The 57,671-nt window shown below is 40.8% G+C and carries 54 protein-coding genes and 1 pseudogene (1 of these 55 running past the window's edge); 10 read left to right on the top strand and 45 right to left on the bottom strand.

What is annotated here, in order from left to right; genetic code table 11:
- The 9 genes and pseudogenes from A7456_RS01450 to A7456_RS01410 form a co-directional block, all read right to left on the bottom strand.
- Positions 1-93: the 5' portion of a DUF2789 family protein gene (locus tag A7456_RS01450; RefSeq protein WP_066886148.1), read on the bottom strand. 147 nt of this gene lie to the left of the window's left edge; the window shows 93 of its 240 coding nt (coding positions 1-93); it begins with the start codon at positions 91-93; its stop codon lies off the left edge, out of view.
- Positions 94-219: 126 nt separating this feature from the next.
- Entirely contained in the window at positions 220-717 is a 498-nt protein-coding gene (locus tag A7456_RS01445; RefSeq protein ID WP_227713250.1) for a YggT family protein, read from the bottom strand.
- A 203-nt stretch (positions 718-920) separates the two neighbouring features.
- Positions 921-1,763, bottom strand: coding sequence for a pyrroline-5-carboxylate reductase (proC, locus tag A7456_RS01440; protein ID WP_066891687.1), 843 nt, complete (start codon positions 1,761-1,763; stop codon positions 921-923).
- Between the two features lie 67 nt (positions 1,764-1,830).
- Positions 1,831-3,288 (bottom strand): tRNA lysidine(34) synthetase TilS, encoded by a 1,458-nt coding sequence (tilS, locus tag A7456_RS01435; RefSeq protein ID WP_067006834.1) that lies wholly within the window; start codon positions 3,286-3,288, stop codon positions 1,831-1,833.
- On the bottom strand, positions 3,289-5,193 hold the full coding sequence (gene parE, locus A7456_RS01430; protein WP_067007355.1) for a DNA topoisomerase IV subunit B: 1,905 nt from the start codon (positions 5,191-5,193) through the stop codon (positions 3,289-3,291). It lies immediately after the preceding gene.
- Between the two features lie 144 nt (positions 5,194-5,337).
- Entirely contained in the window at positions 5,338-7,332 is a 1,995-nt protein-coding gene (locus tag A7456_RS01425; protein WP_066891681.1) for a BCCT family transporter, read from the bottom strand.
- Between the two features lie 263 nt (positions 7,333-7,595).
- On the bottom strand, positions 7,596-8,708 hold the full coding sequence (locus A7456_RS01420) for an S-(hydroxymethyl)glutathione dehydrogenase/class III alcohol dehydrogenase (protein WP_067007352.1): 1,113 nt from the start codon (positions 8,706-8,708) through the stop codon (positions 7,596-7,598).
- 69 nt (positions 8,709-8,777) lie between these two features.
- Complete coding sequence (locus A7456_RS01415; protein ID WP_067006831.1) at positions 8,778-9,437, bottom strand: NAD(P)H-dependent oxidoreductase; 660 nt, start codon at positions 9,435-9,437, stop codon at positions 8,778-8,780.
- Between the two features lie 106 nt (positions 9,438-9,543).
- Positions 9,544-10,604, bottom strand: a pseudogene (locus A7456_RS01410) (NADH:flavin oxidoreductase/NADH oxidase).
- A gap of 362 nt (positions 10,605-10,966) precedes the next feature.
- On the opposite strand from A7456_RS01410, the gene A7456_RS10835 reads away from it, so the two are divergent.
- The 6 genes from A7456_RS10835 (at position 10,967) to A7456_RS01385 (ending at position 19,269) form a co-directional block, all read left to right on the top strand.
- Positions 10,967-11,080: a transposase family protein gene (locus A7456_RS10835; protein WP_082995379.1), complete on the top strand. Its 114-nt coding sequence runs from the start codon at positions 10,967-10,969 to the stop codon at positions 11,078-11,080.
- A gap of 284 nt (positions 11,081-11,364) precedes the next feature.
- Entirely contained in the window at positions 11,365-14,067 is a 2,703-nt protein-coding gene (locus A7456_RS01405; protein ID WP_067006828.1) for a class I SAM-dependent DNA methyltransferase, read from the top strand.
- A gap of 146 nt (positions 14,068-14,213) precedes the next feature.
- Positions 14,214-16,193, top strand: a complete 1,980-nt coding sequence (locus A7456_RS01400) for a DEAD/DEAH box helicase (RefSeq protein ID WP_067006825.1) — start codon at positions 14,214-14,216, stop codon at positions 16,191-16,193.
- Positions 16,194-16,205: 12 nt separating this feature from the next.
- On the top strand, positions 16,206-17,423 hold the full coding sequence (locus A7456_RS01395) for a GIY-YIG nuclease family protein (protein ID WP_067006822.1): 1,218 nt from the start codon (positions 16,206-16,208) through the stop codon (positions 17,421-17,423).
- 173 nt (positions 17,424-17,596) lie between these two features.
- Positions 17,597-17,842: a hypothetical protein gene (locus A7456_RS01390; protein ID WP_067006819.1), complete on the top strand. Its 246-nt coding sequence runs from the start codon at positions 17,597-17,599 to the stop codon at positions 17,840-17,842.
- A 509-nt stretch (positions 17,843-18,351) separates the two neighbouring features.
- The gene (locus tag A7456_RS01385) at positions 18,352-19,269 is read left to right on the top strand and encodes a LysR family transcriptional regulator (protein ID WP_067006816.1); all 918 of its coding nucleotides are present in this window, start codon (positions 18,352-18,354) and stop codon (positions 19,267-19,269) included.
- A gap of 94 nt (positions 19,270-19,363) precedes the next feature.
- On the opposite strand, the gene A7456_RS01380 is transcribed toward A7456_RS01385, so the two are convergent.
- The 3 genes from A7456_RS01380 to A7456_RS01375 all read right to left on the bottom strand — a co-directional run bounded on the left by A7456_RS01380 (position 19,364) and on the right by A7456_RS01375 (position 22,856).
- Positions 19,364-20,851 (bottom strand): aminoacyl-histidine dipeptidase, encoded by a 1,488-nt coding sequence (locus A7456_RS01380; RefSeq protein ID WP_198455350.1) that lies wholly within the window; start codon positions 20,849-20,851, stop codon positions 19,364-19,366.
- Positions 20,823-20,981 carry a hypothetical protein gene (locus A7456_RS11310; protein WP_158512457.1) on the bottom strand — a complete coding sequence of 53 codons (159 nt, stop codon included), beginning with the start codon at positions 20,979-20,981 and terminating at the stop codon, positions 20,823-20,825. Before A7456_RS11310 ends, A7456_RS01380 begins: the two co-directional genes overlap by 29 nt.
- A 69-nt stretch (positions 20,982-21,050) precedes the next feature.
- Positions 21,051-22,856: an aminopeptidase P family protein gene (locus A7456_RS01375; RefSeq protein ID WP_067006814.1), complete on the bottom strand. Its 1,806-nt coding sequence runs from the start codon at positions 22,854-22,856 to the stop codon at positions 21,051-21,053.
- A 104-nt stretch (positions 22,857-22,960) separates the two neighbouring features.
- Between A7456_RS01375 and A7456_RS01370 the strand changes: the two genes are divergently transcribed.
- On the top strand, positions 22,961-24,151 hold the full coding sequence (locus A7456_RS01370) for a sugar transporter (RefSeq protein ID WP_066886172.1): 1,191 nt from the start codon (positions 22,961-22,963) through the stop codon (positions 24,149-24,151).
- 100 nt (positions 24,152-24,251) lie between these two features.
- Here the strand turns inward: A7456_RS01370 and A7456_RS01365 are convergent, their stop codons facing one another.
- From A7456_RS01365 to A7456_RS01235, 29 genes are all read right to left on the bottom strand, one after another.
- Positions 24,252-25,238, bottom strand: coding sequence for a malate dehydrogenase (locus A7456_RS01365; protein ID WP_067006812.1), 987 nt, complete (start codon positions 25,236-25,238; stop codon positions 24,252-24,254).
- A gap of 209 nt (positions 25,239-25,447) precedes the next feature.
- Entirely contained in the window at positions 25,448-27,472 is a 2,025-nt protein-coding gene (locus A7456_RS01360; RefSeq protein WP_067007345.1) for a lytic transglycosylase domain-containing protein, read from the bottom strand.
- Between the two features lie 126 nt (positions 27,473-27,598).
- A complete protein-coding gene (locus A7456_RS01355) occupies positions 27,599-31,333 on the bottom strand; it encodes an AAA family ATPase (RefSeq protein ID WP_067006810.1) in 3,735 nt (1,244 codons plus the stop codon).
- 135 nt (positions 31,334-31,468) lie between these two features.
- Positions 31,469-32,131 carry a C39 family peptidase gene (locus A7456_RS01350; RefSeq protein ID WP_067006809.1) on the bottom strand — a complete coding sequence of 221 codons (663 nt, stop codon included), beginning with the start codon at positions 32,129-32,131 and terminating at the stop codon, positions 31,469-31,471.
- Positions 32,132-32,140: 9 nt separating this feature from the next.
- Positions 32,141-33,091, bottom strand: a complete 951-nt coding sequence (locus tag A7456_RS01345; protein WP_067006807.1) for a hypothetical protein — start codon at positions 33,089-33,091, stop codon at positions 32,141-32,143.
- Between the two features lie 170 nt (positions 33,092-33,261).
- Positions 33,262-33,507, bottom strand: coding sequence for a hypothetical protein (locus A7456_RS01340; RefSeq protein WP_062498583.1), 246 nt, complete (start codon positions 33,505-33,507; stop codon positions 33,262-33,264).
- Positions 33,508-33,699: 192 nt separating this feature from the next.
- On the bottom strand, positions 33,700-33,924 hold the full coding sequence (locus tag A7456_RS11120; RefSeq protein ID WP_145916032.1) for a hypothetical protein: 225 nt from the start codon (positions 33,922-33,924) through the stop codon (positions 33,700-33,702).
- Positions 33,925-33,998: 74 nt separating this feature from the next.
- Positions 33,999-34,466, bottom strand: coding sequence for a hypothetical protein (locus A7456_RS01335; protein ID WP_067006806.1), 468 nt, complete (start codon positions 34,464-34,466; stop codon positions 33,999-34,001).
- Between the two features lie 693 nt (positions 34,467-35,159).
- Positions 35,160-35,534: a hypothetical protein gene (locus A7456_RS01330; protein WP_067006804.1), complete on the bottom strand. Its 375-nt coding sequence runs from the start codon at positions 35,532-35,534 to the stop codon at positions 35,160-35,162.
- 278 nt (positions 35,535-35,812) lie between these two features.
- Positions 35,813-36,184, bottom strand: coding sequence for a hypothetical protein (locus A7456_RS01325; RefSeq protein WP_067006802.1), 372 nt, complete (start codon positions 36,182-36,184; stop codon positions 35,813-35,815).
- Between the two features lie 79 nt (positions 36,185-36,263).
- On the bottom strand, positions 36,264-36,554 hold the full coding sequence (locus A7456_RS01320) for a hypothetical protein (RefSeq protein ID WP_067006801.1): 291 nt from the start codon (positions 36,552-36,554) through the stop codon (positions 36,264-36,266).
- Positions 36,555-37,433: 879 nt separating this feature from the next.
- A complete protein-coding gene (locus tag A7456_RS01305) occupies positions 37,434-37,709 on the bottom strand; it encodes a hypothetical protein (RefSeq protein ID WP_145916031.1) in 276 nt (91 codons plus the stop codon).
- 641 nt (positions 37,710-38,350) lie between these two features.
- Positions 38,351-38,596, bottom strand: coding sequence for a hypothetical protein (locus A7456_RS11115; RefSeq protein WP_066886188.1), 246 nt, complete (start codon positions 38,594-38,596; stop codon positions 38,351-38,353).
- Positions 38,597-38,686: 90 nt separating this feature from the next.
- Positions 38,687-39,148, bottom strand: coding sequence for a hypothetical protein (locus tag A7456_RS01300; RefSeq protein WP_067006794.1), 462 nt, complete (start codon positions 39,146-39,148; stop codon positions 38,687-38,689).
- A gap of 107 nt (positions 39,149-39,255) precedes the next feature.
- Entirely contained in the window at positions 39,256-39,432 is a 177-nt protein-coding gene (locus A7456_RS11305) for a hypothetical protein (protein WP_158512456.1), read from the bottom strand.
- 411 nt (positions 39,433-39,843) lie between these two features.
- Positions 39,844-39,966: a hypothetical protein gene (locus tag A7456_RS11850; protein WP_265091068.1), complete on the bottom strand. Its 123-nt coding sequence runs from the start codon at positions 39,964-39,966 to the stop codon at positions 39,844-39,846.
- Complete coding sequence (locus A7456_RS01295; protein WP_067006792.1) at positions 39,941-40,210, bottom strand: hypothetical protein; 270 nt, start codon at positions 40,208-40,210, stop codon at positions 39,941-39,943. Before A7456_RS01295 ends, A7456_RS11850 begins: the two co-directional genes overlap by 26 nt.
- A gap of 105 nt (positions 40,211-40,315) precedes the next feature.
- Positions 40,316-40,492 carry a hypothetical protein gene (locus tag A7456_RS11300; RefSeq protein WP_158512455.1) on the bottom strand — a complete coding sequence of 59 codons (177 nt, stop codon included), beginning with the start codon at positions 40,490-40,492 and terminating at the stop codon, positions 40,316-40,318.
- A gap of 184 nt (positions 40,493-40,676) precedes the next feature.
- Positions 40,677-40,922: a hypothetical protein gene (locus A7456_RS01290; RefSeq protein WP_067006790.1), complete on the bottom strand. Its 246-nt coding sequence runs from the start codon at positions 40,920-40,922 to the stop codon at positions 40,677-40,679.
- 1,031 nt (positions 40,923-41,953) lie between these two features.
- On the bottom strand, positions 41,954-42,100 hold the full coding sequence (locus A7456_RS11295) for a hypothetical protein (protein WP_156623354.1): 147 nt from the start codon (positions 42,098-42,100) through the stop codon (positions 41,954-41,956).
- A 236-nt stretch (positions 42,101-42,336) separates the two neighbouring features.
- Complete coding sequence (locus tag A7456_RS11290) at positions 42,337-42,477, bottom strand: hypothetical protein (RefSeq protein ID WP_158512454.1); 141 nt, start codon at positions 42,475-42,477, stop codon at positions 42,337-42,339.
- A 333-nt stretch (positions 42,478-42,810) separates the two neighbouring features.
- On the bottom strand, positions 42,811-43,056 hold the full coding sequence (locus A7456_RS11515; protein WP_167346517.1) for a hypothetical protein: 246 nt from the start codon (positions 43,054-43,056) through the stop codon (positions 42,811-42,813).
- Between the two features lie 250 nt (positions 43,057-43,306).
- Positions 43,307-43,597 (bottom strand): hypothetical protein, encoded by a 291-nt coding sequence (locus A7456_RS01275; RefSeq protein ID WP_067006788.1) that lies wholly within the window; start codon positions 43,595-43,597, stop codon positions 43,307-43,309.
- Between the two features lie 78 nt (positions 43,598-43,675).
- Positions 43,676-44,110, bottom strand: coding sequence for a hypothetical protein (locus A7456_RS01270; protein WP_145916029.1), 435 nt, complete (start codon positions 44,108-44,110; stop codon positions 43,676-43,678).
- Positions 44,111-44,478: 368 nt separating this feature from the next.
- Positions 44,479-44,724 carry a hypothetical protein gene (locus tag A7456_RS01265; protein ID WP_067006783.1) on the bottom strand — a complete coding sequence of 82 codons (246 nt, stop codon included), beginning with the start codon at positions 44,722-44,724 and terminating at the stop codon, positions 44,479-44,481.
- A 233-nt stretch (positions 44,725-44,957) separates the two neighbouring features.
- Positions 44,958-45,377 carry a hypothetical protein gene (locus A7456_RS01260; protein ID WP_067006780.1) on the bottom strand — a complete coding sequence of 140 codons (420 nt, stop codon included), beginning with the start codon at positions 45,375-45,377 and terminating at the stop codon, positions 44,958-44,960.
- 520 nt (positions 45,378-45,897) lie between these two features.
- Entirely contained in the window at positions 45,898-46,158 is a 261-nt protein-coding gene (locus A7456_RS01250; RefSeq protein ID WP_067006774.1) for a hypothetical protein, read from the bottom strand.
- A gap of 795 nt (positions 46,159-46,953) precedes the next feature.
- Positions 46,954-47,448, bottom strand: a complete 495-nt coding sequence (locus A7456_RS11285; RefSeq protein WP_067006771.1) for a hypothetical protein — start codon at positions 47,446-47,448, stop codon at positions 46,954-46,956.
- A 376-nt stretch (positions 47,449-47,824) separates the two neighbouring features.
- Complete coding sequence (locus tag A7456_RS01235) at positions 47,825-48,631, bottom strand: sulfite exporter TauE/SafE family protein (RefSeq protein ID WP_066891816.1); 807 nt, start codon at positions 48,629-48,631, stop codon at positions 47,825-47,827.
- A 76-nt stretch (positions 48,632-48,707) separates the two neighbouring features.
- Here A7456_RS01235 and A7456_RS01230 point away from each other — a divergent pair, with 76 nt between their 5' ends.
- From A7456_RS01230 to A7456_RS01220, 3 genes are all read left to right on the top strand, one after another.
- Positions 48,708-49,553: a biotin--[acetyl-CoA-carboxylase] ligase gene (locus tag A7456_RS01230; RefSeq protein ID WP_067006768.1), complete on the top strand. Its 846-nt coding sequence runs from the start codon at positions 48,708-48,710 to the stop codon at positions 49,551-49,553.
- A gap of 139 nt (positions 49,554-49,692) precedes the next feature.
- Entirely contained in the window at positions 49,693-50,409 is a 717-nt protein-coding gene (locus tag A7456_RS01225; RefSeq protein ID WP_067006765.1) for a type III pantothenate kinase, read from the top strand.
- Between the two features lie 494 nt (positions 50,410-50,903).
- Complete coding sequence (locus A7456_RS01220; RefSeq protein WP_067006762.1) at positions 50,904-52,361, top strand: anion permease; 1,458 nt, start codon at positions 50,904-50,906, stop codon at positions 52,359-52,361.
- 85 nt (positions 52,362-52,446) lie between these two features.
- Here the strand turns inward: A7456_RS01220 and uvrC are convergent, their stop codons facing one another.
- From uvrC to A7456_RS01200, 4 genes are all read right to left on the bottom strand, one after another.
- Positions 52,447-54,273, bottom strand: a complete 1,827-nt coding sequence (uvrC, locus tag A7456_RS01215; RefSeq protein WP_067006758.1) for an excinuclease ABC subunit UvrC — start codon at positions 54,271-54,273, stop codon at positions 52,447-52,449.
- Between the two features lie 158 nt (positions 54,274-54,431).
- Entirely contained in the window at positions 54,432-54,803 is a 372-nt protein-coding gene (locus A7456_RS01210) for a hypothetical protein (protein WP_065256892.1), read from the bottom strand.
- 477 nt (positions 54,804-55,280) lie between these two features.
- A complete protein-coding gene (gene rho / locus A7456_RS01205; protein WP_066886249.1) occupies positions 55,281-56,537 on the bottom strand; it encodes a transcription termination factor Rho in 1,257 nt (418 codons plus the stop codon).
- Positions 56,538-57,010: 473 nt separating this feature from the next.
- Positions 57,011-57,271, bottom strand: a complete 261-nt coding sequence (locus tag A7456_RS01200; protein ID WP_066886251.1) for a type B 50S ribosomal protein L31 — start codon at positions 57,269-57,271, stop codon at positions 57,011-57,013.
- Positions 57,272-57,671: the final 400 nt, after the last annotated feature.

The following is a 57,671-nucleotide window of genomic DNA, read 5'->3' as shown; positions in this document are numbered from 1 at the left end:
TTCCTTGATAAAAGCCTCAATCTCACTGTCCGAATTTGGTAAACCCAGCTGGGCAAACAGGTCATTCATGGTATGGTCGGCATTGTCTAACATGGTATTCTCCAAAATAAAAACTAAAATAAAAAATAAAATTTCGTCTCATTCTAACAAAATTTAGGCATGATATTGTGTGCTTTGTGTGCTAATTTTTATACAAATGTAAAAAACAAAGACAAGCCACTACATCAATGCTGACAAGATATTACCGCCCACGATACGAATACCTATCTCCAAGAGCGCCAACACCAAAATGGCAACAAGCACAGAAAAGTCAAGCATGCCAAGATTGGGGGTGATTTTACGAAATGGGGCAATGATTGGCTCTGCCATCTGCATGATGAGTTCTACGAGTGGGTGCATGACCTGAAAGAGCATAATCACCCAACTTAAAATGATTGATGCAAACACGATATACTGAAACATGTCAATGAGTGAGAGTATCGCCGTCAAACTGCCACTAAAAAATAGCACAAGCGGACTCATGGGTCTGCCCAAAATGCTCGCCATGCCTGCAATCTTAATGAAGGTCAATAACAACATCAGCACCGCCGCCGATGTGCTAAAACGCCCCTTACCCAGGTCAGGAAAAATACGCCCAAAGAGTGTTACCACCGCTGAGAGCATATAAGTAACTTTGGCATAAGGGTGCTTGGGGTCAATCTCAGCAAACTGAAACATGAACCTTAAAAAACAAATGATTAAGGCAAAATTGACAACAGCATTAAAAATAATGGTAATCGGTTCATTCATAATTGGTATTTTCTATCATCAGTCAATTTTTAAGAACATTGGGGCGTATTTGCTCTTTATAATATGATTCATATGTTGCAAATTTTGTATGAAAACAGGCGATTGCCCTGCTTTTAAAAAACAAGCACGCCCTATTTGTCATCAAATAACTCACCCAATTCTACACTTCTGTCATAACACGCCATCATCGCCCGCCCAAATGCACCACCCACATCATCACGCTCCAACGAAGATATTGCCTGTGCGGTCGTGCCACCTTTGGACATTACACTCATACGCAGTGCCTGTGGGTTGGCATCTTTGGCAAGCAGTCCTGCCCCCACCATACTCTGCACCGCCAACCGATGTGCATCATCGGCAGTGAGCCCCATGGTCATCGCTTGGGCAATCATATGTTCTAAGACATAAAAAAAGTACGCAGGAGCAGACCCTGCTACCGCTGTTACAGCATGTAGTTTGGTTTCATCATCCACCCACACCGCCACGCCACAGCTTGTCATGACCATCTCACACATGTCCTTATCCAATGAGCTTACCCCCTGATCGGCATACAGTCCTGTCGCTCCAGCCCCTAATGCAGATGGTAGATTTGGCATGGCACGCACCACACGCCCACAGCCTAAGACTCTTTGGAGTGTCGCACATGGCACGCCCGCCAGCACTGATAAGACAAGCTTATCCGCCAAATGTGGGGCAAGACTTGGGGCAACCTCCATCAATACCTGTGGCTTAACGGCAAGCACCACCATGTCCGCCTGTGTCATCAGCTGATGAGCGGTATCTGGTGTGGCGGTGAGTACCCCTTGACTTGCAAATCTGTCTCGCTTATCGGCATTTTTATCCGAAACCCCAATACTCAAAGCCAAATGATGACAACGTTTGGCGGTCAACAGACCATCAATCATCGCCCCTGCCATGTTACCGCCACCAATGAATGCCACGGTTTTATTGTGTAATACGTGAAAGTCCGTCATATATTGCCCCATTTAAAAGTCTGACCAATCCGCCATTTTACATGAAATGGCTAAATTGTGCAAAATTTTAGATAAGCTTATCCACTGCCAACAGTGTCCGCCCCATGTATTTGCCATCAAATAAAGCAAATAAATCACCAAACATGGTGCTGTCGGTCAGCCAATACTTCTCCATACTCATCATCAGCACAGGTTCATCATAAGCGTATATCCCCCACAGGTTGGGGCGTTGCCATGTAGGGATGCTTAGTTTTTGGTAGAGTTTTTTGCCGCCCAGCTTGGTAGAGCCAATTTGGGTCTGACCATCTTTATCCACATAGCCCTCACAGACCCAAACCCACTCATCACGAGTGATGGGTTTGATATAAGCCATTTTATCCATCAACAACTCATAAAGACCATCATGACACTCTAAAAAAATGGCAAATGTGGCGTTTTTTTTTAAAATCATCTTAGATGATGTTAGGGGTATTTTATCATCACTCATTTTGTCTTGTAATAACAAAAATAAATCATGATGATGGCGATACAAAGTGTCTTTATAACGACATAACACAATCGCCGTATTATCCATATTCTCATCAATACCGCCTTGCCAAAAAATCTTTGTGCTATGGTCGCCATCGGTGCGAGCAGTGAGAGCCATGGTGTCGCTCATGGTTTGATAACTGGGTGCTAAGGGCTTATCCCCTTGCACAAAAAACCGCACTACCGCTGACTGTTCAAATACCAATAATGTGCGTAACGCCTGAATGTCCAAACAGTCCACAAAAGGGGTGTGGTTGTTGGTGCTGGTAGAAGTGCATTTTTTAAATAAATCAAAGACAGTCTTATTCATGAGCAAATGAGCGTCATTCATGAGATGGGCAGTACGAGCAATGTTTTGGCGAACCTTTGGATTTAGGGCACTCAGACGTGGCAAGATGTCATTGCGTATGAGATTACGAGCGTTATCGGTTGTCTCATTGGTTGGGTCATCCACATAAGCCAAGGCATGGGCATGGGCAAATGCACTGATCTGATGCCGAGATATGCCAAGCAAGGGGCGATGTATGCTAAGCTTACGCCCTTGTATCGTCTTGGTCTGCCATACTCTCATGCCTGACAAACCCTGCACGCCTGCCCCATTAATGAGTCGCATGAGTACCGTCTCAGCTTGGTCGTCAGCGTGATGAGCCACGAGTAACACGCCATCATCTGCCATCGCCCCAGCCAGTGCCTGATAACGGGCAGTGCGTGCTGTTGTTTCGTTTTTTTTGGTCAAGGTCAAGGGTAGGATTTGCCAGTTGAAACCATGCTCATCCGCCCATGCCCCAACCAATTTCGCCCAGTCATCATTTGCTTGCTGCATGCCATGATGCACGTGTAGCAATGTAGGCAGTTTTTCTAATTTGCCTCTCTGATAAAGCAAATAACACCCATAGGCCAAAACAAGCGAATCTCGCCCACCACTGCACGCCAAATATAGCGGATACGGCAAATCACTTAGGGCAGTTAAGGCAGATAAAATGGGGCAGGCACTCATCTATATCACCACGTCCATCACCACGTCCGCCAAATTACCCTTCTGTTCAAGCCACGCCCTACGATCAGATGCTCGTTTTTTTGCCAAAAGCATGTCCATGACACTGTTGGTGCTTGCAAAATCATCAATATCAAGCTGTACCAAACGGCGAGTATCAGGATTCATGGTCGTCTCACGCAAATGCTCAGGATTCATCTCACCTAAGCCTTTAAAGCGAGTGATTTGTGGCTTACCCTTTGAGCTGACCCTTTTTAAAATGGCGTTTAGCTCATCATCATCTAGGGCATAATGCACCTCTCTACCAATGTCAATGCGATAAAGTGGTGGCATGGCAACAAATAAATGCCCTGCCTGTACAAGCGAGCGAAAATGCTTCACAAACAACGCACAAATCAGCGTGGCAATATGTAGGCCATCTGAGTCTGCATCCGCCAAAATACAGATTTTTTCATAGCGTAATTCAGACAAATCATCAGACGCTGGGTCTACGCCAATAGCAATGGCAATGTCATGTATCTCTTGATTGGACAAAACTGTATCATGTAAGACCTCCCATGTGTTTAGGATTTTGCCACGCAAGGGCAGTATCGCCTGAAAATGGCGGTCTCGGGCTTGTTTGGCTGACCCGCCTGCACTGTCGCCCTCCACCAAAAACAGCTCCGCTCCGTCTTTAAATTCGCCCTTACAATCGGCCAATTTGCCAGGCAAGGCAGGCCCTTGGGTGATTTTTTTGCGAGCAACTTTTTGGGCGGATTTCAGTCGCCTGCCAGCTTTACTGATGGCAAGCTCAGCAATGGTCTTGGCGGTATCAGGATGAGCGTTTAACCACAGACTAAATGCGTCTTTGGCAAGGGTTTGCACCAATGGGGATGCTTCACGGCTTGATAGGCGTTCTTTGGTTTGACCACTAAACTGTGGTTCGGCAAATTTTAAGGACAAAATATAATTGACCCCATCCCACACATCATCGGCGGTCAGACGAACGTTTCTGGGCAAAAGGCTGTGAATCTCACAAAACTCACGCAAGGCATCTGTAATGCCTGTGCGAAGTCCATTGACGTGCGTGCCACCTTGTGCGGTAGGGATAAGGTTAACATAACTTTCACAAATGGGCGTGCCAGACTCAGGCAGCCACGCTATGACAAAAGTAGCCCCACCACGCTCGCCCTCTGTCGGTTCTTGACTAAAATAAAATGGCGTATCAGGAATAATGGCAAGCTCACCTAACTGTTCACTAAGATAGTCTACCACACCGTCCGTGTATTGCCAACTTTGACTGTCATCAGGGTTAATTTCACTGATGAAATTAATTTTTAACCCTGCTGATAAGACGGCTTTGGCTTTTAGGTTGTGTTTTAGAGACTTGATGGAAAATTTGGGATTGTCAAAATACTGTTCATCCACCCAAAATCTCACCTGTGTCCCACGTTTTTTCTTGGTGGGGGATGGCGTTTGGGTTAAGGCAGTTGTCGCCACGCCATGCTCAAAATTCATCTGATGCTGTATGCCATCTCGCCATACGATGACCTTGACACGCTTAGACAAAGCATTGACCACACTGATGCCCACACCATGCAAACCACCACTGATGGCATAATTGTCCGTGCTAAACTTACCCCCTGCGTGTAGGCGTGTCAAGATAAGTTCCACGCCTGACTGCCCAAATTCAGGATGAATGTCGGTAGGCATGCCCCGCCCATCATCAAGCACCGACAGCGAGCCATCTAAGTGCAAAGTAACAGTGATATGCCTAGCATGCCCTGCCAAAGCTTCATCCACCGAGTTATCAATAACTTCTTGGGCAAGATGGTTGGGGCGTGTTGTGTCCGTATACATGCCGGGGCGACGGCGGACAGGTTCTAACCCTTCTAGGACTTCTAGGTTTTGAGTGGTGTAATTGGTCATTGTACTTTTATGGATAAACAAAAGGGGTATTGTAACCGATTTTGGCGGAGATTTAAAATGATGATTTATCATCCCATCATTTTTATCCAACAAAAAAGGCACGAACTTCGCACCTTTTTTATCATCACTTTAACGCAAATGCTTTTAACGCAAACTGTGCAAAAAGTGCATGTGGCGATGATACTGGCTCACAATGTCATTGATGACCCCTTCACTGCTCCATCCCATAATGTCATAATCCTGCCCACCTTCACCCAAATGCACCTCGGCACGGTAATAGGTCTGGGTGTCGTCATCACTTGCGGTACTGGTTGTGTCATCATCGCTGTGGACAAATTCAGGTTGGGCGTGGCTTGATAGACTGACTTTATAAACAAAGTCAATCTCACTGCCATGATTGGTCAGCAGCACCACACTGCCTGATTTTTCATTTAATACCCGAGCATCCACGCCCAATCCTTGTAGCTCTGTTGCCACGTCTTGACACGCCTGCTTGACAGTTGTGTCAATAAAACGACTCACCGCCCCACGGCTTGGGAAGTTCATGATGACATGCAATCTTTCACGCCACACACCACTGCCTTGGGCAGGTAAGGGCAGGCTTAGATTTTGTTGTAGGATTTCTTGTTTTTGGGCGTCCACGTTTAGAGCCTTTAACAGCCCATACATGGCAATCATCAGCACCGTAACAAAGGGCAATGCACTGGCGATTGCCATGGTTTGTAGTGCCCCAAGACCGCCAGCGAGCAGTAAAGCGATGGCCACCACACCTGCCCCGATTGACCAAAACAGGCGATAACGCACCCCACGACTGCCCTTACCATGTGAACAAAGCATGTCCATGACGAGCGCCCCAGAGTCTGCTGATGTGATAAAAAACACGATAATCATGGCAAGTGCCACATGGCTAAACAATCCTGACATGGGAAGCTGTTCTAAAAAGGCAAACAAAGACAGCGACACATCTTTATTAATCACATCGCCCAGTATGGTGTTGCCTTGATTTAAAATCATGTCAATGGCGGAGTTGCCAAATACGGTCATCCACAAAAAAGTAAACCCCGCAGGAACAAACAGCACCCCAAGTATGAATTCACGAATGGTACGCCCACGAGAGACACGAGCGATGAACAAACCCACAAACGGCGCCCAACTTAGCCACCAACCCCAATACAAAATCGTCCAACCACCGAGCCAATCGGTTTTGTTATAGGCATATAAATTAAAAGTTAAGCCAACAATATTTGAGATGTATGAGCCAACATTTTGAACATAGGCTTGCATCAAAAATACCGTTGAGCCACCCAATAACACAAAGAGCAGCAACACAACCGCCAAACCCAGATTAAGCTCAGAGAGCATTTTTACGCCCTTATCAAGCCCTGAGATGACCGATACTGTTGCCAGTGCACAAATGATGGCAATCAAAATCACCTGACTGGTTGTCCCCACAGGGATGGATGAGAACATATGATTTAACCCTGTATTGACCTGTAACGCACCATAGCCTAACGACGTTGCCAAACCAAAGAGCGTCCCTACCACCGCAAACACATCTACCGCATGACCGATAGGGCCGTAGATTTTATCTCCGATGAGTGGATACAAAGCCGAACGCAAGGTAAGTGGCAGATGATGCCGATAAGCAAAAAATGCCAAAATCAAAGCCACTACCGCATACACCGCCCAAGCATGCAAGCCCCAATGAAAAAAGGTAAGTCGCATGGCTTGACGAGCAGCATCTACCGTACTGCCATCCCCATGTGGTGGGTTTAAAAAATGCATGACAGGTTCTGCCACACCAAAAAACATAAGCCCAATGCCCATGCCTGCCGAAAAGAGCATGGCAAACCATGAAAAATTGCTATAATCAGGGCGAGAATGGTCAGGGCCCAGCTTGATGTTACCAAGTTTTGACAATCCCAAATACACGCTAAACAATAAAATAATCGCCACCGTCAGCACATAGTACCAACTGGCATTATCTACAATCACCGATTGCACCGCTTTAAAGGTCTTATCTGCAAGCTCGGGCAATAAAACAGCAAACAAGCTAATAAAGGTAATCAATCCTGCTGATGTCAAAAACACAGGCATGTTCAGTCCATGTTTGTGTTTTTTGGGTGTAGACGTACTCATATTACACTCCTATGATATGGTAGTGCAATAAAATATGGATAAACAATAACCCAGTAAAAAGACTGATGAGATACATCAGTCCTATTCATATTTGATTGCACCAATGACGTTCATTTTGAACAAAATCTGTCCAAAATTTGTTAATATCCGAAAGATTGTAACACAATTTAGCCAAAAAATAAAATTTGCTTAGGAATTAGTATCATTTACACAAAAAAGACCGCCCATAAAGACAGTCTTTTTACCAAACCAGCATTTAAGAGTTAAGAATAATGCACCACCGAACGGATTGACTCACCTTGGTGCATTAAATCAAAAGCGTCATTGATTTGCTCTAATGGCATGGTGTGCGTAACAAAAGGCGATAAGCGGATTTTGCCACTCATGGCATCCTCTACCATTTGGGGTAATTGGCTGCGACCTTTGACGCCACCAAATGCCGTGCCTTTCCATGTTCTGCCTGTAACAAGTTGGAAAGGACGGGCAGAAATCTCCTCTCCTGCCCCTGCCACACCAATAACCACCGACTGCCCCCAACCACGATGAGCCGACTCCAACGCTGCACGCATGACATTCACATTACCAATACATTCAAAAGTGTGGTCAACGCCCCATTTGGTCATCTCAATGAGTACCTCTTGGATTGGTTTATCAAAATCTTTTGGGTTTAGGCAGTCGGTTGCCCCAAATTCTTTTGCCAACGCAAATTTTTCAGGGTTGGTGTCAATGGCAAAAATCCGCCCAGCACTCGCTTGTTTTGCCCCTTGAATGACTGCCAAACCAATACCACCCAAGCCAAACACTGCCACAGAGTCGCCTGCCTGCACTTTGGCGGTGTTATGCACCGCACCAATGCCTGTTGTTACCCCACACCCTAGCAAACAGACTTCTTGGGGGTTGGCATCGGGGTTGATTTTGGCAAGTGATACATCAGCAACCACCGTGTATTCGCTAAATGTAGAACAGCCCATATAATGATAAATCGGTTTGCCCTCATATGAAAAACGGCTAGTACCGTCTGGCATCACGCCCTTGCCTTGTGTGGCTCGCACAGAAACACATAGGTTGGTTTTGTCAGACTGGCAAAACAGACACTCACCACATTCTGCTGTATAAAGCGGAATGACGTGGTCGCCAACGGCAACACTTGTTACACCCTCTCCTACCTCTACCACCACGCCCGCTCCTTCATGCCCAAGTACGGCAGGAAATAGCCCCTCTGGGTCAGCACCTGATAAGGTAAAGGCATCTGTGTGGCACACGCCTGTGTGAGTGATTTTGACCAAAACCTCACCTTTTTTGGGGCGTTCTACGTCAATTTCTACAATTTTTAAGGGTTCGTTGGGGGCAAATGCCACCGCTGCACGAGATTTAATGGTGTTCATAATGGATACCTAATGATAAAAATGGTAAATATTAAATGCAAAGTGATCAATCAATCAACACTATTCCACAAACTTCACAACCTGTTCAAAAGTTTTGCGTGCTTTGGGCTTAATCTCTTTATCACGATAGCCAAATGTTACCATGACCGACACCGCCCACTCATTTGGGTCAAACAAACCCTCGTCTGCCAAAAGCTGGTTCACCTCCTTGTAAGCAAAACCTTCAATCGGGCAAGAGTCCACCCCAATCATGGCAGCCCCTGTCATCATATTGGCAAGTGCGATGTAGGTTTGCTTGCTTGCCCAGTCATACAGACTGCGTTCGGTGTCTAAGATGGCGATGTCTTGTTCTTGGAATTTTTGGTACACCTCCAATGCCTTGGCACGGTCATCACCCATAAGCCCTCGTCTGTCCATGATTTCACCAAAATAAGGCGTGTCATAACGGGCGTTTTTCTTGGCAAGTATGGCAACGATATGACTGGATGTTTCCATGGTCGGAATGCCCCAGCAGTAAGGCTTTAACTTTTGGCGTAAATCGGCATTTTGTAACACCAAAAATTGCCAAGGTTCAGAACCTACCGAGCTTGGGGAGAGTCGCCCCATTTCCAAAATGGCATTAAACTCATCGGCAGGGATTTTACGGCTACCGTCATACGAACGGGTAGAAGCACGGCGATGAAAGGCGTTTAAAACGTCATCTTTGTTAAAAAATTGCATGGTTGAACTCCAAAATAATGAATGATTATGACAATGTATCTAAACACGATTTAAGCATGATTAAACAGCCCAAATCGCCCAAAAATACCGTTCATTGCTGAAAAATTTACATAAACCCACGCTCATATTGCCTTGGCACAAACTGCACCTCTTTGCCATCTGAGCGGTTTTGCTGATACTGGGCGTTTAGCACCCAATATGGGTCTCGAAGCAGCCCACGACCTATCGCCACAAGGTCGGCATCGCCCACGCCAAGCACATGGTCAGCCACGGCAGGGTCATCTAGCATGCCCACAGCAATCACAGGTTTGCCTGTGGCGTGTTTGACCTTACGAGCCAGCTCCACTTGATAGCCTGCAAAAAATTCGGGGTGCTTGCCTGCACACAGTACGCCGTCTCCACCACCGCTTACATCAAACACGTCCGCCCCTGCGTCCGAGAAGCGTTTGGCGACTTGTACGCCATAATTGCTGTCAAAGCCGTTTTCGCCATATTCTTGGGCGGAAATTCGCACAATTAGGGGCATTTCAGACGGCATCACTTTGCGGGCAGCCTGAATGATTTGTTCGCCAAATAGCATTTTGTCTTGACCATATTCGTCCGTACGCTGATTGGATTTGGGCGAGTAGAATTGATGAATCAAATAACCGTGGGCGGCGTGAAGCTCAATCGCATCAAAGCCTGCATTCACCGCTCTTTTGACAGAGTCGGCAAATGCTTGCACCAATGCTTTTATCTCATCAATGCTCAGCTGTCTTGGGGTGATGAGATTTTGCCCAGCATAGTCAAGCTCACCATAATGAATGGCAGACGGGGCAACGGCATTTGGCTCATCTTGGGCTTTACGGCCTGCATGGGCGATTTGAATGCCAATTTTCGCCCCTTGTGCATGCACGCTGTCCACCAATTTTTTAAACGCTTGTTCTTGCTCATCATTCCAAAGCCCCAAACAGTTTGCCGTAATGCGGCCATTGGCAGCGACATTGGTCATCTCAACGATAATGAGGCCCACACCGCCCACCGCTCGGCGGTGTAATGGAGCAAATGCCAGTCATTTGGCACACCGTCCGTGGCAGAATATTGGCACATTGGGGGCATGACAATGCGGTTTTTTAGTTCAAGGTTTTTTAGGCTGATGGGGTTTAGGATTTTGCGAAATGTTGCCATGATTGTCCTATTGTTTTAGATGCTAATCGTTTTAGATGCTAAGTTATTTTGATACTAAATTTTAGATGCTGATATTTTAAAAAAAATTGTGTTATTATTTCAAATTGATTATTTTAATATGTGCTTATCAATATGGCTGATATCACCACTCACATTTTCCGACCAGATAACATTAGATTTCCTGCAAAACCCCTTTCATGTTACAATACCCTAATGAACCATGAAGTATCTACGCACTTATCTGATGAAAAGCTCAAACGCCCAGTTGGCTTTAAACGAGAAGTCTTTAATAATAGCTTGCTTGTTTAAAACAAACACAAGCGACCATACATCAAAGGGGCAGCAGAAAACTTAAAATTGGCATGCTAAATCTATTAATGGCAACCTTACAGTATCTTAAGGAATATCGCACCTATGAGCAGATAGCCGTTGACTTTGGCATACACGAAGGCACCCTTATCCATAAAAGCCATTAGTACAAGAAGCCAAAGACTATAATACACTGCTGTCTAAACCATGGGTTAAAGTAAAACATATCTTTGCCAAGTTTACAGCTTTTAAAATATTAAGAACCACTATCGTAAATCATTGGTAAGATTTTAACTTAAGGTGAAGCTTGTTTTGGGTGGATTGGGTGGTTTTTCAGAAAGTTTACTGGAATGTCTGATTCTAATGATCGATAACTGGTCTCAACATATCGAAATTAGCCCCAAATAAGCTTATAGATAACAAATAACACATTCTATTACAAGGTAATCCCATGAGTAGCCACAAAATTGAAAATAACCTTGAGAAAATCATAGCCAATTTAAACAAAGATGAATTTATCTATGAATTTTTGATTGCCTATGACATCAGTAAATCCGTAGTCACTCGTCTAAAAAAAGGTGACCAAAATCGCTCCAAACGAGAAGATGAAGTGCTATATGCCAAAAAAATCATATTTCGTATTGAAGATGAAAATAATCTTTTAAACGCCATTGATGACATTGCACAAGATGCAGGCGTACTAAAGCATAGCCCACGCTTTGCTATTATGACTGATTTTAAGCGTTTAGTTGCTAAAGATCTTAAGCTTGGCAAGACATTAGATATTGAGTTGAAGGAATTGCCGAAGCACTATGACTTTTTTCTACCGCTTGCAGGAAGTGAGGTTTATCATTCAGCCAATGATAATGAGGCAGATAGAAATGCTGCTTATAAAATGGCAACACTATATGACCATTTGATTGAAGAAAATCCTGATATCTATCAGTCAAAAGAACAAATTCATCATTTGAATGTATTTTTATCACGGTTGCTATTTTGTTTTTTTGCTGAAGATACAGGCATTTTCCCCGATGATAGTATTTTTACCAATACATTAGTTCAACATACTGATGACAGCGGTAAGGATACCCATGTATTTTTGGATAAGCTATTTGCCAGATTGGATTCCCAAGATACAACAGGCTTACCTGAGTTTTTGGCTAAATTCCCTTATGTCAATGGAGGCTTGTTTCAAGATAAGATTTCATCACCAAAATTTTCTGCAAAAGCACGCAAAATCTTGGTGGAGCTTGGCGAATTGCAATGGAAAAATATCAATCCTGATATTTTCGGCTCAATGATTCAAGCTGTAACGACTGGCGTGGATAGAAGTAAGCTTGGGCAACACTATACGTCTGTACCAAACATATTAAAGCTTATCAAGCCTTTGTTTCTTGATGAGTTTTATGAAGAGCTTGAGAAAGCAAATACGATTAATCAGCTTTTTAAGCTACAAAATCGTATTGCAAATACCAAGTTCTTTGACCCAGCATGTGGTAGCGGAAATTTTTTGATTATTACTTACAAAGAGCTTCGAGTGCTTGAAATTGAGATTATCAAGAAAATTATTGAGCTTTCAAATGATGCTATGCCCAATGCTTTTGCCTCACAGATTAATATTTCTCAATTTTATGGTATTGAGATTGATGATTTTGCTCATGAAGTGGCGATTTTATCACTATGGCTTGCTGAACATCAAATGAATATTATCTTTGAAGAACGGTTGTTTGAGTATGCAGAAGTGGCTTCGATATTACCGTTAAAATCTGTTGGTAATATTCAACAAGGGAATGCTACTAAAATTAGTTGGGGAAAAGTATGTCCAATCAGTAATTCTGATGAAGTGTATATTATTGGTAACCCGCCGTATCTTGGTGCTAGACTTCAAAATAAATCTCAAAAAAATGATATGAAACGCATTTTTGATTCCACATCAATTGCTTTTAATAACCTTGATTATATAGCCTGCTGGTTTTATCTCGCCACAAAATATATTCTTAATCAGAATGCAAAATTTGCTTTTGTTACGACAAACTCAATCAATCAAGGTGAGCAAGTTGCTATCTTATGGCCTCATTTGCTAAAAAATAATATTGAAATTAATTTTGCATACCCTTCCTTTAAGTGGACAAATAATGCCAAAGGAAATGCAGGCGTTACCGTTTCAATTGTATCCTTGCGAAGTAACTCAAATTCAGAAAAGTATATTTTCAAACAAAATGCATCAAATATCATACATAAAATAGTTGCTAAAAATATCAATGCATATTTAATTGATGGCAAGGATATATTTATAAAACCTAGGGTTAACGCCATTTCTAATTTGCCTGAAATTAATTTCGGTAGCATGGCAAATGATGGAGGTAACTTATTACTGTCAGAAGAAGAAAAAGATGATTTATTATCATCAAATCCAGAGGCTGCACCATATATCAAAAAACTTGTTGGTGCATTGGAATTTATTAGAGGTGTAAATAAATTCTGTATATGGATTGAAGATAATGAGTTGCAAAATACGTTAACCATTCCACCGATTGCAGAAAGAGTTAAGAAAACCCAAGAAGTAAGATTGGCAAGTAAAAGATCTTCAACTCAGGTATTGAGCGAAATACCACATAAATTTGCGGAAATTAGATATTTTCCAACAGACTCTATCTTTATTCCAAGCGTTTCCTCTGAACAGAGAGAATATATACCAATGGGATTTTTGGGAGTGGATAATATTATTGTCGCTCCTAATTTTGCTATGTATTATGCCCAACCTTGGCATTTTGCAGTGGTTACCAGTCGTATGCACATGGTTTGGGTTAGAGCAGTTGGTGGAAAGCTAGAAACTCGCTATAGATATTCAGCAAAACTATGCTACAACACGTTCCCATTTCCAAAAATTGACAAGAAACAAGAAGAATTATTAGCTCAATATGTATTTGATATTCTTGATGCTCGAGCTAATCATATCGGTAAAACATTGGCGTGGATGTATAACTCTCAAACTATGCCCTCTGACCTAAGAAAAGCTCACCAAGCACTCAATGAAGCCATCGAAAAATGTTACCGCTTACAACCATTTAACAGTGATAGTGAGCGACTAGAATATCTTTTTAAACTCTATGAAAAAATGATTAGCGAAGAAGAAACAAAAAGCAAAAAATAAGATGGTTTTAAACCATATTGCCATATTCCACAAAGGTATCAAAGACACACCATCTTATGACGAGTCTTTGATAATCTCTATTGTATTAAATTTCGAAAATTATATTCCGTTAGATATAAAAAATTCACCTTTTCAAAGGATAAAAAATGCCAGACTTTTTTAAAGCCGAATATCAACAAACAGGTTTAAGCAAAAAAACTGATGACCAAGGCATGCGTGAAATGCAACAAATTGCATTCAAAGCAAACTCAGCCCAATACCTACTTATCAAAGCCCCACCTGCATCAGGTAAGTCACGAGCTTTGATGTTTATTGCACTTGAAAAACTACAAAACCAAGGCATAAAAAAAGTCATTGTTGCAGTGCCTGAACGCAATATTGGTGCGTCATTCAAGGCAACAGCTTTATCCAAAGATGGCTTTTTTGCTGATTGGACACCAAATCCTCATTATAACCTTTGTACATCAGGCTCAGAAAAAAGTAAGGTATCAGCACTCCTTGAATTCTTGGATTCTGATGAAAAAATCTTGATTTGCACCCATGCCACATTTCGATTCGCCTGTGATGAACTAGATGCAAAACAATTTAATGACTGTCTGATTGCAATTGATGAATTTCATCATGTCTCAGCTGACGGCGATAACCGACTTGGTGAAGTCATGAAGAATATCATGGCAAAATCAAATGCCCATATCGTTGCCATGACAGGTTCATACTTTAGAGGTGATAACGTACCAGTATTATTGCCTGAAGATGAAATTAAATTTACCAAAGTCACTTATAACTATTATCAACAATTAAATGGCTATGAATATCTAAAATCATTAGGCATTGGCTATCACTTTTATACTGGCCGCTATTTCAAAAAACCATTTGATAAAGACATATCAGCATTGGCAGAAATTCTTGATGCCACTAAAAAGACTATCATTCATATTCCCAACGTTAATGCCAATGAATCATCCAAAGATAAAATGGCAGAAGTTGGTCATATCATTGATGTTCTAGGAGATGTGGATTACCAAGACCCTGATACAGGCGTTATTTATGTCAAAAACGCCCAAACTGGCAAAACATTGAAGATTGCAGATTTGGTCAATGACGAGCTAAAAGAGCGAGAAAAAATATCAACTTATTTGCGTACCCATGCGATGGATGATATGGATGCGATTGATATCATCATCGCTTTAGGTATGGCAAAAGAGGGTTTTGACTGGCCATTTTGTGAACATGCACTTACAATTGGTTACCGTGGCTCATTAACTGAAATTATCCAAATTATCGGTCGAGCAACTCGAGATAGCTCAAACAAAACCCATGCTCAATTTACCAACTTGATAGCAGAACCTAATGCAGAGGGAACAGAGGTCAAAATAGCCGTAAATAACATGCTAAAAGCGATTACAGCGTCTTTGCTAATGGAGCAGGTACTTGCCCCTAACTTTAACTTTAAACTCAAATCTGAAGATGAGAATGAGGCTGAGAACGATAAGAAAAATGATGACGAGAACACTATTCGTGTCCGAGGATTTAAAACACCAACCTCTCAACGTGCCAAAGATATTATTGAGCAGGATTTGAATGATTTAAAAGCCAAAATATTGCAAGACAATACCATGCTCAAGGCGATGCCTGGGAATGTTGAGCCTGAAGTTATTAATAAAGTCCTAATTCCCAAAATTATTAAAGAAATCTATCCTGACTTGAATGATGAAGAGGTTGAGACTGTAAGACAACACGTTGTACTTGATTCTGTCGTTAAAAATGGTGAAATTGTTGAACAAGCTGATAAAAAGTTTATCAGAATGGCAAACAGCTTTGTTAATATTGATGATATTCATATCGATTTGATTGACCAAATCAACCCTTTCCAAAAAGCTTTCGAGATACTATCCAAGGCGATTACAACCAAAACATTAAAATTAATTGATGACCACATTCAATCTATCAAAGTAGAAATGACCGAAGAAGAAGCACTGTTACTTTGGCCTAAAATAGTTGAATATCGTGAACGAACAGGTGAGTTACCTAATTTACAGTCATTTGACCCAAAAGAAAAGCGAATGGCAGAAGCTATCGTATTTTTAAGAGAGCTAAAACGTAAACGTCAAATGGATGAAAATTAAGGATAATTTATTATGTCAGATAAAAAATTAACGATAGATGATATATTGAATGATGACACATTTGGTATTTTGGATACCAAAGCTAAGGCTACACAAGTCAAAACTGATGAAGACCGCCTAATTGATGAGTTCGAAGAAATTAATGTCTTCCTTGATAGCAATCATCGTGAGCCAAGTCAAGGTAGTATGTCTGAATACTCTTTGATGGCTAGACTTAAAAAAGTTCGCAATGACGACAATATCAAAAAGATACTAAAACCATTTGATAGACACAATCTGTTAGGTTGTGTAGAAATCAACACGCCCACATTAGACAATGTTCTAAATGATAATTCAGGGATTCTAGATACATCAGATGACCTGTCTATTTTTAAATATCGTCATATCCCCAAAGAAGAAGATAGAGCCAAAACCGACTTTATGGCAAAACGCAAACCACTGGGTGATAGAGAATTTGCTCCCTACGAAAAAATGTTTCATAAAGTACATCAAGAAATTAAGGATGGTAAAAGAAAGATAATAGAGTTCAAAAACGTTGATAATGAGCTGGAAGCTGGTAGGTTTTATTTCATTGACGGGGTCATGATTTACTTGGAAAGTACCGAGGTTAGCCGTAAAGATTCCAATTTAAGAAGCTCCATGATAAATAGAAAGGATGGCAGAACTAGAACTATTTTTGAAAATGGGACTGTCAGCAATATGTATTATCGTTCTGTAAGTAAAGCAATCTATAACGGAGGCGCAAAGATGGTCTCTGAACTGGATAGAGCAGAACAATTAGATGCTTTCGATACTACCGAAAACATAAATGATGAAGATAAATGCTCAGGTTGGATATACATTTTAAAATCAAAGTCTCAGCGACCAGAAATTAAAGATATTAAAAATCTTTATAAAATAGGCTTTTCTAGCACGCCAGTTAAAGAGCGTATTAAGAATGCTAAAAATGAAGCGGCATATCTTTATGATGATGTAGCAATTGTAGAAACTTATCAAATTTATAATTTGAATGCTAAAAAATTTGAGCAGTTAACTCATAGGGTATTTGCTTCTGCTTGTTTAGATATTGAATTTGATACCAAAGATAATCTACGAGTAAATCCTCGGGAATGGTTTGTTGTACCCAAAAATGTGATTGAAGAAGCTATCCAGTTAATTGCCAGTGGAGAGATTGTTAATTATAAATTTAATAATGAACTTCAACTATTGGTTCAAAGAACAGTAGACTAAAAGTATTGATTAATGGACTGGGTATCATTTGTGGTTAAATATCAAAATAAAGAAGAATGGGCTTTTGAATAAATGGTCTATCTGTTTTTTTGTGGTGAATTTGATAATCACATTGGCTTATTTAGATAAACTTCCTACAAAACCCCTTTCATGTTACAATACCCTAATGAACCATGAAATATCCACACTTATCTGATAAAAAGTTCAAACGCCTAGTTGGTGTTAAACGAGAAGTCTTTAATAATAAGCTTGCTTGTTTAGAACAAGCACAAACGACCATACATCAAAGGGGCAGCAGAAAACTTAAAATTGGCATGCTAAATCTATTAATGGCAACTTTACAGTTGTATTCTGGCAAGCAAAAGTGTCATACAGCCAAAGTACAGTGTATCATCAATCATCACAAGGCAATCTTATAAGTAGACACTAGCATCATTCAAATACATGACTTTAGGTTGTTTAAATTAACACACCCAGACTTAAAAAAGCTAAGTTTATCCTAGCAGACAGTGGTTATCAAGACATAAAACACATACATACCAATGCCTTTACCTCATTAAAAGCAACCAAGAAATATCCATTGGTATAAGAAGCCAAAGGCTATAATACATTGCTGTCTAAACCATGGGTTAAAGTAGAACACATCTTTGCTAAGTTTAAAGCCTTTAAAATGTTAAGAACCACCTATCGTAAATCATTGGCAAGATTTGAACTTAAGGTGAAGCTTGTGTTTGGGTAGATTGGGTGGTTTTGTGGGATGTCTAATATGTGCTTATCAATATGGCTGATATCACTACTCACATTTACCGACCAAATAACATTAACATAACACTGATTAACATAACACTGACAGACAACATTGATAAACAGCATTGATAAACAGCATTGATATTTTCATTGATTTTTTAAAAAGCACTGAGCGTGTGATATGACCGATATCCGAACCCTAGACCTAAATCTATTAAAAGCCTTTGTTATCTTGCTGGACGAATGCAACGTCAGCCGTTCAGCACAGCGACTGTCCATCACCCAACCTGCGATGAGTGGGATTTTAAATCGCCTGCGAGAGAGTTTTAATGACCCGTTATTTGTGCGGGTTCAGCACGGTATGCAGCCCACAGATAGGGCGATTGAGCTTGGGCATGTCGCTCGGCGTGTCTTGCAGGACGTAAATTCCATGCTCGCCCCGCCCAAACTAGAACCTGCCAATTTGTCCATGACCTTACGCATTGGGGCGATGGATTATGTGCAACAAATCATCGCTTTGCCCTTGATTTTAAGGCTAAGACGGCTTGCTCCGAATGTCAAAGTTGCCTTATTGCCTGTGCAAGGGCAAAACATCAAGACTTTGTTTGATAAAAACACCATTGATTTGGCACTGGTTGGGCAGCATCATATCAGTGATGACATGCCTCAAATGCGATTATATGAAGAGCATTATGTTTGTGTGATGAGCAAAATGCACCCCATGGCAAACACCGCTTTAACGCTTGATGAGTTTTGCAAATTGCCCTTTGCCATGCTCTCTTATAATGGTGGTGAGTTTCGTGGAGCTACTGACATTGCCTTACAAAAGTTGGGGCGAAAACGCAAAGTGATGGTGTCGGTAGACCATATCTCGCTACTGCCACAGCTGTTGAATGATTCAGATTTGGTGGCGGTATTGCCCAAGCACCTTGCCCAAAGATTGCCAAATGTACGCCTACAAAATCCACCCATCGCCATTGATGGTTTTACCATCACGATGACATGGCACGAACGCACCGAACACGACATGGCTCATCGCTGGCTGAGAAATATTGTGCTTGATGTGATGAAATCGGATAAAGTGGTCAGTCAGTCATAAGATAGAATACTTTTTTGCCTTTGGCATTTGCATTTGCATGAAAAAATCCAACCAAATCAGGACAATCACCCTACCCACTCTTATTTTTTCACCCCTACTCTTTGATGGGTGAATTTTTTAAAATATCCGTCAAAAGTTGCCAATATACCGCCACGCTCGCCACATTCACCGCTTCATCGGGTGAGTGAGCATTGATGATTGTAGGGCCTATGGAGACGATGTCCATGTCAGGATAATTTTTCTTAATCAATCCACATTCTAGCCCTGCATGAATGACCTTGATGGTTGGTTCATGACCTAAAATATCAGCATACAAGCGTGAGGTGATAGATGTAATGGTAGAGTTGGGGTCATAATTCCATCCCACATAATCACCATCAAACGTCGCTTTTGCCAAAGCCAAATCTGCCACACTTTGCAAAGTACTTATCACGCCTTGTTTGCCAACATGAGTAAGTGAGCGTATGAGTAAGGTCGCCACAAGCTTGCCATTTGCCACGCCCAATACCCCAAATGACAATGAAGTTTCTACCACATCGGCGATGTTATCACTGTATCGCACCACACCAGATGGCAGCACATTAATGAGATTTATCAGGGTTTGGCTGTTTTGGATGAATTGGGCAGGCTGCTCGGCTGTGTCTGCTGTGATGGACAAATTAGGTTCAGCTGCACCAATCTCACTTTTTATGTCATTGATGATATCAGATAATTTTGCCAAAAATTGCTCTTTGTTCGCTTCATCCATCACAAGCAGTGCCGTACTCTCTCGGGCAATGGCATTTCTTAGCGAACCGCCTTTGATATCAGCAACTTTAAAATCACACGTCCGTGATAACATCGCCAACACTCGCCCCAAAAGTTTGATGGCGTTTGCACGGTTTTTGTGAATGTCCACGCCCGAATGCCCACCCTTTAAACCCTTGATGGTCAAACTCATCGCGCTGCCATGGTTGTTATCCACATAATTTACAGGCAATGCCAAATCAGCATCCACACCCCCAGCACAGCCCACATAAATCTCGCCCATCTCCTCGGTGTCGGTATTGACCATGATGGGGGCGGTCAGCACGCCTGCTTGCAAGCCCATCGCCCCCACCATGCCCGTCTCTTCGGTCATGGTCAGTAGCACCTCAATGTCAGGATGAACCACCGACTCATCACTTAGCACCGCCAAACAGCTTGCCATGCCAATACCATTATCGGCCCCAAGCGTGGTATCGGTCGCTTTTATCCATGCCTTGTCATCGCTAAATTGCATGATGATGGGGTCTTTGGTAAAATCATGGTTTGTGTCAGCATTGGCTTGGGGAACCATATCCAAATGGGCTTGCAGAGCAATCGGTGTACGGTTTTGCATGCCATCTGTGGCAGGTTTTTTAATGATGACATTGCCAACCTCGTCACGCCAAACAACAAGTCCATGAGAGCTTGCCCATGCTACGATGTAGGTCGCCATCGCTTCTTCGTGATAAGATGGATGGGCAATGCTACAAATCTGAGCAAACCACCGCCAAAGCTCGCTTGGAGCAAGCTCTTGGATGACAGACAAGTTATGAGTTAGGGCAATCTGATTTGGCACGGATACTCCTTTTGGGGTGTTTAAAGTGATTTAGGTCGTTAAAATACGTGGTTGGGGGATACTCATCATTGATGATATTTTTATAAGTACGATAAAAATTTAGGGCGTAACCACCTTTGGCATTTACCATCAAAAATACCAAACCTAAGCCACGCCCTACTTATGATGACAGGTTGCATGCTCATCTTATTAGGCATGCTCATATCGCCTGCGTCCGTTTGATAAGCCATGCCTTAGCACGACCATCCACACGTCCAATAAGCTCATCATGAACACGCTTATGGTAGTCATTAAGCCAGCGTTTTTCTTGTTCGTTTAAAAGCTCTGGCAATATCAAACGAGTATCAAACGGACATAAGGTCAAATCTTCAAATTTTAAAAACTCACCAAACTCACTTTGGGATGCCTTGACCGCCACCACCAAATTTTCAAGGCGTATGCCCCATTTACCCTCACGGTAGAGTCCTGGTTCATTACTGGTTATCATGCCCTCGCTTATGATGCGTTCGGGCGTAACGGGGGCGGTGCGTGAGATGACCTGCGGGCCTTCGTGAACATTTAAAAAATAACCCACACCATGCCCTGTCCCATGCCCATAATCTAGCCCCTGTTGCCACAGCTGATTGCGGGCTAAAACGTCCAGCTGCATGGATGGTATGTCTTTTGGAAAATGAGCGCTTGCCAGAGCAATATGAGCCTTTAACACATAGGTAACATCACGCTTTTCATCATCGCTGATTTGTCCTATGCCTGCCATACGGGTAATGTCGGTTGTGCCATTTTTGTACTGAGCCCCCGAATCAATAAGCAAAAGACCATTGCCATCTAAATACGCAAAACGCTCATCTGTCGCCCGATAATGCACAATCGCCCCATTGGCACAAAATCCTGCAATCGTATCAAAACTTGCCGAAACATGGTTAGGCTGACAACCTCTGGCATGCTCTAACATGACATCAATGTCAAGCTCAGACACACGCTCACCTTGGGCAAGTTTATCTTCTAGATTGGCAAAAAACTCGCACAACGCTACACCATCTTGACGCATGGCTTCACGCACATGATTTAGCTCTTTATCAGACTTTATGGCTTTTAAGATGGTACTAGGATTGAGCGCTTTTGTGAGTGTGGCAGATTGTGGCAGATGGGCAAGCGTACCAACCGCTACTTTGGCAGGGTCAAACAGCAGAGCATCCACATCATCTAAACTTTGTGCCACGCTGTCATAATGAGCCACATCAATGCCTGCTGCATCTAGGGCAGATTTGGCGGCATCTGTGAGCTTATCATCATGGACAAATAAAGTAGCCGTGTCGGTTGTGATGAGTAAATGTGATAAAAACACAGGGTTAAAATTCACATCCGCCCCACGCAAATTGGTAAGCCATGCAACATCATCAAGACTACTGATGAGATGGTGCGTTGCTCCTTTTTGGGTCATGACCTTACGCACTTGGGTGAGTTTTTGTTTAGCACTGGCATCAACGAACGCTGCATCGTGCACATCAATGGCGGCATTAGGCAGGCTTGGGCGGTCTTGCCAAATCTGCCCTAAAACATCGGCATCAATGACAAGTTGTATGCCATGCTCATCAAAGGCCTGGTTTAGGTTGTCAAACTCTGTCATGGACAATACCGAGCCGTCTATCGCCACCTTTGCCCCATGTGGCAGATTATCCGCCAAAAATTTGGCATAAGTGGGATGAGCTTGCTCCATTTTTTGTAATGCTATGCCCGTACCATCAAGCTCTATGGGGGCTTGCACCCAATAACGACTGTCTGTCCACACCCCTGCAAAATCCTGCGTAATAACCAATGTCCCAACTGACCCTGTAAAACCAGACAACCACGCCCGGCCTTGCCAATACACAGGTAAGTACTCAGACATATGTGGGTCAGCAGATGGTATGATAAGGGCGGACAATCCATCTTTGGCAAGCATCTTTCGTACTTCAAGCACACGAGTGCGACGAACATCGGATGGTGTTTTGTGAAAGTCGGTCATGGTTTTTTCCTAAATAGTGATATCCTTGTCTATTTTACACCTAAGCCATGCCAGATACAACATTTTGACGTTTTATGTTAAAATAAACCCTTTATCCATCATCCATGACCAACACACCCCCACATGATTTTTCCGCCTACGCCAATCGCATTCGCACCTTGCGTGTCGTTGCCCTAGCCCTATCCGCCTTCATTTTTAACACCACAGAATTCATCCCCATCGCCTTGCTCTCTGACATTGGGGCAAGTTTTGGTATGCCTGCCCACAAAGCAGGCATGATGATGACTGTGTATGCGTGGATTGTGGCATGCTTATCCTTGCCTGCCATGCTCATAACCGCTAAGATGGAACGCAAAAAGTTACTCATGGGCTTATTCACCATCTTTATCATCAGTCATATCATGACCGTACTTGCTGGCAGTTTTTTTGTGTTACTCATCGCTCGGGCGGGGGTGGCACTGGCTCATGCGGTATTTTGGTCAATCACGGCAAGTTTGGTGGTGCGTGTCGCCCCCAAAGGCAGACAGACCACTGCCTTGGGCATGCTTGCCACAGGTTCGGCATTGGCGACTGTGTTGGGATTACCGCTTGGGCGGATGCTGGGGGAATATTTTAGCTGGCGGACGACATTTGGGATGATTGGAGCGATTGCTTTTATCGCCATGATGGGACTTTGGTGGATTTTGCCAAAACTGCCCAGTCGTAACGTGGGCAATTTATCCGATTTGATACTCATCATCAAAAACAAATCCTTAATCGCCGTCTACCTCATGTTAGCCTTAACCATAACGGCACATTTTAGTGCTTATGGTTATATTGAACCGTTTGTGTTACAGATCAATGCGTCTAGCCCAACCTATGCCACGGCAGTACTGTTCATCTTTGGTTTGGCGGGGATTATGGCAAGTGTGCTGTTTGGGCGCTTTTATGAGCATTTTGAACAAGGATTTTTATGGCTGGCGATGATTGGCATGCTGGTTAGTCTTATGCTGATGCTGACATTGGCAGGTCATGTCGCACTGTGGACAGCACTGGCGATGCTGTGGGGCGTGAGCATAACGGCTGTTGGTTTGGTGTTACAACTTTACACCCTAAAACTTGCTCCACACGCCACAGATGTCGCCATGAGTCTATTTTCAGGGATTTATAACATTGGCATTGGTGGTGGCACGTTGCTTGGGAGTATGGTCATCGCCCATCAAGCCCTAGGACTGACCATGATAGGTTATGTTGGGGCGGCTGTGATGTTACTGGCGATACTGGTACATGGGGTAAGTGTCAAAATGACACATTAATCAATTAATCAATAAAAACAAAACACCCCTTATCAGACAGACAAGGGGTGCATATTTGCTTGATGGGACAATTTTGATGAATTAACCCTTCATGAGTTAATTACAGCAAATGACCAATCGCATCACGCTCTTCGGTCAGTTCATGTAGCGTGGTATTGATACGCTCTTGACTAAACTCGTCAATCTCCAAACCTTGAACGATTTTGTATTCGCCATTTTCGGTTGTTACAGGAAAACCAAAAACAATACCCTCTGGGATGCCATAAGAGCCATCAGACGGTACGCCCATGGTTACCCATTCACCATTTGAGCCTAATGCCCAGTCTCTGATATGGTCAATGGCAGCATTGGCAGCAGAGGCCGCTGATGATGAGCCACGAGCTTCAATGATGGCAGCACCACGTTTACCAACGGTTGGCAAGAACGTGTTGGCATTCCATTCTTGGTCATCAATCATCTCTTTGACAGATTCGCCGTTAATGGTTGCAAAACGATAGTCAGCGTACATGGTTGGGCTGTGATTGCCCCAAACGGTTAGGTTTTTGATGTCTTTGACGGCTTTACCGGTCTTTTTGGCAACCTGAGTCAAGGCACGGTTATGGTCAAGGCGTAACATGGCGGTGAAGTTTTTGGCAGGCAGGTTGGGAGCTGACTTCATGGCGATATAAGCGTTAGTGTTGGCAGGGTTGCCCACAACCAAAACTTTGACATCACGACTTGCCACATCATTTAGGGCTTTGCCTTGTACGGTAAAGATTTTGGCATTTTCTTGGAGTAGGTCAGCACGTTCCATGCCAGGCCCACGTGGGCGAGCACCAACCAACAGGGCATAATCTGCATCTTTGAATGCCACATTTGGGTCGTCCGTACCAATTACGTCATATAGCAGTGGAAAAGCACAGTCATCTAATTCCATGATGACACCTTGCAAGGCTTGTTGGGCTTTTTCATTGGGGATTTCTAAAAGTTGCAAAATCACAGGTTGTTCTTTGCCAAGCATCTCGCCACTGGCAATACGAAACAACAAACTATAACCAATCTGACCTGCAGCACCAGTTACCGCAACACGAACGGGTTGTTTACTCATGACTTATCCTTAAAATAAAATTTGAAAAAATTTGCTCAATTTTGCCTCTTGAAACCCATTTCAAAAACTGCAAAATCATCCTAGTGTAGCATATTTTTTAGCGTATTGGCAAAGATTTTTAAGCCAAAAAGCCCACCAGATTTTATCCAACTCCCACCCAAACAGCACAACATTTAAAAACACCATCCCAAATCACGATGACACACCAGTCAAGATGGCGATACTACCCCCATACGCTGACCAATTGGGATATATCTGCCAAGCATCACACCATAAATGGTAGCATTCTCCATGACGTGTTTGACATACTCACGGGTCTCATGATAGGGAATGGCTTCAACGTATTGGTCGGCACTGATGGTGCCATGTTTGGGCAACCATTTGCCAGCGGGGGTTGTGCCAGCATTATAGGCGGCGGTGGCGGGGGCGATTTGTCCATTAAAACTGCGAATCTTATCCGACAGATACCATGTGCCATAGCGGATGTTAGTATCAGGGTCGTTTGCATTGCCACTGCTGCCAATTTTACGAGCTATCATTTGGGCAGTAGCTGGCATGATTTGCATAAGACCGCCCGCTCCCACACCCGAGCGTGCATTGGCATTAAAACGACTTTCTTGGCGAGTGATGCCATATGCCCACGCAGGGTCAATGCCGACACTGCTTGCATGAGTCATAAAGCTGTGTTGGTAAGGCATGGGATGGCTAATCGCTGATGCTTGCCATGGTGAGTTTTGTATGGCGTGAATGCTGCGACTATAAAACCCCATCTCGTGAGCTTTTTTGGCAGCAGCAAGCACAAGCTGATGGTTACCTGCATTTGTTGCGGTACGCACCGCCCAATTCCATTCACGCTGAACATGCTCCGCACTCGCCTTATTTTCCATAAGCTTAAAGGCACGAGCAAAATTAGGGTCTTGCATAATACGGACGGTATCTTTAACACTGATATTTGGCATACCAATACCACCAATGTCATTTGCCGTTAAGGGCATATTTAGTCTATCACGAGCAAGCAGACCATAATAATCCAGATTTTTGGTGAGATTTTGATAAATTTGACGTGCCTGCCTGCCCTTACCTGTCTGTTCATAAGCACGGGCAAGCCAATACTGCCAAATGTTCTCGCCTGCTTTGACCCTACTCATCGCCCCAATGGCATTAATCACGTCCGTCCATTGCCCAAAATAAATCCCCGCCTGTGCATAATCCTCAGCCTCTTCAAAATTAAACGGCTCGCCAAGCGAATTTCTAAACCAATGCACCGCTTCAATATGAAAGCCGTCATCGGTGTTCATGTTCATACGCTTAACAGCAATGCTTCGCCACGCATAGCGACGTGCCAGCTCTGACAGTCGTCTTTGGGGGTAAGTGTTATCCAAATTTATGTCATGATTTAGCTGTGCATGAGCTTGCAAATACGAACGATGAGCCAACTGGCTGATGGCATAAACGTATAGATATTGGTTGGTTTCGCTAAACGGCATGGCGTGAAACTGACCAAAAAAACCATGGGGGTTTAGGCGGATGGCATTAAGCGTCCCATCATCAATGGACAGATTTAGCTGACGGGCAAGACTTATGATGTTCTCACGCTTATCAAGGGGTGGCTTGCGTGATGACAGCTGACGGTTATCAATCCTCATCATACGAATGAGCTGTTCATGGCGGTCGGTGCGACTGATGTGAGGATGACTGCTCATTTCTAGGGCGAGTTTATCACACAAAGCGTGCTTGATTTGGGTATTTAGCCAAACTTTTTCTTTTTGCTCTAAGGCACGAGCATCGTTTGCCCAGTTGTAAGCCAAAGCGATGGCACATGCTTCGGAGTCATCGGCGTTACGAATATTTGCCATGACCGCACGCACCGATGCGTAGTCGCCTTGATGTGCCTTTTGTTCGGCATAATCTGCCACAAGTTTCTCACTGATGACATGATTGGGATAACGCTGCACAAAACGGTTGATGGTGTCAGGGTCATGTTGGGTGATGTTGCTGTTTAGTCGCCAATACGTCGGATACATGGCAAAGAGCGAACCTTGCATGCTTTGCTCATACTGATACATGGCGTTGATGTTGGATTTTTGGCGGTGGGCTTCCATGAATTGATGGACACTGCCATCATGGCTATAATCTTGGGCATTGGCACATGCCACCAGCGACATGCCTAAGACAGACAGAGCAAGCGTGGATAAAGATAAAGAGCTTCCAAATGGGCAGTGTTTGATGCACATGACAAATTCCATATTTTAACCATAAAAATGGTCATTAGCTTAGCAAAATAATTTTACAACTGATTTAGGCAGCTGTATAAAAGTTGTAAATTTGGCAATCAAAAATGTCCAATCACGATTGACCCATCAAGATTGCAGATATTTTTGTGCTTCTTCTAAATTAACCGTTACCAAACTAGAAATGCCTGGCGTTGGCATGGTGATGCCCTTTAATTCATGTGCCACTTGCATGGCAAGTTTATTATGGCTGATAAAAATAAACTGCACGCTGTCTGAGAGCTCACGGATAAGGCTTGTAAACCGTCCCACGTTGGCATCATCTAAGGGGGCATCCACCTCATCTAACACACAAAATGGGGCGGGGTGCTGTTTAAAAATAGCAAAAATCAGACTAAGGGCAGTCAGTGTTTTCTCACCTCCTGATAATACCGCAAGATGTGAATTTTTTTTGCCCTTAGGCTGTGCCATTAACACAAGCCCCGCCCGCCATTTATCTGCCTTAGTCAGATTATCATCATCCATCAAAGTCAAACTCGCCTGCCCACCGCCAAATACCTTAGCAAATAAGGCATTCATCTCATCATTAACCGCTTGCAACATGTCCAAAAACAGCTGTCTGGTCTTATCATCAATGGCATAAATGGCATTTTGTAATTTTTGCATGCTCTTGGTAATGTCTGCTACCTGCTCATCTAGGGGCAAGACACGCTCCTCTAACCTAGCAAGCTCCTCCACTGCTGCCAGATTGACCGCACCCAACTTCTCAATTTTTGCCTTAATTTGCTCAATATGGGCACTGTTATCAGTAAATACAGGCGTGCGTGCCTGAAAATCTGCCAACGTGGATGGCAAATTAAATCGCTCATCCATATCAAGCATTTGTTCACCCAAATCCGCCAAACGGCTCTCACCCACTGCCACGTCTGCATGAACATTGGCAATGTTTGCCTGTACGGTGGCAAATTTAGCATGAGCATCGGTCAAGCTCTCTTGTAGTTTGCCTTGCATGATGGTTAAGGTTTTTGCCATCTCTTCATACTCTTCGCTTTGGATTTTAAGCTCGGCACTCTTAGCTTTTGCTTGTTTAAACGCATCCTCTAAGATGGGCAGTTGTTCACTCATTATCTGCCTTTGGGCAAAAAGCCCCCCAATCTCAGTGTCTGCCCTTGTTACACCCTCACAAGATAACTGTAAAAGTTTTGTGGCATGTTCTTTGTTTTGGTTCAGCGTGGTCTGTTTTAGTAGCAGCTCCTGTCTGTCTTGGGTCATCTGTCTAAGCTTATCTGACAGCTCGTCCACATTCACCGACAGCATATTTAGGGCGTTTTGGGCAACACGCAATGTAGGCAAATGCTTATCTAACGCCATCAGAGTGTGGTTAATCTCATCATCTATGAGTCCAAGCTCTTCATCCAGTTCAGAGAGTTCATCGCTAAGAGCTGCCTTTTGGGTGTTAAAGTTCTCCCACATCAGCTTATCTTGGCTTATCTGATGTTCTAGTTTGACAAGTTTTGTTTTACTCTGATGTAGAGCGTCAGTCAGCTTACTGTGTTTGGCATGGTATTCCTCTTGTGCCACTCTTAGTGTATCAAGCTCACCTGCCATCGTCTTTAATGCCTGCTGTTTATCATCCAGCTCGCTTTGTATCTGCCAAAGTTGCTTTTCTAGGATTTCTAAGCGTTTGGTGTGTTCTATCCGCTCGCTTAGCACGCCTTGCCCAGTTTGTCCTAAGGCAGAGACATGCATGACCCCAAAAGAGCCAATCATCCAACCTGTTTTGGTTAAAATCAGCACACCTTGGACAAGCTCGCCCTCCCATGCTCGGCTAAGTTCATCAAAAGCAGTATCATCTATTTGGGCATCTACATCCAACAGATACACGTTTTGCCACAATGCCAGTGTCGGCGATTTTATCAAGGCGGTCAGCGAAATGAGTTTATCACGACTTTTTTGCCCAAAATTAGATGAGTGATGCAAAAATACGGCCAAACCCTGTTTGTGAGCAGACAGCTCTGAGATGTCCTTATGTTTGGGGTGTTTGGCATCTTTTTTCCCGCCCTCTTGGCTATCATGGTTGTGCTGATTAATATCTGTGGTCTTTGGCAGATGATTGATAAGCGGCCACAAAGACAAATCACGCTTATCATCTAATACCCTAGCATCTAGCCAAAATCCCAAAAATTTATCAAGCACATCGGTGTACTTTTTGCCCTCATAGGTCAGTTCAATACATTCTTTTAGCGTACTTAATTGACAAATGACAGAATCATCCACGCCATTTTTATCATCACTGACCATACCATCATGCTTACCATCATCATATATGGGCAAGCTGTGTTTGGGTTTATGCACCAGTTGGTGCAAAGTGTCATACTCACCCATCATGGTTGCATGGCGTTTTTCTAGTGTAGATAACTCATCTTGCAAAAGTTTGAACTGTTGGCTTTTTGCATCAAATACCTGCTTGGTATCATCATAAGCCAACTCATCTGTGGCAAGATTTAGCATGGCAATTTTGTCTGTCAGTGCCTTTATCTCATCTCGTTCTTTATCGTGGTTTTGCTCTTTATTTGCGTTTTTGGTGATGAGTTCATGGTATTTTTTGCTCACTTTTTCATGATTGATGAGTAAGCGGTTTTTTTGTGAGATTGCCAACTTGTGTCTGTTTTCCAGATCGCTGTTTTTTTGGGTAAGTTCGCTTACTTGCTGTTTGGCGGTGTTAAATGCCCCTTGGGTTTGGGTCAGCTTGTCTTGCAAGTGGCTTATTTGTAACACTCCATCAGCTGCATGAGAATCCATTTGCCCAAGTGTTTTATCTATCTCATCAATGCTTTTTTGGTTCTCTACAATACTCGCCTCTGACTGGGTTTTTAGCTCGGTTAGGTGGGCAATTTTGTTCTCACAGTTGGCAATTTCTTGATTTAGGCTATAATAATTATGTTCTGCTGTCTGCTCTTTCATGCGGGCATTATGGTAACTGTCTCTCATGTCATCTTTGAGCCAGTTTATCTCGGCAAGTTTGGCTGAGTGGACATCCAGCTCTTTTTTGGCTTTACCCACCGCTTGTTCTAGCTCATGCAGGATTTGGGCGGATTTGTCTTTGTCTTGTTTTTTGGTTTCTAGGTATTGCCACGCCTCAAAAATGCGTTTTAATAAGTCATTTTTATTCAGCTCAAACAGCTCATCATTTAGGGCTTGGTATTTTTTGGCGGATTCGGCTTGGCGGATGAGTGTTTTGTGCTGTTTTTTAAGCTCGCCTTGTAAGTCATTAAGGCGTGCCAGATTGTCCTTGGTTTCATTGAGCTGTTTTTCGGTCTCGGCTCGGCGTGCCTGATAGCGTGACACGCCTGCCGCCTCCTCGATGAACTCACGCAGCTGCATGGGTGTAGAATCCACAATTCGCCCTATCATACCCTGCTCAATGATTGCATAACTTCTAGCACCCAGCCCTGTCCCCAAAAATACGTCCACCACATCACGGCGACGCACCTTTTGCCCATTGATATAATAATCAGACTTACCCTCCTTAGTTACTTGACGGCGTAGGGTCAGCTCGTGGTATAGGTTCAACGCATGGCGAATGCCTGTACTCTCATCTTGGGTATGCTCAAAAGTCAGCTCCACGCTCGCCAAAGATTTGCCCGCTCGCCCCTCCACGCCTGCAAAGATGACGTCGCTCATCGCCCCACCACGTAACTGCTTGGCAGAAGTTTCGCCCAGCACCCAGCGTATGGCATCAATCACGTTGGACTTACCACAGCCGTTTGGCCCAACAATGGCGGTAATGTCGTGCCCAAAGGTAAAGGTTGTGGCATTGGCAAAGGATTTAAAGCCTGATAGTTTTAGGGATTTTAGACGCATGGTGTGATTTTGATAATCGGATAAAGGCGGATATTATAGCAAATTTTGACAGGGTTTAGAGATGTTTTGTTTTTAACCAAATCCATCAACTTAAAAAGCACCAACAAAAGACCACCACTAACACCAATGTCATGCTCACAAAAACCGCCTAAACAGCACAGGACTTTGTTTTAATAAATGCTGAGTATCATGTACGGCGGTAAAATTTTTATCACTCATCTGTTTTTGGTGATTGGTGGTGGGCAGTATGAGCAACACCTTGCCTGATGTGTGATTATCGGTGGTAAGCCACAGTCTTTCAAATTGCTTGCGTGTGAGTGTGCGATTGCCCCAACTGCTGTCGGATAAATAAACATTTTGCTTGTCAATGGCTCGCACCACGCTAAAATGGTCGCTTCGTTTGTGATTGACATAGACAATGGCAGGAATTTTTATTTTGGCAAGCGTGTCATAATCCATCGTCATGCCATAAGCGGTGTAGCCGTATTTTTCACTTACGCTTGCCAAGTGTGCAAACGATGCCATCACATCATCTAATGCCATATCATCTAGGATTTGCTGTTCTGTTTTGGGGTATTGATAAAAGTAAGTCAAGATGGTGGATAGCGATGACGCACCACATGAGTAGTCCACATCTTGCTTGGTGATTTTGCTGTCTCTACTGTCTTTCCAAGTAGTGTGCGTACCCAGCATGATGGGTTTAGGCGTGATAGGACTGATGACAAGGCTTTGCCCATTGGCATAAACCGATGAGCTAATGAAAGCAAGTGTGATGATGGCAACTTTGACAGATTTCATTTACAGATTTTACGGTGCAGATACAGTAGGCTCTGCTGATTTGATTTGGCGGTATTTTTGAGACAATGGCGGCGGCAACTTACCCAATTTGCTCGTCAAGCCCACAGACAATGTACTGCCACCATCGCCAGAGATGGGCGTACGGACATTGGCGGTCAGATTGGTTCTGGCGGTCATGGCATAGGCAAATCCTAGATTTAGCGTCGTTTGGGTGCTGTTATTTTCTAATTTACCAAACTTATTTTTATCCGCCCATTTATGACGAACACCCATCCCACCTGTCAGCGTGATGTCGGGATTGACCGCAAAGCCCACCGAGCCGTTTAGGGTTGCTGTATCACCCAAATCCACATGACCACCTGTATTGGTTTCACGTCTTGGCTGATATTGATAAGTACCCGTCAGACTAAGCACAATCGGATCATTGACCGTATAAGTGGTAAAGCCAACCAGTGCTGACGTGCCACTTTTGTTTTTTAGTCCTTGCGTATTGTCGTATAAGGATAACTCGCCAAAGCCAATCACATCAGGCAGTTTGGCGTGATTTTTGGTAAATTGGTATTGGGTACTAAGGCTGATGTCATTGAGATGAGTGTCGCTTGACTTTGACAATTCCGCACCATTTTGGTGGCGTGCATAACGATAGATGCCGTTACCCTTAATGCCGACTTCTAGCCTATCACTCACCCCATATCGCAAGCCCAAGCCCATGATGACGCTGTCAGTATTACTATGGCTCTCACCCAAAGATGGCATATAAATCGCCCGACCCTGACCCAAATCCACCACAGAAAAGCCCTGTGTCGCCACCGATGATTTATGATGGTTATAATAACTGACATCGGTATCAAGTTTAAAGCGGTTTTTATCCGCCAAAATATCGGCAACGGTTAGGGGTAAGTCGGCGTGGGCGGTGAGTGCAAAAAAGGGCAAACCTACCAATAAATATTTAAAATTCATAAAGACAATCCTATGATCGGTTTTTGTAAATCAGCAAAAAAAGTAAACAATCGATTGAATACACCCCACCAAATCAGCTCAGTAGGTTGGGTTGAGATACAAAACCCGACATTTTAAGCCAAGCCTTACATCTATTGGGTGTTACTATCGCTTACCCAACCTACGAGCTTTTATTTTTTATATTTATTTGTGATAAAATAATAGAAGTAGCCACCAGTAATCGCCATAAAAAAATCCATAAAAATTCTAATAGTAGGGTCTAATGGCAAATCTTGGTTGTAACCCCAAACAATGTGATAATAATATAAAAAAACCATTAATGCAACGACAAGCATCAATAGTAATAATTTTTTACCACGAGCTAACAAGTTTGGCACCAAAATGATAGCAAAAAATAAAATACATGCTGTATTCATACATTTGCCCCTTATCATCATTTGCCCAACGGAAACAAAAGTTCTGTTGGGCAAAACGAGCATAATAAATAAATAAATAAATAAATAAATCAAACAAGCAATAAAGATATATTTTAAAATTGGAAAATGTAGGGATAAACCACATTCGCCCCTACAAATCTAACCAAAGGTATAGTCAATTAACAATACCTTCTAATTAATTTTAATAAAAGTAACAACTAATGAAGCAATAAAAACACACAAACCAATAACAACAAAATCAATACCCATTGCACTCAAAATAGCACTAGACGTACTTACAGGTATGGCAGAACCAAAATAAAGTAGCACCTTATAGCTTGTCCGATTTATTAAATGAGAATATCGAATCATTAAAGCAGATACAATAATTAGGGCAAAGGCTAAGAATAATAACATGTACATACTCCCATATCATAGAAATACAATCTCATCTGGTGAATCAAAATGAGATTGTATAAATAATTATTGGGTTATTTTACATTTATTGTTGGGAATTTAGATGTTAAGTATCCTGTGGCTGCACCAGATGCTGTGCCAAACCCTAACCCCCAAGCCACACTACCAATGCCTGTTGCAGGACTAGCAACACCGCCAAGTGCTCCAAGACCAACCGATGCCAAATGACCTCCAAAGTTGTACTGACCTGATGTTACTACACTTGACATATAGCCAAAATGACCACCTAAGCCACCAGCAACTCCACCCACAACATTAGGAACCCAAGCCCCCTGTGTCTCTTCCATCTGCTTATCAGTCATGGCAACCGCTTGTAAATTCTCTGCATCATCAAAAGCAAAAGACAAATCTGCTTGTTGGCTAGATAATTCTGTAACAGGTGTTAATTCTGTGATGGGTGTGGTATAATGAGAAGTCGTCTCTGCAAATGCAGGAGCGATAGCTACGGTAGCACTAAGTGCTAGGATTGAGAGTTTTTTCATAAAGTTTTTTCCTTTTATTAGCGTTGTGAAAAATCCATCAGTCTGATACTGATAGCCCTAACCGCACTAAGGTGATGATGGTGAAAGATATCATCTTGGTGTGGTTATTATGTAATATAGTAACAAATACAGTTGTACTTGTAAAATATTTCGTCTCAATTTTAAAACCGTTTATCGCAAATACTGCTTATCCGCCAAAATATTAGGGGCGGTTAGGGGTAGGTCGGCGTGGGCTAGAAAGGGTAGCAGAGTTAAGATGGGAAATCTGTGTTTAAAATTCATAGAATATCCACAATACATGAGATTACCAGAAATCTATCTTTTGTAAGTAATTTGCTAATATTGATAATACTGCTGCCAAAATAAGGCAACCACCAATAACATTTAAAGACAAATCTCTTATGACAAATTTGCCATTTATTTCATATATTGCAATAGTCGCACAACACAAACAAATAAAAAACAAAAGACATATATTCTTTAAATACATATTCAAAACCCTATTTAATCAAGACATTATTTGTTATAAATAATGTCTTGATTTGTGATTTTATCAATTAAATATTGTGTTTGAAGTAATTCACAATTTACGATTACTCTCATGCAACTCTTTTGAGATATGACCGAATATATTTCACTTTCACTCGTTCAAATTTTTACAATACATTTTTGATATAACAACACCAATAGGCTTTAATACCAACCACGGTTCGCCAACCAACGACTTGCTCCGCCTAAGCCTGCACCATACAGTCCATGCTTGGTGGCCAGACCCCAATCAACTTTACCGCTATTGTGATATTGACCAATTGCAGAACTGCCAAAACCACCTGCAAACCCCAATCCAATTCTACCGACATAAGGAGCAACCGCCCCCTGTGTCTCTGCCATCTCCCTGTCAGTCAGGGCAACCGCTTGTAAATTCTCCACATCATCAAAAGCAAAAGACAAATCCGCTTGTTTGGTAGATAATTCTGTAACAGGTGTGTTATAATGAGCCGTCGTCTCTGCAAAGGCAGGGGTGATGGCGACAGTAGCACTAAGTGCTAGGATTGAAAGTTTTTTCATAAAGTTTTTTCCTTTTATTACGTTGTGAAAAAGCATCAATCTGATACTGACAGCCCTAACCGCACTAAGGTGATGATGGTGAAAGATATCATCTTGGTGTGGTTATTATGTAATATAGTAATAAATACAATTGTATTTGTCAATTGTCTTTTGTCTTAACTTTAAAGCCGTTTCTCCCAAATACTGCTTATCCGCCAAAATATTAGGGGCGGTTAGGGTGGATCTGACAAACTCAGTAATAGTACACAACAAAGAGTGAGTTTACGCATTTTAAACCCCTAAGGTATTTGATAAATGGTGTTTAATTTTAGGTATGAATTATTATCTAAATTTTCCAGTTTGATAAAAGTAGATTTATCAATTTTTGCCAAGGAAAGATTAAACATATCATCTTCATTGCTTTTATTAATCAAAAGAAATTTTGCAAAAAATAATTTTTTAGATTGTTTGCTGTAATTACCTAAAAGTTCAATTAGTTGGTTATGAATGCAATAAATATCATCATGTATTATCTGACAAAGGTTTTCATCATATCTATAATAACCGTATTTATCAGATTGATGGCTATCTATGCTGTGAAATTTTAAAAATCTCTCTTGGGTGATTTTTTTGATTTCATCATCAGAAATGACCAGATAGATATGAGACATAGATACGCTCCACAATTAGATGTTGCAACTAAGTTATGGGGGGGGGCTGAGCTACCCCCATAACTTTTAACTGCCTTAGTTATCTTGTTTTTCCATACCAAATATGAGAGCCGTTTCTTGGGTTCGGATGATAATGGGTATATCTTGAACCAGGGCCAACGTGATATTCTCTGATGGGATTATTTCCTGCAATTTTTTTAGCAACAGAACGGTTGGGAGCCATAATGTTGGTTGCTCCACGTTTAACCATATTTTGAGCAACTTTTTGAGTAACCCACCGTTGAGCAATAAACCGAGTGCCTGTCATAACACCCACCGCAACCAAAGGAGCAACCGCCCCCTCTGTCTCTTGCATTTCGGTGGTGGTCATCTCTTTTGTTTGCAGATTTTCCGCATCATCAAAAGCAAAAGATAAGTCTACCTCTTAGGTGGTTGTTTTTGCTGGTGTGGCAGTAGAATTAACTTCTGCAAATGCAGGAGCAATAGACACAACAGCTGATAATGCCAAAATTGATAATTTTTTCATCATATTTCCTTAAAAATACAAGTCCAAACCATCAGCAAGACTTGATATGAGAGTACGATTGTGCTGACTTGTGTGGCATTATAGTACGTTTTTTTTTATGTTGTCAAGGGGTTTTGAACAAATATACATTTTTTTACACATCTTGCCATCGATGATTTGTGATGATTATAATAGCTCAAATCAGTATCAAGTCTAAAACGGTTTTTATCCGCCAATAGATCATCGACCGTTAGGGGGAGGTCGGCGTGGGCGGTTAAAGAAAATGACACCAACCCAAATACAATCATAATATGTTTATACATCATTACAAAACCTACTTAATCTCAATTATAACAGAATAAGATAGCCAACATCTTAATTTAGTTTTAGTTTATTAACTGACACAATTATTTACCATATCTTATTTTATGAAATGCCAATAATCCAAAAGCAGGACATACTCCCATACAAATTAAAAATCCTATCGAATAATTACCATAAATAATTTTTGCAAATATAAAACCAATTATACATAAGAGAGCCGTAAAAAAAACAATCTTTTTAATTGATAAATTTTCTCTATTAAAGAAGAAAACTAAGCTAGGATATATTGAGAACAGAAGTATGTAGTATATAATTTCAAAAATTGTCATATCATTATTTATGTAATTGTTGGCATAAAACACTGAAAGAAAGCACATCATTCAAAAGCACTTTCTTTCTTGTAAATAATATTACGGGATGCTACTTTTTCATGGTAACAGAAACACCACTCCCCGCAAGTGCCACACCTCCACCTAGAAAAGCAGCTCTCATACCTCCTATTGGTGTTGTAGTCAATGCTCCGCCTACTGCCCCACTACCAATCGCAGTAGCGTAACCACCCAAAGTTCTTTGAGACTGGGGTACAGCCCTTACATATGTATTAACATTAACCATGCTTCCAAATAGAGCGGCACCACCCATATACGCTAGTGGCAACGCCGCCCCCTGTGTCTCTTGCATTTCGGTGGTGGTCATCTCTTTTGTTTGCAGATTTTCCGCATCATCAAAAGCAAAAGATAGGTCGGCTTGTTTGATAGATAATTTGGTTATTATTCTTGATAATAATAACAACCGTGCCTGTCAATTGTCTTTTGTCTTGATTTCAAAACCGTTTACCTCAAATGCTCCTTATCCGCCAAAATGTTAGCAACAGCTAGGGGTAGATTGGTATGGCCTGGTGGGGTAGTATAAATAGATCAAAAAACAAAGATTCTAATTTCATAATAAAATAAATGACAGATAAACTTTATTAATCCATGGATTGTGTTTTATTTTTTACACATTCTAAGATATATGGTGCTTCCAATAACATTTATAACCAAAACAGATAAAATATGTATTTTTAAGGTTACTTCAAGATGAATAGGAATCACTATAAACATAACTCCTGATACTGACATGATTATTGGTGATAAAAAACTGGATTCTGGGTTACTTGACAGATAATCATTAAACAGAAGTACAGCTCCATAGAAAAATGAAAAAATTATCAGGCACAGTAAATAAAAAAACATTATTTATCTAAATCTAAAAAAAGTATTTTTCAACTTGCATGCATTATTAGCAAAATATCTAAATTAAATGTTAGATCATGCCATTATTTTTCTATAATAAAATTATAATTTTTTTAAAAAATCAGCAATAAAAAAGCAGACAAGAACAAATACTGAGGAAAATACACTTACGCTAATGGAAAATATAATTAATCCGCTATCTGAATTTTCAAAAAATTCTTTCACACAAATGGACAAAAATATTAAAAATCCAAAGAACAAAGAAACGAAAGCTTGCACTTTTTTTGATTTTAGACGGCTCAAGCTCTCATCATTATACGACAATAATCCTGACAAAATATCAAACATAGTAGTCCTCCTCAGGGCATGCACTTAAAAGAAAAACCTATAAGTGCATGCACTTTAAAAAGTTAAAAAATAATGTGATAAATAATAAGATTATCTACGCCAAGCTGTATTAACGCCTGTATTCACAATTGCACCATTGGCACGCCAAATATTCGCTCCCGCATTAGTTAAGCTTGGAATAAATTTAGCTCCACCACTTGCAATAAAACCAGCTCCTCCTGTCAACGTACCTATGACTGCACCACTAGCGACATTACTAGCGAATTTTCTATTATCCCATTGATAATTACCTTTATAGGCACCGTAAGCATAACCAGCACCACCCACAGCAGCCCCAAAGGCAGTAGTTACCCAAGCCCCCTGTGTCTCCTGCATCTGCCCATCAGTCATGGCAACCGCTTGTAAATTCTCTACATCATCAAAAGCAAAAGACAAATCCGCTTGTTTGGTAGACAATTCTGTGATGGGTGTGTTATAATGAGCCGTCGTCTCTGCAAAGGCAGGGGTGATGGCAACAGTAGCACTAAGTGCTAGGATTGAGAGTTTTTTCATAAAGTTTTTTCCTTTTATTAGCGTTGTGAAAAATCCATCAGTCTGATACTGATAGCCCTAACCGCACTAAGGTGATGATGGTGAAAGATATCATCTTAGCGTGGTTATTATGTAATATAGTAATAAATACAATTGTACTTGTCAATTGTCTTTTGTCTTAACTTTAAAGCCGTTTCTCCCAAATACTGCTTATCCGCCAAAATATTAGCGACGGTTAGGGGTAGGTCGGCGTGGGCTAGAAAGGGTAGCAGGGTTAAGATGGGAAATCTGTGTTTAAAATTCATAGAATATCCACAATACATGAGATTACCAGAAATCTATCTTTTGTAAGTAATTTGCTAATATTGATAATACTGCTGCCAAAATAAGGCAACCACCAATAACATTTAAAGACAAATCTCTTATGACAAATTTGCCATTTATTTCATATATTGCAATAGTCGCACAACACAAACAAATAAAAAACAAAAGACATATATTCTTTAAATACATATTCAAAACCCTATTTAATCAAGACATTATTTGTTATAAATAATGTCTTGATTTGTGATTTTATCAATTAAATATTGTGTTTGAAGTAATTCACAATTTACGATTACTCTCATGCAACTCTTTTGAGATATGACCGAATATATTTCACTTTCACTCGTTCAAATTTTTACAATACATTTTTGATATAACAACACCAATAGGCTTTAATACCAACCACGGTTCGCCAACCAACGACTTGCTCCGCCTAAGCCTGCACCATACAGTCCATGCTTGGTGGCTAGACCCCAATCAACTTTACCGCTATTGACCAATTGCAGAACTGCCAAAACCACCTGCAAACCCCAATCCAATTCTACCGACATAAGGAGCAACCGCCCCCTGTGTCTCTGCCATCTCCCTGTCAGTCAGGGCAACCGCTTGCAGATTTTCTACATCATCAAAAGCAAAAGACAAATCCGCTTGTTTGGTAGATAATTCTGTGACAGGTGTGTTATAATTAACATCAGTCTCTGCATAAGCAGGGGTGATGGCAACAGTAGCACTAAGTGCTAGGATTGAGAGTTTTTTCATAAAGTTTTTTCCTTTTATTACGTTGTGAAAAAGCATCAGTCTGATACTGACAGCCCTAATCACACTAAGGTGATGATGGTGAAAGATGTCATCTTAGTGTGGTTGTTATGTAATATAGTAATAAATACAATTGTACTTGTCAATTGTCTTTTGTCTTAACTTTAAAGCCGTTTCTCCCAAATACTGCTTATCCGCCAAAATGTCGGATACTGTAAGGGGTAAGTCGGCGTGGGCGGTGAGTGCAAAAAAGGGCAAACCTGCCAATAAATATTTAAAACTCATAAAGACAATCCTATGATCGGTTTTTGTAAATCAGCAAAAAAAGCAAACAATCGATTGAATACACCCCACCAAATCAGCTCAGTAGGTTAGGTTGAGATACAAAATCTGACATTTTAAGCCAAGCCTTACATCTATTGGGTATCGCTATTTGGGTATCGCTATCGCTTACCCAACCTACGAGCTTTTATTTTTTATATTTATTTGTGATAAAATAATAGAAGTAACCACCAATAATCGCCATAAAAAAATCTATAAAAATTCTAATAGTAGGGTCTAATGGTAAATCTTGGTTGTAACCCCAAACAATATGGTAATAATATAAAAAAACCATTAATGCAACGACAAGCATCAATAGCAATAATTTTTTACCACGAGCTAACAAGTTTGGCACCAAAATGATAGCAAAAAATAAAATACATGCTGTATTCATACATTTGCCCCTACAAATCCACCCAAAGGTATAGTCAATTAACAATACCTTCTAATTAATTTTAATAAAAGTAACAACCAATGAAGCAATAAAAACACATAAACCAATAACAACAAAATCAATACCCATTGCACTCAAAATAGCACTAGACGTACTTACAGGTATGGCAGAACCAAAATAAAGTAACACCTTATAGCTTGTCCGATTTATTAAATGAGAATATCGAATCATTAAAGCAGACACAATAATTAGGGCAAGGGCTAAGAATAACAACATGCGCATACTCCCATATCATAGAAATACAATCTCATCTAGTAAATCAAAATGAGATTGTATAAATAATTATTGGGTTATTTTACATTTATTGTTGGGAATTTAGATGTTAAGTATCCTGTGGCTGCACCAGATGCTGTGCCAAACCCTAACCCCCCAGCCACACTACCGATGCCTGTTGCAGGACTAGCAGCACCGCCAAGCTCGGTAGGTTAGGTTGAGATACAAAATCTGACATTTTAAGCCAAGCCTTACATCTATTGGGTATCGCTATTTGGGTATCGCTATCGCTTACCCAACCTACGAGCTCTACGGGCTCAAAATCAGTTCAAGATTTTATATGTTATATAAAAAAATGTAATAGTCATCAAAGCAACATACCCAATAAAATATAAAAACTCTTGCATTTGCATATTTTTGATAAACATAGGGCTTGATACCACCATCATTACCGATATGCAATGCAAAAATAATCGTAAAGAAGGCTTGGTTGCAATTATTGAAATATGTTTTATGCAGGCAAGGAAAAAGCCACAAGTAATTAAAATATATGCAACAATCATAACACAATTTCCAATACAACTCCAAGGAGAAACTTAACTACCTTTTGGCTAATTGTACTTGATTAAACTGTTAGACTTCCTATAATGCTAATGGTTAAAAACATTAATCATTTGACTTTCATCGAAACTTAATCAGGAATTCAAAGTCAGCCAAATAAGGCTCACAGGAAGTCTGTTAGTAAGTTAGTAAGTTAATTAACGAATATTCATATTTGTACCCAATATAGAAGCATGACCAGCAAACGCCCCTGCTCCTGCCCCTGCTACGACACCAGCAGTCCCATTTAAAAGTGCAGCGCCACTAGTTATGGGATTTAAAAGTCCAACACCCGCACCGCCCAAGACCGATGCTCCATGATAATGTTGTATGTACCGCTCGCAGTTGCACCTGACATGTAACTAAAATGCCCCCTGTATCTCTTGCATCTGCCCATCAGTCATGACAACCGCTTGTAAATTTTCTGCATCATCAAAAGCAAAAGACAAATCCGCTTGTTTGGTAGATAATTTGGTTATTATTGTTGATAATAATAATAACCGTGCCTGTCAATTGTCTTTTGTCTTGATTTTACCACCAATCATCTGGATAAATATCTCTTATCCGCCAACAAATCATCAACGGTTAAGGGCAGGTCGGCATAGGCTGATGGGGGCAGTAGTAGAATCAATAAAGTAAACAAAGTATATTTTGGATATATAAAACGCCATTGATTATTCATTTTTAACCATCAATGGAAACAACAGTAAATCTATTTGATAGGAAAATAGCTTATAGATGACAATCATTAAAAAAGCAAATGTTATCAAAAAATAACTATTTATATATACGCCAGCAGACATAACAATCATCAGGACAATCATTAGATATGCAGAAAAAAAATACTGGCGTTTGTATGGCTTCTTTGCAACAAGGGCATTTACCAGAATATTCTAGGACATCAATACATTTTTTATGACAGTTAGGGCATTTTTTCATAATATATTTCATCATAATGTTTTGTTTTTTATAAAGCTCAAACCACCTATGGGGAAAGTGGCATGCTAATAAAATTCTATTTATTTTTCAATACATTGGCAATCAAAAAACAAATAAATATCAGCATTGATGATAAAAAACTCAACCCCAAGGTAAATAATATTAGACTTGCACTTGAATTGGCAAAAAACTCTTCAATGCAAATGGCTAAAAATATCAAAAAACCAAAAATTAATGAAATGATGAGTTGCTTTTTTTTAGATTTTGTTTTTGCAACATCATCACCCACATAAGATAACAAACCGGATAATAAGTCAAACATAAAACTTACCTAAAATTGTAAATTATGATGGATAACCGCACTGGTGGTGATGGTGAAAGAAAGATATCATCTTAGTACGGTTATTATGTAATATAGTAACAAATACAGTTGTACTTGTAAAATATTTCGTCTCAATTTCAAAACCGTTTATCGCAAATACTGCTTATCCGCCAATAAATCATCAACGGTTAGGGGTAAGTCGGCGTGGGCAAATCCTACCCCAAAACAACATAGCATCACAATAAATTGTCTAAGTCGCACCATTTTGACCTCTGCTTCTATCGATTAATAACAAAACCAATGTAGAAAAAAAACTAATCAACATACTAACAATACAAAGAGACATCCAAGGGATATGAAATCCTTTTATTAAAAACACAAGCACAAAAAAAGACAATCCCACATGAAAAATGACTGCAAAAAGAATAAAGTATATCAATAAAAATGGCAATGGTATATTTCTATCATTATCTATGATAAACTTAATGAATTTATCGCCAAACAAAATAATAAGTATAACAACAACTAAATTATCGTCCATAAATTGACTTCTTAATACCTATTTTATTAACCCACACCAAGTTTAATGCCATACGCATTAAACTTGGCAAGTCATCAATTATCTGCTCTTGCGTTTGTAGCCACCCACAGTTCCTTGACCCAAAAAAGCACCATTAATTCTAATTGTGGCATTAGCCACCCCTGTGCCACCTTTCCAAGCACTTTTTGCAAAAATGCTTGTAGAAATACCAGCACCTTTAAGCATAGCACCAGAGTAAACACCACCAACCATGCCACCACCCGTCGCATACAAAGTGCTTCTAGTAGATGCTAATCGACCATTTTTAGCATAGCTCGCACCATGATTAGACCAAGCACCAATCGCACCGCCCACCAAGACGCCTGCCACAAATGGCAACGCTGCCCCCTGTGTCTCTTGCATCTCTACAAGTGTCATGTCAGTGGCTTGTAAATTTTCTACACCATCAAAAGCAAAAGACAAACCCACTTGTTTGGTAGATAATTTGGTTATTATTCTTGATAATAATAACAACCGTGCCTGTCAATTATCTTTTGTCTTGATTTTACCATCAATCATCTGGATAAATATCTCTTATCCGCCAACAAATCATCAACGGTTAATGGCAGGTCTTTGAATTCATAAAATATCCACAAACTGACACTGAATGGTTTTTTAAAGCCACTATCTTGTTCACTTAAAATAACCAATACTGTATTTTACTGTATTTTTCATAATACCTTATCATCTTATGCAGTACAATTTTCTCTCTATAATATAATAAGAATTATTTAATTGATATTTAACTTTTGGGTTTTTAATAATATCTCTAAAAATCATTTCTTCATCTTCTTTATGCCTTAGATTAACAAAAGCAAAGTTAAATCCAATATGATTTTTTATCAGTGATTGAAATATGCCAACAGCAATATCTGACAGAAAAAACTGACGCAGTTATTCTTGTTTTCTCCTTTCTTATCTTCTCCTTCCACTAAAATACCACTAAAACCATAAGAAAACACATAAATATCATCATAACGATAATAATCAACATGAAATCTTCTTCTTGCATCAAAATTGGCAGCAAAATAGTCTTTTACATATTTTACCACGTCATTTTTAGATTGTATCATAAAACAAAATGACATAATCAATACCTTTTGGAATTTTTGTAATCAAAAGTAAAAGACAAATCCGCTTGTTGGGTAGATAATTCGTAGATAATTCTGTGCTGGGTGTGTTATATTGGGTTGTCGTCTCTGCATAAGCAGGGGTAATGGCAACAGTGGTGCTAAGATTGAGAGTTTTTTCATAACATTTTTCTATTTTTTAAGATTGTGAAAAACCATCAGTCATTAGCAAATTGATTAAAAAATTGCCACTAAATTTTATTTACCACTAAAAATGTAATGTCTGTATTTATTATCAGACCAGCTTTTAAATCTTTTATATTTATTTTTTTGATAAAATTAGATGGCTCACAATCTTCTTCGTAAATAGAAAATTTAAAATCACCAACTTTATCAAAAACATCATACAAAAATAATTCCCCATTTTTATTTAAACACCTTTGATATTGAGCAATGGTTCTTCCAAGCTGTATGTCTCTATAAATTTTTTTTAGCTGTTTTTTTGGTAAATTATTATCAAGCGTTTTCCCATCAATGACAATATGACAATCACTCAATTCCCAAGCCCAGCCAATAATATTATTTTTTTGGGTGTCTTTTGATAAATAATGACCCGACAAGTAAAAAGAATGTTTTTCTATGCCATTAAAAGGCTTTATTTCAAAAAACATGATACACCTCATATTTTTAAAGAAATTAAATCTATTTAAGATTTATTTAATATTTATCTATGGTATCGACCACCATAAAAAAATATGACCGTTGTTTTTTGTGCCATTTGTTTTCTCTTATTGTTGGCTGACAATATGACTTTTTGTATTCATATTAAGATTTGCAATTCATACTAAAATATAAGAGAAGTAATGCTAAAATTATGCAATAATCACCACATTTTTTTTATTATTGTTCTGATTAAAATCGCACAAATTGGTATGATGATGATATCAGTATAAAATTTATCGACGTTTATATTACCATCTATTAATTCTAAATAATTGGTCTTTGTTACTATAAATGCGATAATCACCACAAAAATTAGATAAATGATATCAATTAAAAAATTTTTCATGTAAAACCTTAAACACTCACGTATTTGTAAATTAAATTCTATGAGTGTTTTTATTGGTGTTTTAATATTGGCATTAGGACAACCAAAATACATTCAACTTAAAGGTTGGTTAATATAACTACTTACCAGTATTTTCCTTTAAATTTAGTTGAAACATAAGTAGAAGCAAAACTTACCCCAAGAGAAGTTAGCCCCGAACGAACACCATTTACTGGACTTGCAAAACCAAGAGCTCCCCCCATAGCGGCAGCACCAATAAACTTATAAGGATCATTGCCACCACCAGCCAGATAACCATATCCTGCACCATACATACCAGCAAGACCACCAACAGCATTAGCAACCCAAGCCCCCTGTGTCTCCTGCATCTGACTATCTGTCATAACAGTTGCTTGCAGGTTTTGAGTATCCTCAAAAGCAAACGATAGGTCGGCTTCTTATGTTGGTTGAGTAGATAATTCTACACTTGGTGTAGTGCTTAGTATGGTTTGATAAACCGTTGTTTCTGCAAATGCAGGGGCGGTGGCGATGGAATTTTTTCTTTTATCAACATTATGAAAACTTAACACCATAAAAACCGTACCAATTTATGTCGTCTTGGTGTTGGTTATTGTCTTACGATGGTAACAAATACAATTTTAGGTTTCAAGTGTTTTGTTTTAATTTTACTGATTTTTTATTTGGTTTATTTGTTAACATTCGGTGGCTTGGAGTAGGTTGGATTGGGCGATATTTGTGAACAAAAAAGATACGAGTAGCTAAATTTATTTTAAATGATTACAAAATTATTTATCATTTCCTTGTTTATGCTTATGCCAATCGTTATATCCATTGTTTAGAAAATAGTTTATAACTTTCAAAATAAAAAGTATCAATGATATTGCAATAAATAATATCAAAGATATTAAAAAAGTAATCTTAATAAATTCTTTTTGCCCAAAAAGCAATTCATAACATGAATACACCAAGAAAAAAATGGCTGAGACCAAAAAAGATATTAAGAATATTTTTTTACGGGTATATTTTCTATTTTTAAAAAATCTACCTCCAATATATCCACTCACGGCTTCTAACAGCGATGTTATTATTTCAAGCATTTTTGAGTAAACTTAAATTATTAATAGAGTATGAGTGTTAAAAAGTTACCATTTAACACTCTTAAGCAATATCTTTGCTTTTTAACGCCTCCAAGCTTTATTTACCCCAGAGTTCAAAGCAAAACTATTGAAACGCCATGCATTAGCTCCTACCGTCAAACCGCCACCAGCTGCAGCACCTGCAGCTCCGAATGTACCACCGATTACAGCCCCTGTGGTCACATTCCCTGCAAATTTCGCATTACTCCACTTATAATTACCTCTTGCCCAACCATAAGTGTATCCGATACCACCAGCTGCAGCACCTAATCCAGCCCCCGCAACCCACGGAGCAACCGCCCCCTCTGTCTCCTGCATCTCACTATCTGTCATAACAGTTGCTTGCAGGTTTTGGGTATCATCAAAAGCAAACGATAGGTCGGTTGCTTCATTAAATTGGGTAGATAACTCTACGCTTGGTGTGGGGTAAGTAGTCGTCTCTGCAAAAACAGGGGCGGTGATAATAGTAGCACTAAGTGCTAGGATTGGGTGGTTTTTCAGAAAGTTTTTTCCTTTTATTACGTTGTGAAAAAGCATCAGTCTGATACTGACAGCCCTAACCGCACTAAGGTGATGATGGTGAAAGACATCATCTTAGTGCGGTTATTATGTAATATAGTAATAAATACAATTGTACTTGTCAAATATTTTGTCTTGATTTTAAAACCGTTTATCGCAAATACTGCTTATCCGCCAAAATGTTAGGGGCAGATTGGCGTGGTCTGATGGGGTTAGCAGGGTTCGGGCAAATATCCTTGCATCCACGAAACATTGCATAACAATAAGCTAATAAGCTCTTGTTTTTATTTAAGTAAATTTTTCATTTGTTACTTTAATGATTAAATATGGCGATAGATAACCATTTAATGTTACTTTAATATCAAATGGATTGCCATGAATGTCAATGACTCTTTTAAACCACACTTTTATAAATGAGCTGACAACCCACCACAATCAGCAAGCATGCAAAGGCTTTTTTGAGCGTGCCTGCTGGCAGTTTGTGGGCGATTTTTGCCCCAAGTTTGGCAGTGATAAAACTTGCCACACTAATGGCAACAAAAGCAGGCAAATGCACAAATCCAACAAGCCCTGCCACAGACTTGCTCATATTTGCCACATGGCTTTGCCCAAACACCATAAAGCCTAACGCCCCTGCGATGGCTATGGGCAGACCGCACGCCGCCGAAGTTCCGACCGCCTGTTTCATGGGCAGACCTGCATGGGTGAGATATGGCACATTTAGGCTACCACCGCCAATCCCAAAAATCGCCGAAGCCATGCCAATCACACCGCCCGCCACGCTTTGGCTAAACGACCCAGGCAAGGGCTTGATGTTCTCATCTGCCTTTTTCATAAACATCTGTATGGACATGATGATGGCAAACACGCCAATCAAGCCCTGTAAATGCTGTCCTTTGATGAGTGTTGCCACCCACGCTCCAAACAGCGAACCGACCACCAAGCCATAGGTCAGATTTTTAAACACATCCCAACGCACACCGCCTTTTTTGTTGTGGGCAGTCAAGGAACTAATAGAGGTGATGATAATCGTCGCCAACGCCGTCCCCACTGACACATGGGGGATAAATTCACTCGGAAAGCCGTACGCCCCCAAAATCCACATCAAAGCAGGCACGATAATCAAGCCACCGCCTATACCAAACAAACCAGCACACACGCCCGCAAACGCTCCTGCAATGACAAACCAAAGATACACCATGTTCCACACTCTCACACTGACCAAAATTATGGTATTATAGCCTATTTTTATCCATTTAAAACAACCAAAACGCCCCATGCCAAATTTTTTAACCGCCACGCTCCACACCCATTTTGACATCACCGACAGCACCAATACCCAGCTTATCCACGCCATCACAAATGGCACGCACCCCCACACCATCCCCCACCTATACACAGCAAGCCACCAGACGGCAGGTCGTGGACAGCATGGGCGGACGTGGGTAAGCGGAGCGGACAATGTTTTTTTGAGTCTATATGTTCCCATGGGTCAAGGGGCGTATGAGTTACACACATTATCAGGGCTACTCTCGCTTGTGATTGGGTTTCATCTTGTCAATATGCCCATCATCCAAACCATCAATGCTCACCGCCAAACCAATGACCTGCCTCCCATTGGGGTAAAATGGGCAAATGATATGGGATTTTATGATGACAAGACAGGTATTTTTAGAAAGCTCGCTGGCATTTTAATTGAACCTGTTTTTAAAAAATTAAACGATAAAAATACGCTTGTGGGCGTGGTCGTCGGTGTGGGGCTAAATGTCAATAACTCACCTATGATAAAAGACGGTCTTTATCAGGCAACGTGTCTAAACGAATTATCCGACATCAATACCTGTGCCCAAGACTTATACATCCCAATGACAAATACCATACTTGAAGCCATACAAATTTGCAATCATTGTAAAAAACCCATCTTTTTGCAAAATTTTATTAAAAAGTTTAATGCCGATCATCTCTTGACCAATAAACTTATCCACATTTTTATACAAAATAACATGACCGATATTTATGCAAAAGGCAAATGTATCGGTATTGGCAGTGCTGGCGAATTGTTATTAAATGATGGCGGTGATATTAAGCCGATATTTGCAGGCATGGCAAAAATTGTGAATTAGGTTTTTAGCATGGTCAATCAATGTTGTTTTTAAAAAGTGCCATTTACCCATACTTTGTCAATTTTTAACATTAATATAGCATGGCAATGCCCCATGTTAAATTAACGCCCATTGTTAATAAACCCAATTAAGGAAAATCATGAAAAAACTTTGGCTAGATTTAGGCAATACTCGCCTAAAATATTGGATGGTAGATGACGATAACATCATCGCCCATGATGCAAAAGAACACCTAAAAGCCCCAAATGAATTACTACTTGGTCTGTTGGGTACATTGGCAAGTTTTGAACCTGAATTTGTTGGCATATCTAGCGTACTTGGTGATAAGATTAACCATGCCATCACCCAGACATTGCAAGGCTTTAACGTACCATTTGAATTTGCCAAAGTAAATGCTACCCATCAGCTTTTGGTGAGTCATTACAACCCAACCCAGCTTGGTGTGGACAGATGGTTACAAATGCTTGGCGTGGTGGATGATACCAAAAAACAATGTGTGGTCGGTTGTGGCACAGCTTTGACGATTGATCTGATAGAGCATGGCACACATTTGGGTGGTTATATTCTACCTAATGTCTATATGCAACGCCATGCCCTGTATGCAGGCACTCAGCAGATTGCGGTCAAGGCAGGGCGTTTTGACAGCACCGAGCTTGGACGAACAACCTTTGATGCGGTCAATCATGGCGTGCTGTTTGGTGTGGTTGGGGCGGTGCGTGCGGTACGTGCTGATTATCCTGATTTTAAGATTACCCTAACAGGGGGCGGAGCTGATATGATAAACATGCAATTTAGGGGCAAACTTGACACCCAAAAAGAACTGTTACTGGCAGGATTGAGGCGGTATTTTGCTTGATGTGAATTGCAACAAACACAATCTGCCACTTAGCTTGCTATTTTGCAAAGCCAAATCTTCGCCCATCTCATCGTCGTTGCTGGATGCTAATTGGCATGGGTTTAGCTTCGCTTTAAACACCATCATCACAGCAGTACCCTACCGAATTGGGCGACACCATTAACAAGGGGCAAGATTAGAGATGAACCAAACAACTCTACCGCCTTTGAATGATTTTATCATTTTATATGATGAAACTATCAAAACAATCTTTAAATAAGCCCACACATTCTATGGGTTCATACCCACAATTCTGTTATAATCAAATAAACAAATCATACTAATAGACGATAAAAGTTTGGTATTTTTTCTATTTTATCAACACCAAATAATTATTGTGTGATGGTTTTTATTTTATTTTTAAATCCTTAAAATTTATAAGGATATTAGAACAATAGGGAAATTGGCAGGGTTTTATTTTTTAGTACCATTGATGATGATAAAAAGGTGAACGTATGCCATTTAAACCCATTCCTGCGGTCATTGCCGTGCTTGTTACACTAATCATTTGGTTTGTCATTCCCATACCACAAGGCGTTGAACCAAACGCATGGCACTTGCTTGCGTTATTTGTTGGGACGATTGTTGCCATCATTGGTAAAGTACTACCGATTGGGGCGATTTCCATCATCGCCATCACCTTGGTTGCCTTAACAGGCGTTACCGCTGATACACCCAAAGATGCGATGAAAGATGCGTTATCTAGCTTTTCAAGTCCGCTCATTTGGCTCATTGCCGTAGCGGTCATCATCTCACGAGGGCTGGTCAAAACAGGACTTGGAGCTAGGATTGCTTATAGTGTCATCGGCTTTTTTGGCAAAAAGACACTTGGCATTGGCTACTCACTGGCCATTGCCGAAACCTTACTTGCTCCCATCACGCCATCTAATACCGCTCGAGGTGGGGCAATCATCTATCCCATCACTCGTTCTATTGCCCAAAGTTTTGGCTCAAAGCCTGATGATGGCACAACCAAAAAGATGGGTGAATATTTGTCACTGGTGAACTACCAATCCAACCCCATCACCTCCGCCATGTTCATTACCGCTACCGCCCCAAACCCTTTGGTGGTGGAACTGGTTGCTAAGGCCACAGACAACAATATTCATCTGTCGTGGACAACATGGGCACTCGCCATGCTACTGCCTGGACTTGCATGTATCCTGCTTATGCCCCTTGTCATCTATATCATTGCCAAACCTGAGATTACCAAAACGCCCAATGTCAAAGAATTTACCAGCCAAAAACTCGCTGAGCTTGGCAAAGTAAGCCGTGATGAGAAAATCATGCTTGGTGTATTTGGTGGCATGCTCCTACTGTGGGCGAACATACCTGCCATGCTCTTTGGCGATGTGTGGGCGGTGAATGCAACAGCCGTGGCATTTTTGGGCTTGTCAGTGGTGATTTTGACGGGTGTACTCACATGGGATGATATTTTAAAAGAAAAATCCGCTTGGGACACACTCGTGTGGTTTGGTGTGCTGATTATGATGGCAACATATCTGAATAAACTGGGACTTATCGCATGGTTCTCAGGGCAGATTGAGACTGTCATTGGGGGCATGGGAGTAGGCTGGGTTGGGGCAGTGGTGATTTTAACACTTGTATATCTGTATGCTCATTACTTTTTTGCCAGCACAACCGCTCACATTACAGCCATGTTCGGGGCGTTTTATGGTGTTGGACTTGCTCTTGGGGCACCGCCCATGCTCTATGCCTTGATTTTGGCAGCATCTAGCAGTCTGATGATGTCACTCACACACTACGCCACAGGCACAGCTCCTGTCATCTTTGGGGCAGGCTATGTCTCGCTTGGACAGTGGTGGAAAGTTGGGGCGGTCATGAGTGTGGTCAATCTTGTGGTATGGATTGGCATCGGACTGATTTGGTGGAAAGTGCTTGGGTATTATTAATTATTATTGATAAAATTATGTCCAAATAAACAAAAATAAGGGTAAATTGAATTTACCCTTATTTCATTATCCAAAAGACCCTCTCTTAGCCATGTAGTGATTTATAAATCGTCCCTGCCAGTACCTTACCAATGCCCTTAACATGAGCAATCTCACTTTCAGATGCACCAAGGAGTTGCTGAATACCACCAAAATGAGCCAACAGGTCTCGCCTGCGTTTTGCCCCAAGATTGGGAATGACTTCCAGCACACTTACCCCACGAGCCTTATCTCGTTTTTTACGATGTGCGGTGATGGCAAAACGGTGAGCTTCGTCTCGTATGTGCATAATCAGATGCAATGCTTTGCTGTCCTTTGGTAAATCTATCGGTTCATGCTCTAAAAAGTGCAACACTTCAAGCCCTGCCTTTCTCCCCTCACCTTTGGCAACACTCACAAGCAATGTCTCATCTAATTTATCAAGTTCAGTCAAGACCTCTTTGGCAACGTTTAATTGCCCTCGTCCACCATCTATTAGTAGCAAATCAGGCAAGGGATGCTTAGAATATCGTCTGGTTAGCACCTGCCTCATCGCCCCATAATCATCACCACCAACCACATCATGAATGGCATACTGACGATAATCCCGATTTCTTGCTCCACGACTGTCAAATACCACACACGACCCCACCGCCAACTCACCCATTGTATGACTGATATCAAAGCATTCAATACGGTTAATCACCCTATCTGATACCGCCCCTAACACCTGTTGCATGGCAACAAACCGCTCATTTAATTCATTAAAGTCGGATAATTTAGCACTTAGGGCATTATGAGCATTCAAAATCGCCAAATCCTGCCATTCTCGGCGGTGTTTTTGCACCCTGTCTTTTATCACGCATTTTTTACCAAATTCAGCATTTAACAGCTTGGCAGTCGTGTCTTTGTCATCAATGGTCTCATTGATAATAATTTCTTTGGGCAAATCATCACTCACATCCAAATAAAATGACAACAAAAACCGCTCCAACCGTTCACCCAACGTATCAAATACCCCCACATCATCAGGAAAATAATTCTTGCCACCTAACACCTTACCACCACGCACAGTCAGTATATGGACAACCGTCAGTCCATTTTTATCAGCCATGGCAAACACATCGGCACTACTGTCATCACCCATTCGATACACCGCTTGATGGGCGGTAATGTCCGAGAGCATGGCAAGGCGGTCTCTATAAAAAACGGCCTGCTCAAAGTGCATGTTCTTGGCAGATTCGTGCATTTTTTGGGCGAGCATGGTTTGTAGTTCGGCTGTTTTGCCATTTAAAAAATCAAGGGCTTGTGCCACACTGTCATCATAATCCGCTTGGCTAATCAATCCCACACATGGGGCAGTACAGCGTTTTATTTGGTGTTCTAAGCAGGGGCGTTTGGCACTGGTAAATACTGCATTGGTGCAGTTTCTTAACATAAAAAGCTTTTGCAAAAGTAACACCGCTTCTTTGGCAGTATTGGCAGATGGATAAGGGCCAAAATAGCGACCTTCGGTATGATTGCCCTTACCACGACCAACCGCAAGGCGTGGAAATTTATCCTTGGAGATAAACAGATACAAATAAGATTTATCATCCCTTAGAATGATATTATAAGGCGGACGGTGCTGTTTGATGAGATTTTGTTCAAGGAGTAGAGCCTCAGATTCACCTCGTGTGATGATGATTTCAATATCACAAATACGAGCAACCAAAGCCACTGTTTTTGGATGTTCAACAGTCTTGGCAAAATAGCTATTAACCCTATTTTTTAGAGATTTGGCTTTACCAATGTACAAAATTTCACCCGACTTGCCAAGCATTTTATAAACCCCTGGTAGGTTGGGAATATTTTTTAATAATTGTATAAGACGGTCAGCATGAGCATGATTCATAAAAAACTTAGGTACTTAACTGATGGTTTTATAAGGTAAATATAAGGTAAATTTTAGGTTTTACAAGTCATACCAAATGATGAATAAAAAAGAGCCAAAACTGGCTCTTTTTGAAAAATAAACAAGGTTGCACAATAATATTGTGCAATACATCTTGATTAGTTATTAGTGGTTGTTTGCACAGGAACAGTTGTAACAACAGTACCATCAGCGGCAGCATTGGCAGCATCAGCAGCAGCTTCGGCGGCATCTTGTGCATTTTCAGCAGTAGCCTCAGCTTGTTTTGCAACAGTGCCATCACCTGCAATTTGTGCCTCAGCAGCAGCATTAGAAGCCGTATCAGCAGCGGCTTGTGCAACATCAGCGGCCTGTTGTGCGGTAGCATCAGCAGGAGCAGCAGCGGCAGCAACTTGTGCCTCATTTGCAGCTTCTTGGGCAGCAACAGCAGCATCGGTTGCTTCTTCCGCTGGTTTTGAACAGGCAGTTAGTGCCAATGAACCAACCAAAGTGGCTAGGATTAATTTTTTCATGCTATATTCTCCAAATTAAGTGGATGCTTTTGACATAAAACCATATAGGATAGGCTGTCTCATTCTCATTATAGGTATTCAATAGATGTTGGATGGCATTTTATTATCTAAACCATCATCATAAATTCAAATGACAAAAAAAGACAATAAAGTGTTACCCCTATATTGCTCGTACTATTATATAAACATTAGTAGATAATAACAAATGATTTTTAGTAATAAATGGGATTAATATGTAACAAAATATTTCTCCAATCCATCACCTGATCATCATCTTGGGCATTATCACTAAAATGGCTTAGCATTGTAAATTTCTATCAATCATCCATAAAATTAAAAGGTATGTTCAAAATACCGTTTACAAATATGGCGAATAAAATAATTGGCAAGCCAACTGCTGATAAAATTTTAACCACGCTGTCATAATGGCAACTTACCAACACCCATTTATTTATTAATATTTATAATAAATGAGTGTTATTTGGTCATGTTATTAAAAAACTCATCGTTGGTTTTGGCATCTTTTAGGCGGTCAAGCAAAAACTCGGTCGCCTGATAGTCATCCATGGGCTGCAAAAGTTTACGCAAAACCCACACTTTTCTTAGCATTTCATCATCAATCAGACGTTCTTCACGACGAGTTGATGATTTTTTGATATTGATGGCAGGGAAAATACGGCGTTCAGCAAGTTCTCGCTCTAAGGTAATCTCTTGGTTGCCCGTACCCTTAAACTCCTCAAAAATAACACTGTCCATCTTTGAGCCTGTGTCAGTCAAGGCGGTTGAGATGATGGTTAAACTACCACCTTCTTCAACATTACGAGCCGCACCAAAAAAGCGTTTTGGACGCTCCAACGCATTAGCATCCACACCACCTGTCAGCACTTTACCACTTGATGGAATGACCGTATTATAGGCACGGGCTAGGCGTGTGATACTATCTAACAGAATAACCACGTCTTGCTTGTGTTCAACAAGACGTTTGGCTTTTTCAATAACCATTTCAGCAACTTGAATGTGTCGCTGTGGTGGCTCATCAAAGGTTGAGGCGACAACCTCACCACGCACAGTACGTTGCATTTCGGTCACCTCCTCTGGACGTTCATCGATGAGTAACACAATGAGATAGCATTCAGGATGGTTTTTTGAGATGGCTTGGGCGATATTTTGTAGTAGTACGGTTTTACCCGCCTTAGGTGGAGCAACAATGATAGAACGCTGACCCTTACCGATGGGAGCAATCAGGTCAATCATACGCCCCGTCAAGTCCTCGGTTGTCCCATTACCCACCTCCAAACGTAATTGCTTAGTAGGGAAAAGTGGTGTTAAGTTTTCAAAGATGAGTTTATGGCGAGAACGGTCGGGCGTATCAAAGTTGATTTGACTGACCTTTAATAAAGCAAAATACCGCTCACCATCTTTGGGTGGTCTGATTTGCCCTGCAATAGAATCGCCCGTTTGTAGGTTAAAACGACGAATTTGGCTCGGACTGACATAGATGTCATCAGGCCCTGCCAAGTATGAACCCTCTGATGAACGTAAAAAGCCAAAACCATCTGGCAAAATCTCTAAGACGCCATCACCATAAATCGGCTCACCATTGCGAGCGTGAGTTTTTAAGATGGCAAAAATAATGTCTTGTTTACGGCTACGAGCCATGTTTTCAAGCCCCATTTGTTCAGCAATGTATAACAAATCGCTAACAGGCTTGCGTTTTAGTTCGGTCAAATTCATGAGATGGTCTGGATAAGATTTTTGGAGATGAAAATAAAAGTAAAATGAATTCCGCCAAGAAAAAGTCAAGAACTGACAAGGGCGGTAAAAATATGGGTAAAATGACAACACACGAAAGGATAAATAAGCTACTTATAATAACCGTTATTTATCAAAATGTCAAGGACTGGTGATGATTTTTGAATCACTAAAATTGCAATGGTTGTATATTATAATATGAGCGATCAGCAAATCCTTTATTGTTAGGCTATATTTGCAATGAGAAATAAGAAAGTCTGCAATTGATATGTGCTATCTTCTATAAAATATTATGAATAAAGTTATGTGTGTTGAGTATACAATATCAAAAATAGGCATACTCATCTTCTTTTGCACATTTATACAATTTGTATTACACTTAGATTAAACCTAGGAAATACCCCAAACCAAAGATTTAGGGTATTTTGACATCATAGATAAATCTATAAAATTTATTATTTTTTGCCTCGGTTAGCGAAAGCACCAAAACGTTTATTAAAACTTGCCACACGACCTTCATTAGATGCTTGACGTTGTTCACCTGTGTAGAATGGGTGAGATGCACTTGAAATATCCAGTGGAAAATATGGATATTGAACACCTTCGTACTCACGAGTAGTTTTAGTTGCCACAGTAGAACGGGTTAGGAAATAAACGTCCGCATTGGTGTCGTGAAATAATACCTCACGGTATTCTGGGTGAATATCTTTACGCATGATAAAAATCCAATTAACCTAGGCACTAATAAAAAGGTATTTTAACAATTCATCAACATATCAAATAATTAAAATAAGCCAGTTGTAGCCATATCATCATCAACCAACTTTGACATGATATACCACAAAGTCATTTATTAGCCAACCTAAGTGGGAGAAGACATAGAAATAAAAATGTCATTTTAACGCAAAATCATTTATTTTTCAATAAAAATCACACCAATTTTGTAAATTTAGTACATGTATCGGTAAGGAATTTTTGGTAGGGCAGACTATATTTCAAGCAAATACCTTTTAAGTCAATCATTCACACAAATGGTATGTTTTTCATGAGAATATTTACATCATTTAAGAAAAATTTGGTTGTATTTTTTATAGATTTTACCAATAAAACCCTGTC

Source organism: Moraxella nonliquefaciens (assembly GCF_001679005.1).
GTDB lineage: Bacteria > Pseudomonadota > Gammaproteobacteria > Pseudomonadales > Moraxellaceae > Moraxella > Moraxella nonliquefaciens.
Note: the sequence above shows the minus strand (reverse complement) of the source record. Positions and strands in the feature narration are given on the sequence as shown.

What these genes read in the sequence shown, in the direction of transcription:
- rho (WP_066886249.1), bottom strand. Translation starts at nt 56,537, where the DNA reads ATGAATTTGACCGAACTAAAACGCAAGCCTGTTAGCGATTTGTTATAC.
- A7456_RS01295 (WP_067006792.1), bottom strand. Translation starts at nt 40,210, where the DNA reads ATGAAAAAACTCTCAATCCTAGCACTTAGTGCTACTGTTGCCATCACC.
- A7456_RS01345 (WP_067006807.1), bottom strand. Translation starts at nt 33,091, where the DNA reads ATGAATTTTAAATATTTATTGGTAGGTTTGCCCTTTTTTGCACTCACC.
- A7456_RS11300 (WP_158512455.1), bottom strand. Translation starts at nt 40,492, where the DNA reads ATGAGTTTTAAATATTTATTGGCAGGTTTGCCCTTTTTTGCACTCACC.
- A7456_RS01340 (WP_062498583.1), bottom strand. Translation starts at nt 33,507, where the DNA reads ATGAATACAGCATGTATTTTATTTTTTGCTATCATTTTGGTGCCAAAC.
- A7456_RS11310 (WP_158512457.1), bottom strand. Translation starts at nt 20,981, where the DNA reads ATGGTAAATGCCAAAGGTGGTTACGCCCTAAATTTTTATCGTACTTAT.
- tilS (WP_067006834.1), bottom strand. Translation starts at nt 3,288, where the DNA reads ATGAGTGCCTGCCCCATTTTATCTGCCTTAACTGCCCTAAGTGATTTG.
- A7456_RS01325 (WP_067006802.1), bottom strand. Translation starts at nt 36,184, where the DNA reads ATGTCTCATATCTATCTGGTCATTTCTGATGATGAAATCAAAAAAATC.
- A7456_RS01305 (WP_145916031.1), bottom strand. Translation starts at nt 37,709, where the DNA reads ATGACCACCACCGAAATGCAAGAGACACAGGGGGCGGCGTTGCCACTA.
- parE (WP_067007355.1), bottom strand. Translation starts at nt 5,193, where the DNA reads ATGACCAATTACACCACTCAAAACCTAGAAGTCCTAGAAGGGTTAGAA.
- A7456_RS01360 (WP_067007345.1), bottom strand. Translation starts at nt 27,472, where the DNA reads ATGTGCATCAAACACTGCCCATTTGGAAGCTCTTTATCTTTATCCACG.
- A7456_RS01415 (WP_067006831.1), bottom strand. Translation starts at nt 9,437, where the DNA reads ATGCAATTTTTTAACAAAGATGACGTTTTAAACGCCTTTCATCGCCGT.
- A7456_RS01320 (WP_067006801.1), bottom strand. Translation starts at nt 36,554, where the DNA reads ATGACCACCACCGAAATGCAAGAGACAGAGGGGGCGGTTGCTCCTTTG.
- A7456_RS11120 (WP_145916032.1), bottom strand. Translation starts at nt 33,924, where the DNA reads ATGTTATTATTCTTAGCCTTTGCCCTAATTATTGTATCTGCTTTAATG.
- A7456_RS01200 (WP_066886251.1), bottom strand. Translation starts at nt 57,271, where the DNA reads ATGCGTAAAGATATTCACCCAGAATACCGTGAGGTATTATTTCACGAC.
- A7456_RS01265 (WP_067006783.1), bottom strand. Translation starts at nt 44,724, where the DNA reads ATGTCATTTTGTTTTATGATACAATCTAAAAATGACGTGGTAAAATAT.
- A7456_RS01290 (WP_067006790.1), bottom strand. Translation starts at nt 40,922, where the DNA reads ATGAATACAGCATGTATTTTATTTTTTGCTATCATTTTGGTGCCAAAC.
- A7456_RS01445 (WP_227713250.1), bottom strand. Translation starts at nt 717, where the DNA reads ATGTTTCAGTTTGCTGAGATTGACCCCAAGCACCCTTATGCCAAAGTT.
- A7456_RS11290 (WP_158512454.1), bottom strand. Translation starts at nt 42,477, where the DNA reads ATGAATAATCAATGGCGTTTTATATATCCAAAATATACTTTGTTTACT.
- A7456_RS01425 (WP_066891681.1), bottom strand. Translation starts at nt 7,332, where the DNA reads ATGAGTACGTCTACACCCAAAAAACACAAACATGGACTGAACATGCCT.
- A7456_RS01370 (WP_066886172.1), top strand. Translation starts at nt 22,961, where the DNA reads ATGACCAACACACCCCCACATGATTTTTCCGCCTACGCCAATCGCATT.
- A7456_RS01210 (WP_065256892.1), bottom strand. Translation starts at nt 54,803, where the DNA reads ATGAAAAAATTAATCCTAGCCACTTTGGTTGGTTCATTGGCACTAACT.
- A7456_RS01335 (WP_067006806.1), bottom strand. Translation starts at nt 34,466, where the DNA reads ATGAAAAAACTCTCAATCCTAGCACTTAGTGCTACCGTAGCTATCGCT.
- A7456_RS01300 (WP_067006794.1), bottom strand. Translation starts at nt 39,148, where the DNA reads ATGAAAAAACTCTCAATCCTAGCACTTAGTGCTACTGTTGCCATCACC.
- A7456_RS01405 (WP_067006828.1), top strand. Translation starts at nt 11,365, where the DNA reads ATGAGTAGCCACAAAATTGAAAATAACCTTGAGAAAATCATAGCCAAT.
- A7456_RS01225 (WP_067006765.1), top strand. Translation starts at nt 49,693, where the DNA reads ATGAAAAAACTTTGGCTAGATTTAGGCAATACTCGCCTAAAATATTGG.
- A7456_RS10835 (WP_082995379.1), top strand. Translation starts at nt 10,967, where the DNA reads ATGCTAAATCTATTAATGGCAACCTTACAGTATCTTAAGGAATATCGC.
- proC (WP_066891687.1), bottom strand. Translation starts at nt 1,763, where the DNA reads ATGACGGACTTTCACGTATTACACAATAAAACCGTGGCATTCATTGGT.
- A7456_RS01375 (WP_067006814.1), bottom strand. Translation starts at nt 22,856, where the DNA reads ATGACCGACTTTCACAAAACACCATCCGATGTTCGTCGCACTCGTGTG.
- A7456_RS01230 (WP_067006768.1), top strand. Translation starts at nt 48,708, where the DNA reads ATGCCAAATTTTTTAACCGCCACGCTCCACACCCATTTTGACATCACC.
- uvrC (WP_067006758.1), bottom strand. Translation starts at nt 54,273, where the DNA reads ATGAATCATGCTCATGCTGACCGTCTTATACAATTATTAAAAAATATT.
- A7456_RS01235 (WP_066891816.1), bottom strand. Translation starts at nt 48,631, where the DNA reads ATGGTGTATCTTTGGTTTGTCATTGCAGGAGCGTTTGCGGGCGTGTGT.
- A7456_RS01220 (WP_067006762.1), top strand. Translation starts at nt 50,904, where the DNA reads ATGCCATTTAAACCCATTCCTGCGGTCATTGCCGTGCTTGTTACACTA.
- A7456_RS01390 (WP_067006819.1), top strand. Translation starts at nt 17,597, where the DNA reads ATGAAATATCCACACTTATCTGATAAAAAGTTCAAACGCCTAGTTGGT.
- A7456_RS01355 (WP_067006810.1), bottom strand. Translation starts at nt 31,333, where the DNA reads ATGCGTCTAAAATCCCTAAAACTATCAGGCTTTAAATCCTTTGCCAAT.
- A7456_RS11115 (WP_066886188.1), bottom strand. Translation starts at nt 38,596, where the DNA reads ATGTTTGATATTTTGTCAGGATTATTGTCGTATAATGATGAGAGCTTG.
- A7456_RS11305 (WP_158512456.1), bottom strand. Translation starts at nt 39,432, where the DNA reads ATGAATTTTAAACACAGATTTCCCATCTTAACCCTGCTACCCTTTCTA.
- A7456_RS01365 (WP_067006812.1), bottom strand. Translation starts at nt 25,238, where the DNA reads ATGAGTAAACAACCCGTTCGTGTTGCGGTAACTGGTGCTGCAGGTCAG.
- A7456_RS01330 (WP_067006804.1), bottom strand. Translation starts at nt 35,534, where the DNA reads ATGAAAAAACTTTCAATCCTAGCACTTAGTGCTACTGTCGCCATCACC.
- A7456_RS01250 (WP_067006774.1), bottom strand. Translation starts at nt 46,158, where the DNA reads ATGACAGATAGTCAGATGCAGGAGACACAGGGGGCTTGGGTTGCTAAT.
- A7456_RS11515 (WP_167346517.1), bottom strand. Translation starts at nt 43,056, where the DNA reads ATGTTTGACTTATTATCCGGTTTGTTATCTTATGTGGGTGATGATGTT.
- A7456_RS01350 (WP_067006809.1), bottom strand. Translation starts at nt 32,131, where the DNA reads ATGAAATCTGTCAAAGTTGCCATCATCACACTTGCTTTCATTAGCTCA.
- A7456_RS01275 (WP_067006788.1), bottom strand. Translation starts at nt 43,597, where the DNA reads ATGGACGATAATTTAGTTGTTGTTATACTTATTATTTTGTTTGGCGAT.
- A7456_RS01260 (WP_067006780.1), bottom strand. Translation starts at nt 45,377, where the DNA reads ATGTTTTTTGAAATAAAGCCTTTTAATGGCATAGAAAAACATTCTTTT.
- A7456_RS01400 (WP_067006825.1), top strand. Translation starts at nt 14,214, where the DNA reads ATGCCAGACTTTTTTAAAGCCGAATATCAACAAACAGGTTTAAGCAAA.
- A7456_RS01385 (WP_067006816.1), top strand. Translation starts at nt 18,352, where the DNA reads ATGACCGATATCCGAACCCTAGACCTAAATCTATTAAAAGCCTTTGTT.
- A7456_RS01395 (WP_067006822.1), top strand. Translation starts at nt 16,206, where the DNA reads ATGTCAGATAAAAAATTAACGATAGATGATATATTGAATGATGACACA.
- A7456_RS11285 (WP_067006771.1), bottom strand. Translation starts at nt 47,448, where the DNA reads ATGCTTTTTCACAACGTAATAAAAGGAAAAAACTTTCTGAAAAACCAC.